The sequence below is a fragment of the Actinoplanes sp. NPDC051475 genome, assembly GCF_040689425.1.
In the GTDB taxonomy this organism is placed as follows: domain Bacteria; phylum Actinomycetota; class Actinomycetes; order Mycobacteriales; family Micromonosporaceae; genus Actinoplanes.
The window spans coordinates 1-57,127 of the sequence record NZ_JBFAZZ010000007.1; the positions used below are offsets into that span (position 1 = coordinate 1).

Below are 57,127 nucleotides of genomic sequence, written 5' to 3' on the forward strand. Positions count from 1 at the left end.
CGGTGCGCTCCACCATCGGCTGCCCCGCGGCGCGGGCCTCATCGGCCAGGAACCGGTATCCGAACTCCGGATCATCGCGGTGGGCGTCGAACAACACGTCCGCCCGATAGGCCCCGACCAGTTCAGCGTCGGTGACCGGACGGGCAAGCCACCGGTAGTAGGGCTGTCGAGCGATGTTCAACACCCGGCACGTCACCGCCACGGGGATCCCGTCCGCGGCGAGCTCGCTTACGAGCGGGTAGAGCCTTTTCCCGGCAGATTCGCCTGCGACAGATACGCCGCGGCCCGGCGCAGCACTTCGTTCTCCTGCTCGAGGAGCTTGATCCGCTTACGGGCCTCGCGCACCTCGGCCGAGTCGCTGCCGCTCACGCCAGGCTTGCCGCCTTCGTCGATGTCGGCCTGGCGCAACCACTTGAACAACGTCATCGGGTGCACGCCGAAGTCTTTGGCGATCTGCTCGACCGACACGCCGGGCTCACGGTCACGAGCGACCCGCACGACGTCGTCGCGGAACTCCCGAGGGTAGGGCTTGGGCACAGCAACATCCTTCCAGCCCGCCACCAGGGCAAGCCATCTCAGATGTCACCTATCGGTGCAGCAGACCCCATGCACTTGAATCGGCATGGCGTCCATCTTGCCTGCCGCCACGCCGAGCTCACAGAACGCGACCACGTGATGCGTCGACGCCATGGCTCGACTGGGAGGACAACGCGGTTCAGGAATTGCGATCTTTCGCCGGTCTTGGGTCGCTGACCTGCCGTTGCCCAGGCTAGCCGAATTCCCCCGGCGGATCTTGATCGACCCAGTCCGAGTCGATCGGCGGCATGGTGCTGTTCGAGGCACTCGGGGGGATGCTGATGTTCGGCTTGGTGGTTGGAGGCGCCGGCGGTGTCTCTGCCGGAGGCACCACGGCGCTGGGGGTATGCGTGGGCGCCGACGTGTTGACGATGGTTCCGCGCACCCAGACTTGCAAGCTACTGCCGGGTACCTTGACCGCAGACCCGTTGCAAGACACGACTGCACCGGTCGACGTCTTGCGGATAGTGATCGCCAGACTGCTGCGGCTCGGTATGGCGCCGGCGGCGATGCGGCCAGCGTAGGCATCGTCTTCGTCCACGGTGAACGTCCCGATCGTTCTTAGCGGCTTGAACGAGACGGTAAGTATGCCGCTGGCAGGTGAGCACGATACGGCGGTGAGGCCGTTGCCTTGCAACAGCGGGTCGGCTGCAATGACCCATCGGCGCGCAGCCGCGTCATAGCGGACAACGCCGTACCGGTCGTCGATGGTCGCGGCGGCCGAAGGCCCGATAGGCGAGCCAGGTTGTTCCCGGACTGCTGCCAGCGCTGACGGAGTTGCAGCCAGACCCGCAACCGCCAAGGCAGTCAGGAGCACGGTGCGGCCGCGTCTCATCACTCAGTGTCCTCTCGCTCGTGGTAGAGCCAGCGCACCCGGCGCTGCATGCGCTGTCATCTCCAGACACCAGTCGTCGTTTCAACTGGCCTCTAGGGCATCAGCTACGTCCGTAACGCCAGCATCGTCCGACCTGGGCTACTTCGGCGCAGTTCAGTGGACCCGGAACGGGGTACAGCTCACAACGCCGACCGGCTCTCACACCCGTCCGGGCGTTTGCCTGTCTCCGGCGTACAAGGCCGATTCGTCCGCCGCCCTCAAGGTCACCGCGTTGAAGTGCAACCTGGGCTGCGGTTAAGGTTCCGCGTTGCTGGCTGTCGTTGCTCAACGTGAGTCGACCGTAGGCTGGTGATCCGCTGTCGGATGGTTTCCATCCCGGCACATAAGGGTCTTACCGTCGGGAGCGCCTCACTAGAGTTGCGGCAATCGATTCATACGGGGGCTTGGATGACGCAAGACGATGATCCAATCCGAGGCCTGCAGCAACTGCAACGCGACGCCGAGGATCTCGCACGGCGGTTCAGCGCGGCCGCGAGCGCCGGGGCTCACGACTTCACCGGCACTGACCGTGCCGGCATGGTCACGATCGCCATCGAGGCGGACGGTAAGCCGGTCGACGTCACATTGCGGCCTGAGTGGCGCGACAAGCTCAGCGCCAGCCAACTACCTGAGGCGATCACCGAGGCCTACACGAACGCGGTCACCGCGCGGCTATCTGCGTGGGCGGAAGGGATGGCCCAGCCGTCCTCGGGCGAAGCGGAAGCGGTGGAGCCAGAGTGGCAGAGTCGGGTCGAGCTGGGTGATCCCTCCTCCCGGCAATCGACAGCCGCGATCCGTGACCTGGTCGACCTGCTGAACGAGGTCGACAGCCGGATGCCGGATTTCGCGGCATCGGTCGAGGCGTCGGCGACACGCTCCATCACCGGAGAGAACGTGAGCCGGACCGTGCGGGTCACGATGACCGGCGGGGCCCTCGCTGCGGTATCGATCGACTCGGAGTGGTTAAGAACGTCGCAGCACGATCGGATCGCGGATGCCGTCGCCGAGGCTCTGGCAGCAGCGCACCGGGCGGCCCGCGATGAACGCGAGCGAATCTTCGACGAGTCCCCGGCCTTCGGCCGCCTCCAGCGCCTGACCGCATCGCCGCAGAGTCTGCTGCGCGAGATCGGCCTGATCCGATGACAAAGGCACACCCGATCGCAGGGGAGACACTATGACGAGTCCGACAGGACCTGAGGTCCAGGCCGCCATCGGCGCGATCCACGGAGAAGCCGGCGTCTGGTCGGACATGGCGACACAGATCGACGCCATGGCAGCAGCAGCACGCAGTTTCACGCTGGGGACCTTCCACTTCAGCGGACTCGGTCATCTCGCCGGCATGGAAGAGGCCTACACCGACCTGCAGGAGCGGATCGCGGGTCTGCTGCAACAGGCCTCCGACAACTTCGACAACGTTGCCGGTGCGCTCAAGAAGGCCGCGGACGACTACCAGCGCGACGAGGACAACGCCGTTCACCGTTTCAAGAACATCTACTAGGAGGCGGTCATGTCATTCGCTGCCGACGCGGGTGGGGTCATCTCCGAAGGCGAGTTCCGCGACCTGCTCGCCAAGATGGACACCAAGCTCAAGGACATCGACGCATCCAGCGCCAAGCTGTTCGACCGCAGCAACCGGGCCATGCTGCTGCTTCCCCCCGGTGTCTCGGACATGCTGCACGACGCCCTGGTCAAGCTGCGCGACCTCATGGCGAAGTTCTTCGACGAAATCGCCAAAGTCGTGCTCAATCCGGGCTGGCCACCGGGGCTGTACTCCACCGGCAACGCGTGGACCTCGCAGGTAGGCGGCCCGATCAGCAGCCTCTCCGGCAAGCTCACCACCGACCAGATGCGCATCGACAACTTCTGGACCGGCCCTGCGGCGGACGCATACTCGGCGATCCTGCCCAGTCAGCAGAAAGCCGTCGAGGCGATCAAGCAAGCCACCGACGTCCTGGACTCCAACCTGACGAAGGCTGCTGCGGGCATCGTCGTGCTCTGGATCGGGGTCATCGCGGCCGTCGCCAGCTACCTCATCGAGCTCGTGGCCGAATCCGGCGCGGCAGCAACGGTCGTGGGCGCACCACCAGCTGCGGCGGCCGCCGGCGTTTCCACCGCTAAGGTCATCGGCCTGGTCATCGCCGCGATCGGCGTCTTCGCCACCTACGCGGCCCTCCTCGCCGACAGCATCTCGACGATGCGCCAAACCATGTACGCCAACAGCGCCTTCCCGGACGGCAAGTGGCCGACGTCGACAGCGGCAGACTTCAACGACGGCAGCCTCAGCGACGGCGACACCACAGACTGGCGGATCAAGACCCATGATTGACAGGGCCCTGGCTCCCGGCTCCGGGCAGCGCCTCCGGCAGGCCTACCTGCGTTACCTGCTCATCGCCGTTGTCGCCCTCGTACTGATCCTGCCCCTGGCACTCGGCATCGCAGCATCAGCCGCCGAGGGACAGACGGTGCTCATCGCGGCCGCTGGCGTTGCAGGGGCAGTGGTGTCGGGGGCGCTGCTAATCGCTGCCCTCGTCAAAGGCCGGGCCGCGGTCGCCGGTGACGTCCTGTCTGTGCCGGGAACACGCACGTCCGGCTCACTGGCACTCGCCGCCGAAGTGGTCGGTTATGCCGGAGCACTGGCCGCGCTGGTGCTCGGACTCGTGCAACGCCTGCTCGACATCGACCTGGCGCTCACCCTGGGCTTGGTGATGGCGGCCCTGTCCGCCGCCCCCGCCGTGATCAGCGATGCGGCCCGCCGATTGAGTCGCCGCCTGGCATGCTGAAGGATCACCCGTCGGCGATCAGGCGGCCCGCGCTCCGGGCCAGTAGCCCTTCACCGGCCTGCCGCGCGCAGACGTACCGAGCGATGGAGCGGCATGAAGAGGCACTGGACGACTACGACCGTGCCATAAAGCTGGACCCTAAATACGCTTGGGCGATATAGGACAGCGGCGCCAAAGGCCCGTCTAGCACGGGCGGAAATCGGCCCGAGCCGTGACTGGACCAACGTTGATACCTACCAGGCCCCTGAAGCGCCGTAACGCGGTCAGTGACCCCGAACGAGTCGGAGCGCTTCCGCGCACATGCATACCACCACGTAGCACCAACGCAGCGCTCCTGCGAACATCATCGGGACGCGTTACCAAGCTCTGAGACCTATCGTTGAGGCAAGTGATGCGATCGGACGCAACAAATCGATCGACTCGGACGAGCGGGCGCAGGGAGTGCAAGACAACGCGGAGGGCTCCCAAGCCACCGATCTTACCCAGATCGTGTCAACTGAGCCACAAACCGTGGACTCCAGGTTAGTCTCGACCTACGGTAAGTCATGTAGAGATCGGGCAGAGATTGAGACCAGCGAAGGTCTTGGATCTTGAACGTCGATACTGTAGCTTTCGCGCGGTGGGCAGGATTCGCATGATCCGTAAAGTGACAGAGCGTCACCCCTCGAAGAAGCACCCAAAGTCACCAGTCGGCCACTGGGCGGCATCGAAGGCCGGCAGAACGATCGCGACTGCAGAAACCCCAGGCCAACTCGTGAAGATATTGTCCAACCTGGGGTCGGCGGCAGTCGGATCAGTGGCTCGTTACGTCGGACCTGATGCCAACAATGGTGCTCGCTGACTAGCGACTCATCTTTCGTTGGGCGGAATGAACTCACTCTCGATGAAGTCCCGCAGGCAGAGTGCTGCGGAGCTCGCGGCCAAAAACTGCCAGTCCGAGCTTTTCGACGGGTCACCAAAGTCGCTAATACCGCGGAAAACTGCCCACCACCTGTCGCGACACGCGTGCGCGAATCCGTAAGACTCCTGATCCGCAACAGAGCTGAGCTGATTCTGATCGCGTAACGCATCCATAGTTGTGCCGTCAGCGATAAGCCGAGCACCGACCGCGGTTGCAACATTTTGACTTTTTACTGTCGGCCTAAAAGCGTCCGCATCGAAGCCCGCTGGACAACTCGTGGGCCCAAGCCGTGAGATATGCTCCGCGAGGTATGAATAGAACTGTGATACGTCAGGATCGTAGTAGTTCAGATTGATAGCGACGTCCCGCAGCATATTCTCATGCCGAGGTCTTGGCGCAGCACCGCTCTCCTCCAGCCGCACTGCTTCGTAATTCCATACCACTCTGGGTATGGCGACGTCGCCAAGCTTGAAGCTGTCGGGATGACCGGCACCGATGCCAACCAATGCCATGAATGCGACTGAGTACTTGGCATCTACCTTATAGACGGCATCGATCATCCGGGCGTCATACGCTCCTTCCGCCAATGCGACGACCACAGAAACATCACGCCCGAGGCGACGTGACGGTAATAGCGTGCGGTGATATCGCCGACCCTGCTCGCCGACATCGAACTCTGAGGGGTCTATGCCGAAGGCGGCCAGGACGGCTCGATGCTCAACCGGAAGAACGGTCAAGACACCTACGTCAGCCTGCTCCTTTTGCGCATGCGCCACCGATTCGGTCAATGGTGATTCTTGTGGTCCAGCGCTATGAGGTACGTGCAACCTGATCACCTCGGAGTTCAGCGGTGCGAGTAGGTCTTCTGGAACGGTTTTGGAGCGAGCCGCGAAGTCCGTCGTAAGCAAATCTCGCTGCGACGGCGTTAGGTTCGAATTTCTCAAGTAATGAATTATCGAGTTGAGCTCGGCCAACTTGCTTGCGAGTCCATCCGAGCCATCAGGTTGCACCATCATTGAATCCTCGGACTCGGAATCTCATACAACGATCGGACGTCCACGCTGAAGGAATGCCCCATCTCGGGCTTCCGATCCAAAATTGGTACGTAAAGGTCAGGCGCGATATCATACATCTTCAATATGTCGAGCATTGCGCGAGCGGTGGTTCCTGAACCGTTGAATTCATCGATCATTATGATGGCTCGACGGGACGCGGCAGCGACATGCTTGAGCTGGCTCTTCCAACCGACTTCTTCGCCGGTCGTCGAACACTTCTGCAAGTCCTGAATGCACTCACGAGGTATACGCACTACCGCGACCCGATTTAACAGCCGCCGCGACAGACAGGCCATCAACTTATCGATGTGAACTTCTGCAGGGCACACAAACACGATTTCGCCATGCAGCTGCTCTCTGCGCAGAAGGACAAATACCTTATACGCAAGCCAGTCGCCAAACTCCGTGAAAGCTTGTCCCATATGTGGAGCCTCGGCATAAGGCCTAACGCCAGCTGGCCCGAAGTCTTCGGGGGGCCAGTCAACGCTAAGAAAGATCTGCCACATATCATATGGCCTGCACTTATAGTCGGCAGTTAAGGGCGGCGTAAACGGGAGCCCGAGCTGGCATTGAACGCACTTCTCCCGCTCTACTTTTTTACTTGATACTTCGAGCAGGTCCTCAAGGGATACCCCGCTAGGCAATTCGACCAGACCACACCTACGATCCATCATGACAGTCAGCACAGTCGCCGCTAGTGGTACGCCGCTCTCTTGCAACCGGCGGACGATCAAAGAGCAAGTACTCCCGCTATTGACGACGTCAAATATAGGTACTGCCAGCTGCCCGGGACGTACGAGGTCAGCCACTCGTTCGATTTCGGTGACGTTGTATGCAGGAGCTTTAGAAGCAAGTTTGGCGCCGGCCAATAATCCAGCCTCATGCAGCCAGTCTGAATGAGCACCATGAGTCAGAAGGACAATCGGCTGCTCATCGAATCCAAGTTCTTTCAACTTGTTCGTTAGCAGTCGAGCAATCTCGTTAATTGCCAAGCTACCGTCGAAGAAGTAGCGCGCGCAGAATTCACCGCTACTGCCCGCTACCGGGAAGTGACCGAGTTCCTTGACGATGCGCCCTTCGACAGTTGTCCGTGAGTCTCGATCGAGCAGTGATTCACTTCGCTTCTCTGAGTAAGTTGAAGCAATCCTCGCGTCAGCAGAGTCGCGTCGCCCCTCACGCCACGCTTCACCATCCAGTGCCAACACACTTATCCGCGAAGAATCTCCTGCTTTCAATGGCAGCCAAAAGATGGACGCGTTAGGTGCCGGCAGGTTCGGGAGAATAATGGCGGCTGTGCGGCCGGATCCTCCACTAATCCATTTCACAGCGAAGGTAGAGACAGCGTACAAAACCGGCTCTCGCAGAAGATCGTATGAATTGTCTGCCAAATCCAGAACGAGAGAAGACCCACTATTGGCCGAATCAACCCGGGAATGCCGCAGCCATTTTTCTAGGCTTTCTGGCTCGTCCACCAGCTCATCCGACGTCAAATAGATCGTCCGATCGTAGGGGACAGTCGTCGCTTCCTGGCCGGTAAGGGTAGCTATCAACCACTCGTTCAGTTGATCCCTACTGCTGTCGACGGGCTCGTGGGACGGCTTGCCGAGCGCCACGACCCGCGGGTATACAAGCCTGACACTCATCGTGATAGAGGCAATCTCACAGCAATGATCGTGCCGGTGTCTCGGACAAGGTCCTTGTCGCTAACTTCTACGCGATAATGCGACTCTCCGTGGAGGTTCTTCGACACTTGGGCGAACCTGGTTCCAGACCAGAAATCGATGCTTCCAGAGAACTCGTCGACGACGAACCGGTATAGCGCCTCGAAACCCTCCGTCTGGCTCTTCCCCACGGCTACATCTGACGTTTCGTCTTCGACGTCCTCTGCCTTTATGTGGCCACCTTTGCGGTGCTTGCCAACAAAGTCCGACCATAATTCGGACCTGGAGCGGGGAGGTCTAGCCTTGACGAACGCGATGTTAAATTCTTTAGCACGACTTGGCTCCGCGATGGTAGCCATCAGCAAGTCGAACAGAGCTCCGCCAGCACGGTATGGAGCATGCCAGGCAGCAATGGTGAGGAATCCCGCAGAGGGATAGGAGCCCGCTTCATCCATCTGGGTTACGCATACGACGTCACCCCCTGATACAAAACCGAGCAAGCTCGTAAACATTTCCTGAATGACGACCCTGGAAACGTCGTGAGCATGCTGTTCTGACAATCTGTCACGCAACACTTGAGTGATCAGAGGATTGCGCCAACGGAGCCACTCCTGCTCGATCAGCAAGACTCGATCCCGCTTACCACTCACGTCGTAGCAGAAAAAGTCGAAAAAATTCCGACTGTCGAGATACGCTTGAATCGCTGAGTTAGCGTTCTCAAACGCCTTAAGCTCCGCTGAGGCTGCGTCCTGGTTGGAGAACCACTTACCGTCAACCAACGCCCGGAATGGAACATCTAAGACACGCTCGACCGCCTTGTCAAAGCCGCGTCGCCTAAGAAACTGTCGTGCAGCTGCATTGCCGGGCAGGCGGAAGCGCGTTTCTAGACCATGCTCCCCCCTTACCGCAATCACGGCGAGTAGGCGCAGGAGCGCGACGCTGTCAAAGCGAACACAACGAGACAGGTCCACCCGGAACGGGGTGTCTAGATTGCTCGCAAGACGGTGTAGCTGACTCCGAGCAGCGTCGGGATTCATCGCCGGACCAAATTTGATGTTGACGATCTGTTTCGCCGGCGACTTGCGGCTTTCACCACCTGTGTCCGGAGAATCTGGCGGCATGCTCAATCCTTCTAGTGGCGCAAGGGCTCGGAGGGTTGACTCTTATCGATCCGGTACTGGGACCGCTGACACTGGAACCTACGCAGGATGACAGATATCTTAGCCTAGTCAAGCTGGGCTTTCCTGATCTTTCATCATCTTGAGGGGACTTTGATATCTTGATCTTTGGAAGAACCTCGCGGTCCCTGGACACTGCCTGGAAGGAGGCCGGCCATCTGTCGGTTTACTGACACTTCGCCGTCCCTTAACCGCCCCGATCCGTTAGGCGAGCGACATTCACGTCTGGCGGCGGGATCCTCTGCGACTCTATTGCGCCGAATCAGGCATGGACGGGTAGGCGCATAGTGCCAGTCAATAGCGGCGATGACGTTTACCTCGGCGCACTGCTGTCTGAGTACGAGAGAATAAAGGAAGAGCAACGGCATCGAATAGGCTTCCGCGACAACTTGATCTATGTAACTCTGGCGTCGATGGCTGCCGCCGTCACGGCCGCACTCAACTCTAAAGACCAGGCCAACCTGCTCTTACTATTGCCGCCCGTGTGTTTCATCCTTGGCTGGACCTATCTAGTCAACGACGAAAAGATATCTGCCGCAGGCCGTTACATCCGAGAGGAGGTGCGGCCGAAGTTGGTCAAGCTTGATGGAACACGGCGGCCCGTCCTGGGTTGGGAGGACTATCATCGAAGCGATCAGCGCCGAGGGTTGCGCAAATACCTCCAACTGATTGTCGACTTGTCGACGTTTTGCATATCCGGATATGCAGCAATCACCGTCTATTTCGTAAACGGTCCGCTCCGTCCGCCGTTCGTGCTTGTCGGAATTATCGAGTGCGTAGCACTTTCTGTGCTCGCCTTTCAGATTGCTGTGTACGCAGACGTCGCCAGCCCTTCGACACGCGCCCGCTGACGTATAGCGGTAACCGTGTCAACATCCGGCGGGACGCCGGTGTCAAGCACCAGCCGTGACGGGACGTCATCATCAACATCATTGTCCGGCTTAACTTGACGCATTACGGATCAGTCAGCTGATCCGCAACAGCTGCGGCTAGACGAATCTGTCGAGTCTCATGACGTTGTCGATGCAACGGTTTCGGGACGTGGGCGACACCTCCGGCTAGATGATCTTTAAGGTAGTTCTCCGGTGTCAGTCCCAGAAGTTGAATAGCAGCTCGCCGATGGTGTTCGGCTGCCAGTGGCGGATCTGCCGGTGCTCGTTGGCGCCCAGGGCGGTGAGGTCGGCGGTTGAGATGGGCGCGTTCAACTGCTGCTTCGTGAAGATCGGCAGGTCGCACGTCGCCCGGATGGCTGCGGCAAGTTCAGGCCGGTCGATGAAGGTCACGGTCGCGTCGTCGGGTGGGCGGGGTTCGGCGAACGCGACGATGGAGACGCTGTTGTGCCCGAGCACTGCCGTGCGCGCACCGTGCTGGGTGATCTCCACGGTGTGGAAGTTCGGGGAAACCGGCCGGAACGACGGCGGCGACAGTGCCGCCGACGGTGCGAGCGGTGTGATGGCAGATCGCGGTGTACGCGGACAGGGCAATGCCGGTGCCGGGTGCGGCGTCGAAACCGGTGGCCCCGGGTGGCAGCTTCATCGTGGCGACCTCGAGATCGGCTCGGCGCGGTCGTTAGAGGATATCGGGCGCCGTCGTGACGGCTCCGGTTTTCGGGGCTTGAACCGGGCGATCGGTTCGGTGGTGGTGCAGACGACCTCGGCAAGCAGTTCGTCGCCGTGGTGGATGCGGGTCCTGGTGTCGGCCTCTTCGACAGTGACGATCCGGCCGGCGCACCGCGAAGCGTTCCGAGACGTCCGTGACCGTCGCTTCGGTCCGCACCCGCAGGCCGGCCTGATAATGCTGCTCCACGCTGACCTCCACCAACTTTCGGCGGAGTGTCGCGCAGGTCCTGATACCCATCTGAGTCGCCCGGGTCATGAGACCAGACACCCCATCAACATCATTGTCGGGCTCCACTTGATGCGTTACGGATCAGGGTCAGATGATCCGTAACAGCTCCGGCTAGAAATTCAGGATCTGCGGGAGACGCTATCGGTGGCCGCTGTTGTGCTCAACATGGTCATGCCGGCGGGGTGGCTCGGGTTTGCGGACTTTGAACCGGGCGATGGCCTTGGTGCTGGTGCGGGCAACCTCGGTGAGCAGCTGATTGCCGTCGTAGACGCGGAAGGTGGTGTCCGCGGCCTCAACAGTGACGGTGTGCCCTGCGTGGGCGATGCCGGGGTGGATGCGTTGGCCCGCGATGGTGATGCTGCCCCGGCTGCTGACCCGGCGATCGACCCGCTGAGCGTCAGTGCTGGTTGGAGGCGGCCCGGCAGGGCGGGCGTCCCTCAGCCGGCTCACCTCAGCGTTGGTGAGCGGGTTGGGCAGGCTACGCAGCAGCGTCCGATCGGCGTCCAGCAGGTGCAGGACGCCGCGGTCAAGGCGGGCGGTGACCCGGCGCCCGGCGAGGTGGTAGCCGACCGGATGCTGACGGCCGGCCAGGGCGAGGAGCCCGTTGGCGGTGACCAGCCGGTCGACCTCGATCTGGCCACCGGAGCGGGCGGGGCCGGTGCTGATGGGCGGCGGTCCGGCAGGGCGCGCGTCGGCGGCGAGCAATTGCCGCAGATGCTCGGTGGTGAGGCGCGACGGGACGCTCTTGACGCGGTTGCCGTCGAGCAGGAGGTGGATGACGGTGGTGTCGGCCCAGAGCCCGATCCGGCGTCCGGCGTTGAGCGGGCCGAGCCAGAACTGTTGCCCGCAGACGGTGAGGTTGCCCGACGGCGGCACGATCCGATCGAGCTGCACCGCGGTCGGCGTGTGGCTGGTGGAGCCCACCCCGGCCCGGCTCGAACGGGCTGCCTCCCTCTCCGGTGATGCTAAGGCCGCCCTCCCGGGGTGAGGAGGAACGGCTAGGGCGGGGCCTGGATCATTCTCCGCTGCCGCGGCGCTGTCGCGCAGCGCATTTGGCAGGCGCAATGACATGCCGGGACCTGGCGCTGCGGGAGTGAACCGGTCGGCTGGGAGGCCCATGTCCAGGGACTGATGCGGACGATCGGTGTTGTATTCGTGCCGGAAGGCGTCGATGGCCGCCTGGGCGTCGGCGATCGACGTGAACGGTGGGTGGTCGTCGAGCAATTCCCGTCGCAGCGTCTGGTGGAATCGTTCCACCTTGCCGGTAGTCGTGGGGCTGCGAGGCTTGGTGAGCCGGTGGGTGATGCCGTTCTCCCGGCAGATCCGGTCGAACATCACCTCACCACCGCCCATATTGAAGCGAGCGGTGAACTGCTTGCCGTTGTCAGTGAGCAGTTCCTCCGGCACCCCGAAGGTTCGCAACGCGTCGACCAGGGCCAGGCACACCGCCCGGCCGGTGGCCTTCGGCACGACCGCAGCGATGACGCAGAACCGGGAATGGTCGTCCACCCCGGTGACAACCTTGGCTTCGCGGCCGTCAGCGAGCAGGACCCCGCCGACGATGTCCATCTGCCACAACTCCATGGGCCGACGGCGTTCCCACCGCTGGTAGTCCTCGCGCCTGCGGCGACGAGGAACCGGCTCGATCAGCGCATGACGGACGAGGACCCGGTAAATCGTGCTCAACGACGGGATCGGACCGGGACATCCCCGACGGTCCAGCTCGTAATGCAGCCGTCGTTGTCCCCACCGCCGATGCGTGCGGCGCAGCTCACAGATCGCCGCCTCCACCTGCGGGCTGGTCTGCGCCGGATGCGCATGCGGCCGGTGGGACCGGTCCGCCAACCCGTCCAGACCCTCATCGCGATACCAGCCGATCCAACGGTGCACCGCCTGCCGGGACACCCCGAACCGCTCCGCCACCTCGGTCACCGGCACCCCGGCCCCAACTTCGAGCACGGCCCGATACCGCTGCTCCGTCATGGTCAACTCCACCAGCACTCGGCGGAGTGTCACGCATCAACTGAAGCCACGGCGTAACGCATCAAGCGGAGTCAGACACCCCATCAACATCATCCCCGTGAGAACTTTCTATACGTCTTCAAGGCGCGGCTCGGGGATCGACGCCTTGCCGCTGCGCTCCCGGCGTCGACCCCGGCCGCGCTGATCGGAAGCCCGCCAGACACGACGAAGCCCCGGCCGGCTCTCACAAGAGCCGCAGCCGGGGCTTCAACATCGTCGGCGCACTCAACAAGCCGATCAACCTTCCTCGGCGTGATCGGCGCCGCCTGCGGAAAGCAGCCATTGCCTTGTCGGCACAGCACGTCTAGCACAGGTTCAAGCCGGTCTCGCCTGTACAGCCCGATCGAGTCTCTCGATGAAGTCGCAGCACGCCGATGTCGCGGCGGCAAGGTTTTCATCGGAAAGCACGATTCTGTTGGCTTGCAACGAAATGCCCGCTTCCCGCAGCTTCGCCCTCACGCTCGCTTCCGTCCTTAGCTGGCGCCTTGTCAAATTTCCTAAGCCGTGGGCCACGGCATTTCTAGCCTCCGCGAGTCTCTCCACGGCCTTCCAATCCTCGGTGACGCCTAGCCAATCCTTGTAGGCCTTCTGCTGATCTTTCCAAGTGCTTGTCGCGCGGATGATGGCTTCGTCGGCTACCTTGGCGGCCGTCTGACTTCGAGCCTGAGCCATCGCTCCTTCGATCTCACGAGACAGCATCTCCGATGCAAAGGATTCAGTGATTGATAGAAGTCTGACGAGTGTGGCTTGGCACCGGTCTTGAACGGGATCGTCGTCCAATGAAACCCGTAACCGCGAAGGCGCCCCTGGTTTGAGAGCCGAGATTGCGGCGCGGTGAGCGCCCAGCGTACGAAAGAGAAGATTGCGTGCGGCTTCCGCCTCGGCTGAGGGCACTTCGGGAATTGTTGAAGTCATTCGGTGCCCGACGCATCAAGTAGGAGCCGGTCCAGTTCGTCGTCCGCGGTAGCTACCGCTCGATTGCGGTCTAATCCAATAAGTCCCCAGAACGCCAGCCGACGCCACTCGGGGCCAAGCCGTTCAATAGCGGCTGCCACGAGATCGGAGTCGCCCCTCCCTGTGCGTCCAATGGCAGCCGCAGACGTGGCGGCCAGCGCATCATGGCCGCCGGTGATGCACCGGGCCAGCCAATCCTCGTATGCCTGGGTCGCACGTGACCGGCGTTGCAGACCGCCAGCAACTTGAGCCAGCCACATCCCTTGCCATGGGCTAAGGATGTCGCTAGTGACGACATCGTTTAGCGCGCTACGAAGATTAGCGCGTGCCGGTCCACCATTCTTTCCGTATGCATCAGCATAAGCGGCGATCTGGGGAGTCAAAGCCGGCTCGCGACGCAGCAGTTCGGACAAGTGACTAAGGGGGCCGCCGTCTTCAGCTGCGCCCAGAGCCGGCAGAGCGCGTCCGAGTAGCGACTGCGTAATCGCGGCCTCCTGAGTAGCCTGCCCTTGCTCTGACTCATCTTGATTCTCCCACAGCTCCCATGCTCGCTGCGCGGCTTGCAAGCGTCGTGAATCGACTTCCTCTGCTTCTTCTCCATCCCCAGTATCGAACGCATCGTCTTCATCAATGCTGCTAACTACTGGTGATGCACCCAACGTTGACGGCAATTCCTCGTCGCCGTCCAAGTCCTCATAGCCTGAGTCGAGGAAGCCGAGGGTAGCGAATGGATCGTCCAAGTCGCCCTCGCTGAAGAGGCGCTGTTCCGCATCGGCGAATGATGTGAGAGAAGCACGATAGTTCTCAGTACCGAATGTGAAGGTCTTACGCTCATTGAGGACCAGACCTAATGCCCGAACCTGCACTGCGCAGGCCTCCAATGAAGCGCGAGCAGCACTGAGGGACGGAGAGGCAATACGGAAATCGTCGGAGTAGGTAAACACCGTATGTCCCCGCCGCAGCAAATGCCGCCGAACTGGATCGATGTAGGTATCTCCCAGAACGTCGCTGGCCGGGTGTACTTGTGGCAGGCCAACGCGACGGCCAAGGACGGATGCAAGGAGCACACCGAGCGCGTCGGCGGCAAGCTCGTCGCCTGTCTGAGCGAGAAGCTCCGAGACCAGCAGCTCATGGTCCACGTACTCGTAGTAGGCCGTCACATCGGTCTTGGTGATGTACTCAGTTCCGGGCACATCAAGGGGTGCCTGTTTGAACTCCGCAATCGGTCGGCGACCACGAACCCGCTCGGGCAGGGCCTCAGTAAGTACGGCGACGAGTGCCCTGTACAGAACCCTGTCTTCGAGCGTCATCATGTGCAGCGGTCGGGCACCCCGGGAATCCTTGTCCGCAAACACGACGCTGGCGATTCGGCCAGTAGGGCCTTTGCGTAACCGGGGACGCAGCCACGTCTCCACGGCGGCCGCGTGAGGGGCCAGAGCGGCGTAGTCCCACCGGCGTGGGAGAAGCCGGCTGCGAAACGACAGCTCCAGTGGGACGGCGCTGTGTATGTTCACACGGCGGAAGAGGGTGGGGTCTATGGGCATCCTTGCCTCCACTTAGCCGTCTACGGCAGTCCGAAATGCGTAACGGCGGCCTGAGATGATCAACGGTGCCGCAGGCCACCGGGCAGTTCGCCAGCCTGAGGGTTATCGTCGTCCACGCGCAGATACACAGCTCACGGGGTCGAAGCGACCACTATGGAGTTTTGAAGGTACACGTAACGTCATAGGGTCTCCTAGCACCAAGCCTCAGGACGAGTAGACCGGCGGGGAGCGGGCCCACTCGGTACCGGCCGACGGTCGCAACAGATCTCGGACCTTTTTGCCTCCGGCGGGCAGGGCCTCCGGCCCTACGACCCGGAGCCGGCCTCCGGCGGCCGGGGCTCCGCCCCTGGACCCGGGCGACTCCGGGATGCCCGGCCGAGCGGCGCGACCCATCGCGCACCGGAGGCAACCAGACCGCGTCCGCCTGGTCCAGGTCGTACGTCCGGTGGGGCGCTCCACCTGGACCAGGCGGACGCGGCCCGGCCGAGCGAAGCTTGCGCGACGGGATGCCAGCACAGCCAGGAGCCAACCGAGCCTTGGGAGAAATCTGGGAGACGATCTTGGGAAACGCCGTCGCCGGCACTCCCCCAGACCAACAACGACCAACGCCCTGACCAGCGCATAGAACCAGGCGCCCTCGTCGGCGGTCCATCTTGACCTAGTTGACACGGAAGAGGTCACTGGTTCGATCCCAGTATCGCCCACCACACAAAACAGCAGGTCAGAACGGGTTTCGCTCATGACGAGCGGAGCCTGTTTCTCGTTGAGAGAGGCCACTGGGAGAAGATCTTGGCGGGATTTGACGGTCGTCCGTCCCGCACTCCGCGAGGAGACGGTCGAGCACCGCTACCGGTGACCGTGGGCTCAATCGCCGTCGGGCCTCGAGCAACGCTGTCCACAGCGCCGTGAGGCCATCGAGCAGCCGACGGATCATCTCCGGCGTGACATGTGAGCAGAGCGCTTGTACCGAGCCGTCCTCGTGGCCCATCAGCGCAGCCGGGTCCCCAGCTCGATCATCCTCGCCTTGAAACAAGTGGCGAAGCCCGTGCGGCGTGAGCCCGAGGGCGATCGGCAGCCAGCAGCACGGGCTCCGCCTTCGCTGCCGCACGTCGCCCGCGGACCGGGATGCCTGACCAAGGGTCCGCGAGCACCGGGGCCGGGGCTGGATCGGCCGAGGAGCCTTGGCCGGGTAGCGGCCGGTTGCGGCGGGCTGGAACAGCCAGGTACCGAAGCCGTTGCGCCGCCGGTGCGGGGCGAGTGCGCCGGCGGGTCGGCCGCGCCCGCAGCCGAGCTTCTCAACAGCAGCCAGCGCCCGCGCCCGAGTCGCTTCGGCAACGACCGCCTTGCCGTTCAGCACCGCCGAGGCGGTACCGATGCCGACCTCCGCGAGCCGGGCGACGTCCGCCAGGCGCGGACCGGCCGGTTGCGGCAACTTCGACCTGGTCGCATGGTGACCGCTGAACGCGTAAGCGTGGTCCGTGACACAAGCTGCTTATCGCTGCGGATCCTGACTCAATGTCGGGAAAGGCCGAAACGAGATTCAGGCCGTGGATGATCCGGACAGAACCGACTCAATCCACAAAGAAGCCTTGCTTGGTTCGCAGAGCGGTGCTGTCGGCGGTTCGCACCTCGTTCAGCTCTCGTGGACTGGCAACCATGATCTTGTCCATGTTGGCCTGGACGTTAGCGCTGAACTTAACTAGGCCAGCGGTCAGCTCTTGCTGTTGGGCGTCGATCGACTTGGTCAGCGTGGTCATTGCGTTCTGCATACCAGTGATGTTCGGCGGAACGGTCATGCCACCGATGTCCACCTTCTGATTCTGCAGCGGACCAGTATTGGACAGGGTGGTGGCCAGACTTTGCAGGCCTTCTACACCAACTGTGGCAGCGAACGCGGCCCCTCCCGCACCCGCCGTGGCTCCGGCGAAGATCACCGCGGCGATCGCGCCGGCGATGGTGAGCAGGGCTACCGACTTGGAGGCGTTCGCGCCCGGACACCAGGCATCGAGACCATCGAGAGCCTTGTAGGTCTTCTGCCCGATCTCCCAGATGTCGGTGTTGATCCGCCGGTTGATTTCCAGTTGCGCTTCCAGCCCGAGCGCCAGCGACAGCGCAACCTGACGTTGCAGCGCTGCGGCGTCGACGTTGTTCTGCAGGTAGTGCTCAAAAGCAAGCGCGGCGTTGCCCTGCCATTGCTTCATGTGCCCCTTGATCAGGTCGACCACGTCGCCGACCTGCGCGGTCCCGGCGATGGGGTTGACGGCGTCCGGTGCAACCACCGTGTTGTTACGCGACGTCAGCTGAAGATCTACCTGCACTGTCGCGGCGACCGAGTAGAGCGCGTCGAGCATCGGCCGGCTGTCGTCGGGGTTCGGCAGCGCGAAGGCGGCGAACATCGCGGGGGTCTCGGCGTATGCCTGCGTCACGTACGCCCGCAGGTTGCCCTCGTCGTCCGGGCGGCCGCTGGCCGGGGTGGTGTAGCCGGGCACCTGGGTCAGCTGTCCGGTGTCTGAGCGGGTGGCGTCGTTGTTGGCGGCCTGCTGCGCCTGACCGTAAGACTCGGCCTGGTCCATCGTCACCTCGATGGCCTTTTTCCGGATCTTCTCGCCGAGCGCCTGCAGCTCGGCAGGGCTGTGATACGTGAATGCCATGGTTCCTCCCCCGATGTCGCCGAGCTAGGCGTCGATGTCCTTGAGCACGACCGGCGGCGGTGCGCTGTACGAGAACTTCTCCTCGGCCTCCTGCAGGTCGGGCGTCTGACCGTTGGCCCACGCCGATTCCAGGCTCGTGCGCGCGCCTTTGTCGGTGGCGGTGTACGCCTCGACGATGTGTTCCATGACGACACCGGCGTCGAGGAGGTTGTTCGCTGTCCTCCCGAGGATGTTCTGCAGGTCGTCTCGCAGCGCGGACCAGACCGCGTGGCTTGCGGCTGTCCCGCCGCCGGGCGCTTGGAAGGCGGCGGCCTCACCGCCGGCTGTGCTGTTGACCGCCTGGTTCATCGACGCGTACGTGGAGCTCAGCGTCGGCAGGTCGACCCGGCCGACGACACGCAACTGCGACAACTCAGCCGCGAACTGCCACCCTTCCATCGGATCACCTCTCGTTGAATGAGTCGGTCAGGAGCCGTTGCAGGACACGCCGGGGCCGGGCGGCTCCTCAGTACGTGGCGTCTGCGGTGCATAAATCGTGCTGTGGGCGAGGTCGGCGCCCGGCACCGGGTAGACCGGAAACACCGGTTTCAGCAGTGTCTCGCCGGACGTCAGATCCACATCGGCGAAGAGAATCTTGTCGGCCTTGTCGCGCATGATGAGCACGAACTCCGAGACGCAGACCGGCGCCGTCACCGGCTGGGCCCGAAGCGTGCCGGTGACGTCGTACCTTCCGAATTTGCCGGGCTTGCCCTGGGCCAGGTTCACCACTTCGGTGTGAGCCCAGGCGGAAAAATTCTCCGGCGGGTAGACCCCAAAGTTGATCACCTGGACCTTGAGGCCGCCGATCTTCTGGTCAGGATCCACATGGAGACCGCCCGCCGCGGCGAGTTCGCCACCGGGAAACAACACGCCTCCGAACGCGGTTTCCTCGCTTCCAGGAACCCCCTGCCCGGACGGGTCCACGACGGCTACCCGGAAGCGCAACTCCCGAACCACCTGATCGCACCGGCTGCGATAGATGAATCCGTACTTGAACTGAGCGGCGTCGGCCCAGGTCGCCGTGATTTCCGGCGAACAGTCTGGTCGTGGCGTCGCCGACGTGCTCGGCACCGCCGACGGCGTCGGCTCGGCCACTGTCGGATCCGCGTCGCCGCGTCGCACGACGATGGTCACTCCGGCCGCTATCAGCAGGACGACGATGCCGATCAGCAGCCAGTGACCCGGTTGCAGGCGGCGTCCATCGGCCTGATCGTCGGTCATGACACTCCCTGTCCGGCGGTCCGCATCGAGCGGGGCAAACCGATGTCGTAGACCGCGTCCGTCAGCAAAGTCACCTTCGCCTGGTGGTCGGCGAGCAGGGCAGCAACCGCGCTGTCCAGCTCGGCCAGGAACTGCTGTTCGGTCAGCGACCCTACCGGCTCGCCCGCGAGCTGGACCTGCCACGACACCAGAGCCCGGCTGCGTATGGTCATCCAGCCGGCCGCCGACACTCCTGCGACGTTGAGCTCTTCCAGTCGCCGCTGGAACTCGCGGTCCTCGTCGGTGATTTCCGGCGCTTCGTCCTGGTCGATCCAGGACGCAACGATCTCCATGTAGCGACGCCGGTAGCGCGACCAGAGCAGGGTGGCCAACGCCTCCAACTGGTGGACCAGGGTGGCGGCTCGATAGCTCCGGTAGGTGTCCCAGGCAAACGCGACCCGCACGTCACCTCGACCCCGAGCAGTCGCCGTCAACCAGCCGTCAGGAGACTGCGCCTCGACGTTGAGCAGGCTCAGTCGCTCCGCCAACTCCCCCATGCAACCTCCTAGTCAGCCCATCGATGCTATCCGTGCCGGCCAATCGGCCGACGTTTGCGCTGCTCACGGCCCCGCCGATCGGACGATCGATCGAAGCGTGGCGCTGGTACCTCTCGCGTACCCTGCTCGGATGAGCCAGCAGATCATGGGACGGTCCGCCGTCCTCAGAACCATTGCCACTGCTGTAGTCGGGCTCACAATCGGTGTCGTCGCATACCAGACGGTCCCAGAGCATCTGAGGATCTGGATCACCCCCGCCCTCCTGGTCATCGGCGCGCTGGAGACCGCTGCGACGAAGCTCGTGAGGCGTCGCCGGAGCATCGCCGCGCCGGTCCCCTCATCCCGGCCAGAGGCCACCGACAAAACGGCTTGATCGAAGCGCTGACTGGCGAGTCTCCGGCGGCCGTCGGCCCGGAGCGCGATCCGGCTTCCGACGTTGGGCGGGCCGAGCCAGAATTGTTGCCCGCAGATGGTGAGGTCGCCGCGTTACGGTGGCGGCATGGCGGAGACCCAGCGGGAGCCCGTGCCTCGCGTCGACTCGGGCGAATTCGACACCGCCCTGGCGTTCCTGTCGTTCGCCCGGCACTGCGTGCTGAAGAAGGCCGACGCGCTGTCCGACGAGCAACTGCGCCGGGTCCTGGTCGACAGCGGCACCTCCATTCTGGGTCTCATCCAGCACCTGGCCGAGGCGGAGCGGTACGGTTCGGCTACCACCTCGTCGGAGCCGCCTGGGACGCGGACCAGGAGTACGGCATGACCGTTCCCGGCGACCGCGAGGCCGCCGATGTGCTGCGCGACTACCGGGCGGCGATTGAGGACAGCGACCGCGCCATCCGTGCCTTGGGTGACCCGGAAGCGTGCTTCGCCGTTCCGGTCGACGGCAACCGGCACACGCTGCGGTGGGCCATGGCCCACATGACCAGCGAGACCGCCCGGCACGCCGGACATGCGGACATCCTCCGGGAACAGCTCGACGGGACCACTGGTCGCTGAGCTGCAGGCCGGTCCGCCGGTTGCCCTCCAGGTCGACGTGCGACCACGGTCAGGTCAAGGTTGCAGAAGAGCTTTGATGGCGCGGCGCTCGTCCATGGCGGCGTACCCCTCGCCGACCTGATGCAGCGGGAGGGTCAGGTCGAAGACCCGGCCCGGGTCGATGTGACCATTCCAGACGCGGTGGAGCAGGTCTGACAGGTACGCCCGCACCGGCGCGGGCCCGCCACGCAGGCCGACGTTCTTCCAGAACATGTGCTCCTGCGGCAGGTCGGTGACATGGGGAACACCCACCCAGCCGACCGTGCCACCGGGGCGCGCGGACCGGAGGGCCTGGACGACGGAGTCGTGGGTGCCGACGCACTCGAGGACAGAGTCCGCGCCCAGGCCGCCGGTCAGGTCCTTGACGCGCTCGACACCCTCGTCGCCGCGCTCGGGGACGATGTCCGTGGCACCGAAGTCGCGGGCGATGCGTTGCCGGTCCTTGTGCCGGCTCATCGCGATGACCCGCTCCGCACCCAGCTGCGACGCGGCCAGGACGCCCGAGAGGCCGACGGCGCCGTCCCCCACGACCACGACGGTGCTCCCGGGCCGGACGTCGGCGCAGACGGCGGCGTGCCAGCCCGTGGCCATCACGTCGGAGAGCGCCAGGAGGCTCGGCACCATTGCCTTGTCGGGTTCCGCCGGTGTGGCGATGAGTGTCCCGTCGGCGTTCTGGACCCGGATCAGCTCGGCCTGGCAGCCGTCATAGCCGGTCCCGTTCAGGCAGTTGGCGTGAGCGCCCGCTGTGCAGAGGGCGCACGTGTTGTCGCTGGTGAGGAACCCGCCGACGACGAAGTCGCCGGGTTTCACCGTGGTGACATCGGCACCGGTCGCCTCGACGACGCCGACGTACTCGTGCCCGATCGGCGTCGGCTTCGGCACCTGGGCGATGCCGCGGTACCGCCACAGGTCCGACCCGCACACGCAGGTCGCCACCGTGCGGACGACCGCGTCCGTGGACTCGACCACGGTGGGATCCGGCCGGTCCTCGAGCCGAACGTCGCCGGGAGCGTGGATGACGGCGCCTCGCATCGGGTTCTCCTGTCTTCGGGGTCGCGTTCTGCGTGCTGGTCAGGCCGGGTGTACGTGGAGGGTGGCTTCTCGCGGACCGGTCTCGACGAGGTGGTCGACGATGCTCGGGTAGCGTCCGTACTTCTGCCGGTACGCCGCATCGACGGTCGGCAGGTCGGCTGTGTCGACCTCGGTGAAGGCGACATCGGATGCGCGGCCGTCAGAGATGATCTGTCCGGCCCCGGTCGCGACCCCGCGGCGGAACCAGGACGCGGTGCGCCCGTTCGTCGACCGGATGAAGACGCGGTCGCCGTCGCCGACGATCCAGATGGTTGTGGGTCGCCCCGGCGAGCCGTCACGGCGCCCGATGATCACTTGCACCTCCTGCGGTGCGGCGAGCTGTGCTGCCTGCTCAGTGGTCCAATCGGCCATGGTCACGTACTCCTGATTCCTCTGGTTTGACCGTCGCTGCGGCGCTTATCCGGCCGTCGCGGGTTGATGGCGCCGGTGCGGGCCGGCGATCAGCGCCAGGACGAGCACGAGGGCGAGGGCCAGCAGCGCCGAGCCGACGGTCAGGGCCACGGCGACGCGGTGGGCGAACAGGTGCGGCGCGTCCAGGCCGTGCGCGGTGGCAGCGGCGAACACGGCGACCAGGATGCCCAGGCCGAGCGAGCCGCCCAGCTGGTGAGCGACGTTGACCAGTCCGGAGGCGGCGCCCGCGTCGCGCGGCTCGACTCCGGCGATACCGGCGGCGGTCAGTGGGCCCAGTGAGGCGCCCTGGCCGGCGCCGATCAGGACCATCGGCAGGGCAATCCCCGCCAGGTACGAGGTGTCGGCGGTGAGGCGGCTCAGCCAGAACATCCCCGCCATCGTCAGCGCGATGCCTCCGGCCAGAAGCAGGCCGTTACCGAAGCGGAGAGTCAGCCGGGGCGTGGCGATCGCGACGACGAAGTTGACCACGGTCATGGGGAAGAACGCGATCCCGGCCGCGAGCGGACTGAAGCCCTTGACCACCTGCAGGTACTGGGTGATGAAGAACCAGAAGCCCATCATGGCGCCGAGGAACAGAATCCGGCCGGCGTACGCTGCCACGCGCTCGGCGCTGGCGAACAGCCGAAGCGGCATGATCGGCTGCCGCACCCGCCACTCGGTCACCGCGAACCCGGCCACCAGCACGATCCCGGCGACCAGCGCCGTCAGGGTGATCGGATCGGCCCAGCCGACGTCGGCGGAGCGGACGATGCCGTACACCAGCGCGGTCATGCCCAGCGTCGAGGTGAGCGCTCCAACGAGATCGAACCGGCCGCGTACCCGGGCGGTCTCCGGCAGGAACCGGGGAGCGGCCAGGATCATCGCCAGTCCGATCGGCAGGTTGATGAAGAACCCCACCCGCCAGGAAATGAGGTCCGTGAGGATCCCGCCCAGCAACAAGCCGACACTGGCGCCGATACCGGCCACGGCGCCGTAGTAGGCGACTGCGCGGGTACGCTCCCGGCCCTCCGCGAAACCGACGGTCAGCAGCGCCAGAGTGGACGGGGCCAGAATGGCCGCGCCGATGCCTTGCACAGCCCGGGCCGTGATCAGCCAGACCGGGTTCTGTGCCATCCCGACCGCCAAAGACGCGACGGTGAACACGGCGAGCCCCACGACGAACATGCGGCGCCGGCCGAGGATGTCGCCGGCGCGAGCGCCCAGCAGCAACAGTCCACCGAACGCCAGCGTGTACGCGTTCTGCACCCAGGACAACCCCGTTGTCGAGAACCCCAGGCCGATATGCATCTGCGGCAGCGCTGTTATCACGATCGAAATGTCGAGCACGATCATCAGATAACTGATAAGGATGATCACCAGAACGGCAAGTCGATGCGCAGCGTCCTGCGGCAGCTGGTTCTCGAGGGCAGGACCAGGTGCCTGATCGGCGGTTATCTCGCGCGGGTTCCGCTGCATGTTCTTCTCCTCGCCCACTGCCACGGCGATCTGTGTCTCGGATCCGGCATACCCGTCCAGCCGGCGGTAACCCCATAGAACAGGCCCACGACGTCGGCGTGGCAGTGTTTGCTGTTCCCGGTACTGCCAGTACCTCCACGCGCACCCACCCACAGCCCGGCCAGACACGACGAAGCCCCGACTCCCTCACAAGGAGAGCCGGGGCCTCACTGAGCAGTACGAAGAGCGTGCCGGCTCAGCAGTGCTTGAGGTGCGGGCGGATGGCCTCCGGGACAATGCCGTCGCAGTAGTCGGCAGTGCCGCCGTTGACCGCGTGCCAGGCTCCGCCCTTGTATTCGAAGACCACCTCGGCGTTGTCCACCTTCTCCGGGTGGGTCAGCCCGAGCGCGAAGCCCTTGTAGCAGGTGATGCCGGTCAGGGTCTCGGTCGGCGCCAGGGCCTTGGCGACGTCGCTCTCGCGGAAGGCCCGCAGCAGCGTCGCCTCCGACACCGGACAGCCCGTCCCGCCCGCCGGCTTGGCCGTCGTGGGCCGCTTGCTCGCGACCGGCGCGACGGAAGCTGCGGTGGTGCCGCCGGCCGCGGGCGTGGCGGCGGTGGCCGGCGCGGCAGTGGGGGCGTCGTTGCTCGAGCAACCGGTGACGACGAGAGCGGTCAGAGCGGCGGCGGCGAGGACGAGCGGCGTACGGGTGTTCACGGTCTTCTCCTTGGGCGGTGATGCGCTGATGGGACTCAGCATCACGGCTCCGCGGCCCCGGGGGATCACGGATACGTGCCAAGGAGCCGCCGAGTCCAGGCCCGGCACACCGGCCGGACCTGGAGCAAGGAGAGGGGTCAGACGGTGACCGTCAGGTTGGCGATGTATCCGGCGCTGGGGCTGCCGGAGATGGTGACCATCTGCTGGCTGTACCCGTCCCGGAAAACCCCGTCCGTGGACAGCGAAACGCGCGCGAGGTTGTTCACGCTGGCCTGATAACCGGCGGTCGCATACACCCTGCGGCACACGTCCTCGGGGAAGGCCAGCTGCGACGTCTTCAGCTTTCCGCTCGCCGAAGTGGCCCTGGCAATACTGGGATACACCTCGAAGTGGCAGTGCGGCCAGCGGCCCGTGTAGCAGCCCGGGAAGATGGTCGTGAACGTCAGTTGTCCGCTGGAGTTGGCCGCCTGCACGCCCCGGCAATAGTTCTCCTGCGTCACACCCGGGGAGTACATCGAGTACCGGCCCTCACGGTCGCAGGCCCAAAGATAAACAGCCGCTCCACTGTACGGCGTGCAGGTGCCGGCGGAGAGCACCGTGAGGTTCAGCGTCAGGTTGACGCCGCCTGCTGTGGCGGAGCCGGTGCCGAAGCTGGTTCGCAGGTCGCTGCGCACGATGCCGCTCTGGGTGAGGACGTTCGGGCCGTTCGAGCCGTCGCCGGGGAACGGGCCCGCGGTCTCCGTCGGGATCGTGCGACAGGCGGCTGCCTGCGCGGCGGCGGGCGACTCCCCCAAGGTCGCCAGGCCGGCAACTCCGGCGCCGACGCCGGCGATCAGGCCGAGCACCCGGCGGCGTTGCAGCAGGGTCGCCAGGTCGAACTCGAGCCCGCGGTTGAAGATGTCGTTGTCGTGGTCGTGTTCCACGGATGGCCCCTTCCGATCGGATGTGTCGCGTTCCATCCCAGCGAAAAGGGCGCATCCATAGCTATACGTCAATGCCGTCAAGGTTGTTAACCTTCGAGCCCCGGTTGTCAGTCGGTGCAGGTGGTGCCGGGCGCGGGCAGCTTGCGGTCGGTGAGGTTGCGGTTGACGTGGTCGCGTACGCAGCCCGAGAGCAGGAACATGCTGTAGTCGTCGCCCTCGCGGGAGAGCACGACGCTGCCGGGGAGCTGAGTGGCGAGGCTGAAGCCGGCCGCGTACGGCGCCAGCGCCTGGTGGGTGGACTGCACGACGAGGGTGCTGGGCGCGTGGGTGACCGGCGGGGTGACCGGCGTTGGACGGGTGGGCCGGCCGAGGCAGCCGGTCAGCGCGTTCCAGGACCGTACGGCGCCGCCCAGGTGCGGGGAGATCTGCCGGAGCATGCGCTGGAGGCCGGCCAGTTGGTCGTACGTTGCGGTGGCGGAGGTGTCGGCGCAGGCGGTGACCTGGAGCTGTACGGGGTCGAGGGTGTCGTCGGGGTCGGCGGTGAAATCGGTGGGGTCGCCGGCGGTGGCGTGGGTGATGGCGGTGGCGAGCATCGGCCAGTACAGGAACGAGATGTTGAGGTAGTCCTGAGTGGCCGCCTGGATGTCCTCGCCGGTCACCGGCGGGTGGCTGCCGCCGGGTACGGGCATCGGGTGGGCGTTGGCACGGGCGACGAGGGCGTCGTAGTCGGCGGCGACGTCACGGCCGTGCAGGGCGCAGGTGCCGGTGGCCCGGCACCAGGCGGTGAAGCGGTCGAACGCGCTCTCGGCGGTGGCGGCTTCGGCGGCAATGCGCGACACCAGCGGGACGGTGTCGTCGAGGGCGGTGTCGAGGGTCATGGTGCGGAGCCGGCCGGGGAACAGCGCGGCGTACGTGCGCCCGAGCAGGGTGCTGTAGTGGATGCCGTACCAGTTGAGCCGGCGCTCGCCCAGGGCGACGCGGACCGCTTCGAAATCGCGGGCGGTGCTCGTCAGGTCGAGGTGGTCGACCAGGGAGCCGTTGCGGCGCCGGCAGTCGTCGGCGAACGCCCTGTTGTCGGCCACGAGCCTGTCGTAGGCGGCCCGGTCGGCCGGGAAGCGGGTGACGCCCGCTGCCTTGATCGGGGCCTGGCAGCGGATCGGGGTGCTGTGTCCGACGCCGCGCGGGTCGAGCGCGACCAGGTCGAAGCGCTGGGTCATCGCCCCGGCGTTGCCGGGCAGGCCGGCTCGCAGGGCCAGGCGCAGCTGCTCGATGGACGAGCCGCCGGCGCCGTCGTTGAGCATCAGCGTGCCGATGCGGTGAGCCCGGTCGTCGGCGGGCCGTCGCACCAGCGACAGCGTCACGGTCGCGCCGCGTGGCTTGGACCAGTCGACCGGTACCCGTACGGTGCCGCACTGCGCGGCGGCGAATTCGGGCTGGGCGCAGGCGCTCCAGCGGATGGAGGCGGCCGGGGCTGCGACGGCGGGTGATGGCGAGACGGCCGCGATCGGCAGACCGAGGGTCAGCGCGGCGGCGGTCAGCAGCCGGCGGAGGGTGTAAGGCATGGGAACTCCAAGAAGGGAAGGAAACGGGGTCAGCTGTCGGAGACCCAGGAGCCGTGGATGCCGGCGGTGACCCGGCGGGGAAGGTGGACGGTGGCGACGCGCTCGAGGCCGGCGGCGTCCAGGACCAGCAGCTGCGAGGCGTCCTGCTTGAGATCGGAGATCACGGTCAGCAGGTAGCCGTCGTCCTCGTTGGTGGCGCCGGCCGCGGGGACGAACACCGCCTCGCTGGGCAGCCGGGCGTCGCCGACGTGGTGGATGCGGCGGGCGCCGGTGGTGCGGTCGTACTTGACGACGCCGTAGCCGCCGAAGCCCTCCTGGTCCGGGAAGGACACCGCGTACCCGTAGCGGTTCTCGGCGCCCAGGTACTTCTCGTTGAGGGTCGGGAACTCCACGGCGAGGTCGTCGATGATCTGCTCGTCGACGGTTCCGGCCACGAGGTCGATCACCCAGGATCGGGTGTACGAGCGGGTGTTCGGCTCGGTGCCACGTCCGGGCGCGCCGACCCACCAGTTCCAGGAGAGCTGGAACCCTTCGCGGTCCACGGTGGGGCCTTCGAGGACGATGCGGCCCTGGCCGTCCTCGTACGCGTTGCCGACGTGCAGCATGTTGCCGGGCTCGATGCTGAACCAGCGGATGTGCCGCGCACCGTCGCTCCCGCGGGGCATGACACCGATGCGGGACGGCTGGTCGTCGCTCCAGCCGTACGGAATGCCGGAATGCTCTTCGGGGTCGAAGGTGACGTTGCCCTCGACGAAGACCACGTGCCGCCGGGTGATGGCGAAGTCGTGCTTCAGCGACGCGGTCGCACCCGGGATCTCGGCGGTGTGGACGAGCTCCCCCTTGGCGTCCGCGACGTGGTACACCAGGAAGGGCGGGAACGGCGAGGAGCCGAAGAAGTGCAGCTCCCCCGTCGCCGGGTCCTCCTTGGGATGCGCGGTCATGGCGGTGCGCAGCCGGCCGCCGAAGTCGTACGCGCCGACCGTCTCGAGGTCCGGGGTCAGTTCGAAGGGCAGGTTCGCCTCGCACAGCGCGAGCAGCCGGCCGCCGTGCTCGATGACGTGGGTGCCGGCGGCGCTCGCGGTCAGGTCCGGGCCCTGCTCGGTCAGGTACGGGGCGCCGTCCAGGGCGGGGGTGTGCACCCAGCGGTTGCGGTACCACTCGGCACGCCCGTCACGCAGGCGGACCCCGTGGACCATCCCGCTGCCCTTGAACCAGTGGGCCGGGGTGACGCCGGGCTTGGGGTTGTGGCCGTTGCGGATCAGCCGGCCGGTCAGCTCGGGGGGCAGGGTGCCCTCGACGGTGAGGTCGACGGCGGTGATCTCGTCGGCGACCGGGGCGTAGTGCCCGGTCAGGTACGGCTTGCTGGTCATTTTCGGGTCCTCGACTCTCATCAGGTGGTTGTCAGGCGACGGGGGCGTAGTCGGTCGTCCGGTCCGGAAGGCGCGGCGTCGTACGGGTGAGGGGCAAGGCCAGGAGTGCGGTGGCGGCCAGGACCGCCGCCGAGACCGCGAAGGCGGCCCGGTAACCGGCGGTGAGGGCCTCCGGAGGGGGCTGATGGCCGGATGCGTGGGCGGTGACGGAGCCGGCGAGGGTCGCCAGCGCGGCGAGGCCGATCGCGCCGCCGACCTGGCGGGTGGTGTTCACCAGCCCGTCGGCCAGACCCGCGTCCGGGGGCGGGACGCCGTCCACGGCGAGGCCCGTGAGCTGGACGAAGGCGGTGCTCAGGCCGAGGCCGACCAGGATGCTCGGGCCGAGAACGTCGGCGAGGTAGCTGCCGTCGGCGCTGATCCGTGCCAGCCACACCATGCCGGCGGCCTCGGTGAGCAGGGCCAGGGTCACGGTCGCGGTGCCGCCGATGCGCCGGGTGATGCCGGGTGCCACGGCGGCGCCGAGCATGATGGCCACGGCGAGCGGTAGTTGACCCGTACCGGTGGAAAGCGGGGTCATCCCGAGAACCTGTTGCTGGTAGAGCGGCAGGAAGAAGAACAGGGCGATCCACACGGAGCCCAGCAGTGCCATCAGCAGGTTGGCCGCGGCGACCCGGCCGGTGGCGAACAGCCGCGGTGGAATCAGCGCGTCCGGCCGGCCACGCTCGATCACGGCGAACGCCGCGAGCAACGCGGCGGCGCCGATGAGCGCTCCCAGCACCCGGGCGTCGGTCCACCCGGCGCCGCGAGCGGTCGTCAGCCCCCAGACCAGGCAGGTCAGGGCGAGGGTGACGGCGGCGGTGCCCACAAGGTCGAATCCCCCGGCGCTGCGGCCGGCAGCCGATGGCACGAGCGCCGCCACGGCGACCAGGACCAGCACCGCCGCGAGCGCGACGGAGTGGAAGACCCAGGGCCAGCCGAAGGCCTGGGTGAGCACGCCGCCCAGCAGAACACCGCCCGCTCCCCCCGCGCCGGAGACCGCGCCCCACACCGCCAGTGCCCTGCCGCGCCCGGGACCGGACGGGTAGACGCCCACCGCCAGGGCGAGCGCGGCCGGAGCGATGGTGGCGGCGCCAAGACCCTGTACGGCGCGAGCGGCGATCAGCGCACCCGGGGAGACGGCCAGTCCCGCCGCCAGCGAGGCCGCAGCGAACAGGGCGAGGCCGGCGATCAGCACCCGGCGGCCGCCGAGCAGGTCGGCAGCCCGGCCTCCGGCCAGGAGCAGCGCCCCGAACGCCAGGCCGTAGGCGTTGACCACCCACGTCGTGCCGCCGTCCGACAGGCCCACTCCGGCGCGCACCTGCGGCAGCGCCACATTCACGATCGAGGTGGCGAGCATGACGGTGAACTGCGCCGCGGCGAGCGACGTCAGCACGACCCAGGCTGGATAAGACTTCATGGCGCACAGCCTCGGTTCGGGCGCTGTCCACTTTCCAGACCTGACGAGGACGGGAACTGTCCAGACCTGTCCACACCTGTCCGCCGGTCGCGTTGCCCGTCCGCACACCCGTCCGGCGAGCAAAAGGGCAGGTCGATGCCGTCCTCTACGGTGTACCTCGCCGGCGTCGGGGATGGGAGCGTGCATGGTGTCGCGGGAGACGGACCTCAGCATCCTGTCCGAGGACTTCGCCGCCGACCCCTACCGGTACTTCGCGCGGCTGAGGGAGCACACGCCGGTGCACTACGAGGCGTCGATCGACAGCTACTTCCTGTCCCGCTACCAGGACGTGAAGCGCGTCCTGTCCGACCACGAGGCGTTCAGCACCGAGACGCTGCAGGTACGCGCCGAGCCGGTGATGCGCGGACCGGTCCTGGCCCAGATGACCGGTGCCGAGCACACCGCCAAGCGGAAGATCGTCGTGCGGGGATTCACCGGGCAGGCCCTGGCGGACCAGACTCGAGCCATCCGTGCCAACGCCGCCGAGCTCATCGCGCCGTTCCTCCGCCGGGGCCGGGTGGACCTGGTCAACGACTTCGGCAAGCCCTTCGCCGTCCACGTGACGCTCGACGTCCTCGGCCTCGACCGCAAGGACTGGAAGCGGATCGCCGCCTGGCACAGCGGGGTCGCCGAGTTCATCACGAGCATGGCCCTCACCCCCGAACGCCGCCGGCACTGCCTGGACTGCGCCGAGCAATTGGAGGCCTACCTCGCTCCGATCATCGACCAGCGCCGCTGCCGTCCCGGGGAAGACCTCATATCGGCGCTGTGCGCCGCCGAGTTCGACGGCATCGCCTTGAGCAATCGCGACGTCACCGCGCTGCTCATCAACGTGCTGGTCGCCGCCGCCGAGCCCGCCGACAAGACCCTTGCCCTGCTCTTCCGGCACCTGATCGACCATCCGGGGCAGCTGGCCCGGGTCCGCCGGGACCCGGCGCTGCTGCCGGCCGCGATCGCCGAGACGCTGCGCTACACCCCGCCGGTCCAGCTCATTCCTCGCCAGGCGGAGAAGGACGCCGTGTTCACGGGTACGGCCGTTCCGGCGGGCGCCACCGTGTTCTGCATGATCGGCGCGGCCAACCGCGATCCCGACGCCTTCGCCGCCCCGGACGTCTTCGACATCGACCGCCCCGATCTGGGCAGCGCCCGCTCGTTCACCGCCGCCGCACAGCACCTGGCTTTCGGCACCGGCCTGCATCAGTGCATCGGGGCGGCCTTCGCCCGCGCCGAGATCGAGACCGTCGCCGCGATGCTGCTGCCCCTGCTCGACGACCTCCGCTACAGCCCAGGGTTCCGCTACCGGGAGACCGGCCTGTACACCCGCGGCCCCGCATCCCTGTCCCTGGACTTCACCCCCACCAAGGAGATTGCAAGGCGATGACGCCGACCGACATCACCCGCGCCCTCAATGACCTGCTGTTCACGCCCGGCCTCGAGCTCGCCGAGGCGATCGACCGGCACTTCACCCCCGGCTACCGCCAGCGCACCGACGGCGTCTGGAGCGACCGCGCCGATTTCGTCCAGCACATGACGACCCTGCGCGGCCTGGTTCGCAGCGGGAACGTCGAGGTCCACGACGAGCTCCGCGACGGACTGCGTTACGCCGACCGCCACACCGTGACCATCACCCAGCACAACGGCCGTACCTCCCGCACCGAGGTCTACCTCTTCGGCGAGTACGCCCCCGACGGCCGCTTCCACCGCATCGAGGAGACCACCCTCCTGGTCGCCGGCCATGACGACGACAAGAACTTGGGACTCATCAACTGAGGAGCCGTCGTGGTGTCCGTGGCAGAGAAATTGAGCAGCGCGCGGGTGCGGGCCTTCATCGGCCGGGAAGAGCAACTCGGTCGCTTCGCGGAGGCGTTGACCGGGGATCCGCACGCACCGTTCGCGTTCTACGTGTTCGGGCCCGGCGGCATCGGGAAGTCGGCGCTCCTGCGGCGCCTGGCGGATCAGGCCCGCTCGGCGGGGCGGCGGCTGATCGAGCTCGACGGTCGTTTCGTCAGCCGGGATCCGGCCGACTTCGAGGACGCGGCCGGTCCGCTCCTGACCGCTCCCGGCACGGTCCTGTTCGTGGACTCCTTCGAGCACTGCCAGTGGTTGGAGAGCTGGCTGTGGCAACGCTTCCTGCCACGCGCCGCGGCCGGCGCCCTCGTCGTCCTGGCGGGTCGCCTGCCGCCCGAGGCGCAGTGGGCGGCCGATCCCGCCTGGACCGGACTGCTCGACGTCAGCGAGCTCGAGCCGTTCTCCGACGACCAGGCCCGGACCCTGCTGACCGCGGCGCGGATCAGGCCGGAACTGCGAAAACGGGTGCTCCGCTTCGCTGGAGGCAACCCGCTGGCACTGTCGCTCGCCGCCGCGGCCGGATCGGCGGGCTGCAGCAGGGAGGACATCTGGGCGCCCTCGGCCGACGTGCTGCGTACCCTGCTGGCGGGGTTGATCGGAGAGGTGCCCACGGCCGCCCACCGCCGCGCCCTGGAGGTCGCGGCCCAGGCGCATTCGACCTCGGAGGAACTGCTCGCCGCGGTGCTGCCCGACGAGGACACCCACGCGCTCTTCTCCTGGCTGCGCGACCTGCCGTTCGTGGAGTCGACCCACCGGGGGCTCCACCCGCACGACGCCGCGCGGGAGACGCTCGCCGCCGACCTGCGCTGGCGGGCGCCCAACGCCTTCGCGGCGATGCGGGAGCGGCTGGCGGACGAGTATCTGCGCATCCTGCGCGAGGCACCCGAGGAACGGGTCTGGACCGTCACCGACGATCTCTTCTACCTCTTCCGCGAGGTGGACACCGTGGCGCGACTGCGTACGTGGTCCCGCGAGGACGAGGTGCACGACCGTCCCTTGCACCCTGACGACGTCGACGTCGTGCTGCGCATGGCCGAGGAGACCGAGGGCCCCGCCTCCGCGGACCTGGTCCGTTATTGGGTGCAGCGCCAGCCCGAGGCCTTCAGCGTCTATCGCCTCGTCAGCACCGGCAGGACCGTGGCGTTCACGGCCCGGCTCGCCCTGCCGGCCCCGCCCGATCCCCGGGACCTGGCCACCGATCCCGTCGTCGCGGCGGCCTGGGAACACGCCGACGCCACCGCGCCGGTGCGCCCCGGCGAGCACATCGGTGTCAGCCGCTTCTCGGTCTACCCCGAGCGGTACCAGGTCCCCTCGCGCGTCATCGATCTGAGCAGCTCCCGGGCTCAGGCGGAGTCCGCCCGGGCGCGTGGTCGCGCGTACGGCTTCGCAGTATGGCGCGACGCCGAGGCCTGGTCCGCGCGGGTCAACGGCACGCTCGCCGACACCGGTGCGCGGCCCCGCGTCGGGGAGCACACGTACGGGCTGTTCAGCGTCGACTGGCGGCAGGTGCCCGTCGAGACCTGGCTGCGCCACTTCATCACCGCCACCGCCGCGCCCGTGCAGTCCGGACCGGCCGGAGTCTCGCGTACCGTCTTCGACCGGGCCGTTCGGGAGGCCCTGGCGCACTGGCGCGACCCGGCCGGATTCGCCGTCTGCGCCCTGATCCGGGTCCGACTCGCCGCCGACCTCGCGGATCCGGTCGAGGAATTGCGGGACCTGCTGCGCCAGGCCGTGGACGACATCGCCCGCGACCCCCGCGGGATACGCGCCCGCGACGCCCTCGCGGCGAGCTACTTCTCCGGTGCGCCCACCCAGGAGGCCGCCGCCCGCCGCCTCGGCCTTCCGTACGGCACGTACCGCCGCCATCTGAGGCAGGGCCTGGACCTGCTTTGCGACGCTTTGTGGCGCTGGGAGCTCGAAGGGACGCCGCTAGGCTGAGGCCGGAGGTCGGCCAGTGCAGATCCGGCTGCTCGGTGGGTTCGACGTGGACCGGGACGGGACACCCGTCCAAGCCCGCGAGTGGCGGCTGCGCAGGGCCCGTACGCTGGTGAAGCTGCTCGCCCTGGCTCCGGATCAGCGGATGCACCGTGACGTGCTGCTGGACCTGTTGTGGCCGGACCGGCCGGCCGCGTCGGCCGCCAACAATCTGCATCAGGTCCTGCACGTCGCCCGGCGGGTGCTCGCCGGTGCCGGACCGCACGCCGGGCTGCTGGAGCTGCACGACGATGTGGTGGTGCTGCACGCGGGTGGCCTCGTCGACGTCGACGTGCAGCGTTTCGAGCGGTTGGCCGGGGCCGCCCGGGCCGGCGGCGACCTGGTGGAGCTGCGCGCCGCGGTCGGCGCGTACGCCGGCGACCTGCTCCCCGAGGACCGGTTCGAGGACTGGGCGGTCCGGCGGCGCGAGGAGCTGCGCGAACTCCTCTGTGAACTCCTGGTCGAATTGGCGGCTCGGGCCGGATCGGGGCCGGACGAGGCGGAAGCCCTGGCGGCGTTGCAGCGGGCGCTCGCCATCGATCCGCGGCACGAAGGCGCGGTCCGCGGCCTCATGGGTCGTCTCGCCGCCGCGGCCCGGCGTCCGGAGGCCCTTGCCCGCTACGAGCGGCTCCGCGACGACCTGCGCGCGGAGTACGGCAGCGACCCGGACCCGCAGACTCGGCAGCTCTACCGGGACCTGCTCACCGGGGACCGGGGCGAGCAGCGGCAGTCGCGGCCGCCTCCGTCGCGGCACAATCTCGCGCCGGCGCTGACCAGCTTCGTCGGCCGGGAGCGGGAGATCGCCGACGTGCATCGCCTGCTCCACCGGGGCGGGCTGCTCACGCTGACCGGGGTCGGCGGCGCCGGTAAGACCCGCCTCGCCGAGGAGGCCGCCCGCCGGTTGCTCGGCTCGTACCCCGACGGGGTGTGGTTCGCCGACCTCGTCCGGGTGGCCGACCCACGCCGGGTGGCGGACGCGGTGGCGGCAGCGCTCGGCCTCGACCCGGCGGCCGGCCCCGATCCACTGCGGACGCTGACCGGCCGGTTGGCGCCCAGGACGCTGCTGCTGATCCTCGACAACTGCGAGCATCTGCTGACCGCCTGCGCCGACCTCGTGGGGGCGGTCCGGCGTACCTGTCCGGGCGTGACCTTGCTCGCGACCAGCCGGGAGCCGCTGCACGCGCCGGGCGAGGTCACCTTCCGGGTGCCGTCGCTGACGGTGCCCGGCCCTGCGGACTGGGGCGACCCGGGCCGCCTCGCGACCCTGCCCTCGGTGCGGCTGTTCCTCGACCGCTCCCGCGACGTCCGCCCCGGGTTCGCCGTCGACGCCGGCAACGCGGCCGCCGTCGTGGAGATCTGCCGCCGCCTCGACGGCATCCCGCTCGCGCTGGAGCTGGCCGCGGCCCGGATGTCGCATCTCGAGGCGGTCGAGATCGCCGAGCGGTTGCACGAGGCGCTGTCCCTGCTCGGCCGCCGGGGCCGGCTCACCCGGCACGCGACGCTGCGGGCCACGCTCGAGTGGAGCCATGCCCTGCTCGCCGAGGACGAGCAGATCCTGCTGCGCCGGCTGGCGGTCTTCGCCGGCAGCTTCTCGCTGCCGTCGGCCGAACAGGTCTGCGCCGACAAGCTGCTGCCGCGCGCCGAGATCCTGGACTGCCTCGGCCGGATCGCCGACAAGTCGCTGGTGCAGATCGAGCGCGCCGGCGACCGTTCCCGGTACCGGCTGCTGGAGACGATCCGGCAACTCGCCCGGGAACGGCTGGCCGAGGCCGAGGAGGCGGCGGCCTTCGACGCCGCGCACTGCGATCACTTCCTGGAACTCGCGATCGACAACGATCCGGACCGCGCGCCGGGGATCGTGGTCGAACGCCCGCAGCTGCTGGACATCGACCATGACAACCTGCGCGCCGCGCTCGGCTGGGCAGAGCGACACGACCCCGGGCAGGCGCTGCTGCTGGGCGTGAGCCTGTGGCGCTACTGGCTGGCCCGGGGCCACTTCGTCGAGGGGGCCGGGTGGCTGGAGCGCATCCTCGCGGTGGCGCCTGAGTCGTCGCCGGAGCGGGCCCGCGCGGTGTTCGCGCTCGCGATCCTGGATGCGCGCCGGGGTCTCAGCGATCGGCTGCCCAGCCTGGGTGCCGCCGCGGTCGCGGCCGCCGAGCGATCGGGTACGCCGGCCGACGTCACGTGGGCGCGGCTGATGCGCGGCATCCTGCTGGTCGGCGTCGCCGAGATCGACGAGGTGGAACGGGTCGTGGAGGCGGCCCTCGCCGGCGATGGGGCGCCGCCCGCCGCGCCGGTCGCGGCCACGGCGCACTGGCTGGCCGCGCTCGCCGCACTCTTCCGGGAGGACGTACGCACAGCCCGCCGGCGGTTCGCGACGTGCCTGCGGCGGCTGAACGACGTCGATCCGGCGGCGGCGCCGTTCCTGCCGGCCGTGACGTTCTGCATGCCGCTGGCACCCGTCGGCGAATCCCTGGTGCCGGTCTTCGAGGAGTCATGGCTGCTGGGCCGGCGCGTCGGCGCCGTGCAGGGCCATGCGTACGCGCTCTCCGCGCTCGGCTACGTCTGTCGGCTCGCGGGCGATCTGGCCGGTGCACTGGAGACCGTCCACAGCTCCGTCGAGGCGTTCGCCCGGATCGACGACGCCGCCGGCCTGGCCCACGCGCTCAACCACCTCGGCTGCGTGGAGCGGGACGCCCGCCTGTTCGACCCGGCCGAGCGGCATCTGCGGCAGGCACTGCGGCTGCGCGAGCGGCTCGGCGACCGGCGCGGGGAGAACCTGAGCCTGGCCAACCTGGGCCTGTTGTCCGCCGCGGCCGGCGACGTCGCCGAGGGACGCCGGCTCGCCCGCACCGCCCTCGACCGGGGCGAAGCCGTCGACGACGGACCCGGCGTCGGCGGCGCACTGCTCAACCTGACTGTCGTCGAGATGTTCGCCGGTGCCCGGGACCAGGCTCGGGTCCTGGTCGAGCAGGCGGTGGAGGCGTTCGAGCCCCAGGGTTACCTGCGGCTCGTGGCGTGGTCCCGGCTGCTCGCCGCCGAACTCGCCCGCGACGACGGCGACCGGGAGGCCGTCGCGCGTCACGGACGTGCCGCGGCCGACCTGTTCCACCGCCTGCGCTCCGAGGTCGGCATCTCCCGGGTCGGGGCGTTGCCGCTAAGCGACGCTAAGCCGTTGCGAAGGCCGGGTTCCTAGCGTCGGAGCCGAACAGCGCAGACGCGACAAGGAGTCATCATGACCACGGAACAAACACGCTCCGGTGCCCTCGGCGAGGCCACGCTGGGCGAGCTGGCGCAGGCCCTGCGGGGCGAGCTGATCCGCCCGGGCGACCCGAGTTACGACGAGGCCCGGTCGATCTGGAACGGCGCGCACGACCGGAGACCGGCCCTCATCGTCCGCTGCCACGGGGTGGCGGACGTGCTCAAGGTGGTGGAGTTCGCCCGCAGCGAGGGACTGCCGCTCGCGGTCCGCGGCGGCGCGCACAGCATCCCGGGCTTCTCGACGGTGGACAACGGCATCGTGCTCGACCTGGCGCCGATGAACGGTGTCCGCGTCGACCCCGGCCGGCGTACGGTCACGGCGCAGGGCGGATGCCTGTGGAGCGACGTCGACGCCGAGACGCAGGCGTTCGGCCTGGCGGTGACGGGCGGCCTGGTGTCCACGACGGGCATCGCGGGCTTCACGCTCGGCGGCGGCATCGGCTGGCTGGTCCGCCGGTGCGGCCTCACCTGCGACAACCTCGTCGGCGCGGACATCGTGACCGCGGACGGCCGCTACCTGCACGCGACCGAGGACGAGAACCCCGAGCTGCTGTGGGCGCTGCGCGGTGGCGGCGGCAACTTCGGGGTGGTCACCTCGTTCGAGTTGCGCGTCCACGACGTCGGCCCGACCGTCCACGCCGGGCTCGTCTTCTACCGCGGCGAGGACGTGGAACGCGTACTGCACGGCTTCCGCTCGGCCACTTCCGGCGCGCCGGACGAGCTGTCCATGGCGATGAACATGACCACCGCGCCGCCGGCACCGTTCCTGCCGGAGGAGGTGCACGGCAAGCCGATCGTGGCCGTCCTCGGCGTGTGGTCGGGCCGGCTCGAGGACGGCGACGCCGCCACCCGGCCGTTCCGCGAGCTGGCGCCGGTGGTGGTCGACCTGTTCGGCCCGATGCCGTACACCGCGATGCAGACCATCATCGACCCGCTGTATCCGCGCGGCATGTGGAACTACTTCCGGTCCGCGTTCTTCGACGACCTCGACGATGCGACGGCCGGCGCGCTCGCCGGCGCGTACGCCCGTGTGCCCAACCCGGTGTCCGAGCTGCACATCCACCACCTCGGTGGCGCGATGGGCCGGGTGCCCGCCGACGCGACGGCGTTCGGGACCCGCGACCGCGACTACATCCTGAACGTGGTGGCCAGGTCGATGGACGCCGACGGCTACCCCGCCGCGATCGACTGGGCGCGGGCGGCGACCGAGGCCCTGGGCCCGGATGCCGCGGCGTACGTGAACTTCACCGGCGAGGCGAGCGAGGACCGCGTCCGGGCCTCGTACCCGAAGGACACGTACGAGCGGCTGGTGGCGGTGAAGGACCGCTACGACCCGACGAACCTGTTCCGGCTCAACCAGAACATCCGGCCCTCGTCGACCCACTGAGCGAAACGGCGGGAGGGAAACCCCCTCCCGCCGTTCGAAAGCCGACCAGGATGGTCAGTCCGCTACCCGCCGGCGGCGGACCGCGACCATCAGCACGATGCCGAGCACGACCGCCGCGCCGCCGATCCCGGCGACCAGCGCCACCGGCGTACCGGTGATCGGCAGACTGCCACCGCCGCCCGAGCCACCCTCGTCGTCACCGTTGCCGGCTCCGGTTCCCGTGAACACGATGCGGGCCGTGTTGTTGGCCTTGTTGCTGTCGGTCGAGCCGACGCAGCAGGACTCGGCGGTGATCGTACCGTCGGTGCCGGGGGTCGATTTGATCTTCAGCTTGACCGTCGGCTTGATCCTGCCGTAGCCGGAGGCCACCGCCGGGTACTCGCTCTCGAAGTTGCAGCGCAACTTCTTCGACTCCGGCCGCTGCTCGTGCTCGGTGCCGTCGGTCCAGCACCACTCGGCGGGCAGCAGCACAGTGCCGCTCGGCGCGGTGATCAGGACGGACGGGCCGCCGCCGTCCGACGGGCCCTCGTTGACGATCTCGTAAGGGAGATCGACGGTCCTGCCGACCTTGCCGCTGATCGGCTTGGCCTCGACCCGCACGTCCAGCGTGTTCTTCCTGCTCCAGTAGCGGAACGACGCGTAGTTGTCGGACTCGTCGATCTCCCGCAGCGCGGAACTCCGCCGGGCCGACGTCGTACCCGCCAGCCTCTTGACCGCTGCGGCGAACGACGAACCGTCACCGGCGACCCGCCTCGCGCCCCTGGCAGCGCGCGCCTCGTCGGCGAACCCGGCCTCGAGGGTGCCGTCGTGTATCTCCGGGCCGGACAGGTTGCGGCCGAAGGTCAGGTTGAACAGCGAGACGCCGCTCTCCGGGTCGAACAGCGGCAGGCCCTCGCCCGGCTCCAGCTCCGGCAGCGGGCAGGTGACCTGGCTCGGGCCGTAGACGTACGCGCCGCCGATGTCGTTCGGGTAGTAGTCCACATACGTGCAGTCGCTGTACCGCTCGACCACGGTGGTGCCCGTCGACAGGTTCAGCGTCAGGGTGGCGCCGGTGGCCACGGTGTCGCCCTCGTTGGCGACCGCGCCGTGGAACGGCACCTTGTCACCCGGGCCGACCGGGTTCCTCGCGGTCGTCACGTCGTCCGCCTCGACGACCAGGTCGGGGCCGGAGGCGATCACGGTCACCGGGAACGTCGTGGTGTCGTCACCCGGGTTCGCATCATCCTCGGCGCCGTCGATGGTCACGGCGATCTCGCCGGCCGGGCCGACCGCGGCGCCGGTGCGGCTGGCCAGGGACAGCGGGGAGATGTCACCGATCTGGCCCGGCTCGATCCGGCCCACCGCGCACGTGACCTTGGTGCCCACGAGCTTGCACTGCTCGCTCCACTCGGGAACCGTCGCGACGACGGAGTCGCTGAGGTCGCTCAGGTCGAGGGTGAGGGTGACGGCCGAGGCGGGCGCCTCGCCGTTGTTGTACAGATATACGCCGACCGTCGCGCCGCTGTTGTCGACCTCGGCGACGGGATCGCGGTCGAAGGACACGGAGAGGTCGGGCAGGGAGTCCGCGGCATAGGCCGGCATCGGTACGCCGATCAGTGCGGCCGCCAGCACGGCGACCCCGGCTCCGACCCGGACCCGGACCCGGACAGCAGGGATGCGGTTCATGTGTACTCCGTCGAGAGGGTGAGCGCGGACTATAACGAAGATCGCCGATCCGCGCTGCCCCCGCCGGAGTTACGTGTCCGAGCTACGGACGCAACGGTCCACAAGCTGCCGGAGCGGTCGCCTCCATCGGCAGGCTGGGATCTAGATCGCTCTTGATCCGGCCGTCGTACGCCCCGCTGCCGTTGCGGTCGACACCGTGCACCACCAGCACGGCATTGTGGTCGGCGATCGCCGCGGCGGTGTGCGCGTCGACCGTGACGGTGCGCCGGTAGACCACCGATCCGTACGGCGCCATCGGGAATCGCTTGATCGCGAGCCCGCTGGCCGGGCTGGTGTCGCCGCGGGTGGTCAGCGAGGTCACGATGTGACCGTAGAAGGGATGCCCTTCGGTGACGCTGACGAAGCCGTCCCTGTTGGTGTCGGCCCGCCCGGTGGGGCAGCTGCCCTTGGTGCCGGCGTGGAAGTGCATCGCGTGCGGCGCGTTCCGCAGCAGGCCTGACACCACCACGGTCACCTCGGCCTTGGTGCCCTGCACGCGCACCGTCGCCACGCCGTGTGCACCGGACCGGTTGAGCTGCCTCAGAACGGCGGTGGCGACGATCGGCCGATGAGCGGCCGATGTGGTCGTACTGTCATGAGCCGATCCGCTGTCATGTGCCATGGCCGGCACCGCGCCCAGTGTCAGCAGTGCGGCGGTGGTCAAGGTCGCTAGAGCTGGTGTTCGCACGACAATCCCCCGATGATCCTGAACCGCTCGCCGATGAGCAGTCCTCCGAGGGCATTCGAAGAGCCGACCGGGTGCGGATGGGTCAACATTTCGGATTTTTGTGAAATGGTCGTTGCGGTTGCGGGGCGCCGGTCGAGGCGGGTAGAGATGCACCGATGAAGAGCATCGCGTGCGCGGCTGCGGCCGGCGGCCTGGCACTTGCCCTGGCCGCGTGCACCCCCGACGAGCACCCACCCCCGCCGAGAGCGACTGTGACGCCCTCGACGGGGGCCACGGCCGCGGTGCCGGCGCTGACCGCCACGACCCTGCACCCGCTCGCCGGCACCGACGTGGCACCGTTCGACCAGACCCGCCAATTGCAGGCACCGCCGGGCTGGACGGTCACCGTCTGGGCCCGGGTGCCCGGAGCCCGGCTTCTGGCCTGGACGCCGGACGGGCGGCTGCTCGTGTCGCGGCCCAAGTCGGGCGACGTCGTCGAACTGGCCCCCGCCCCGGGCGACGCCGCGCCGGCCCAGCGCACCCTGGTCAGCGGCCTGAACCAGCCGCACGGGCTGGCCTTCGCGGGCAGCACGCTCTACGTGGCCGAGAGCGACCAGGTCGACAGCTTCACGTACGCGAACGGCGCGGTGTCGGGCAAGCGGATCGTGGCCGACGGCCTGCCCGACGCGAAAAGCCCCGAGCTGGGCGGCAAATACGCACACGCGCTCAAAAGCGTGGCGGTCGGCAAGGACGGCGCGCTCTACGTCTCGGTCGGCTCGACCGGCAACGTGACGGCCGAGGACCGCACCGCGAACCCCGAGCGGGCCACCATCCTGCGGGTGCCACCCGGCGGCGGAAACCTCACGGTCTTCGCGCGCGGCGTCCGCAACGGCACCGGGCTGGCGGTCGACCCCGGCGGCGCCGTGTGGACCGCGGTCAACAACCGGGACAACATCGGTTACCCGTACGCCGGAGACGACCAGGGCGAGGTGCGTCAGACGTACGTCAACGACCACCCGCTGGAGCCGCTGGCCCGGCTGGAACAGGGACGGGACCTCGGGTGGCCGTACTGCAACCCGGATCCCGATCTGCAGCCGGGCAAGCCGGACTCGCCGATAAGCTACAGCGGGCGCCCGTTCGTACGGGACATCCAGACGAACCCGGACGACACGAAGCTCGACTGCGCGTCACTGCCCCCGGTCGAACAGGGCATGGGCGCGCACTCCGCCCCGCTCGGACTGGCCTTCGTCCCGGCACCGGGCCTGGCCGGCGGGTACGGACCGGGCGCCCTGGTCGGGGTGCACGGCTCGTGGAACCGCAAACCGCCACGACCGCCGGAGGTGTCGTTCTTCGCGTGGCGCGGGGGCACCCTCGGCGCACAGCAGACACTGCTGACCGGCTTCCAGGGCGAAAACGGCTCGCGCTGGGGCCGGCCGGTCATGGCGGTGCAGGGCCCCGACCACGCCCTGTACGTCAGCGACGACCTCGCGGGAGCCGTCTATCGCGTGACCGCGCCCTGAGCCGCGAAAGGGAGCCTAGTGCCCAAGAAGTTGCTGGTCGTCCTGCCGGACTCCGCCGAGGCCGTGCTCCAGGAGATCGTGAACTCCGACGAGCAGAGGCTGCACGACCGTCTGCGCCGTACCCCCGGCCTGCTTCCTCTTGAGGAACTGGAGCTGGAGGGCCCGATGCTGGTGGTCGGGCAGGAGACCAGCCTCGCCTCCGGACGCATCGACCTGGTGGGGTGACCCGCAGAATCCCGACTTCCGCAGCGCGCTCGCCCAGCTTCTGGACTACGGCTCGGATCTGGCAGGGCATCAAGGACTTCGCGCTGGGCGTCGACACCGCCAGCCTGGCGAGCCGGCCCTCCGTCTTCGCAGCGGTCGAGGGGTATGCCAACGCCGCCCTGAGAGTGTCCGGGGCGGTGCAGGCGCAGGCCAAGAACAAGCTCGCTGCGATCTTCGGGCCGGAAACGGTGGTCGCCGCCGAGGCGGAACTCACGGAGCTGGTCACCCAGCTTGGTCGCTGCGGTCAACGACCCCGCCGGCGCCGGTGGCTGAACCCGGATTGCAAACCGTACGTCCGTACTGTTTGATGGGGGCATGCCACTTCTTCCGGAGCCGGGGGCGATCCGGACGCTTGCCGCCGCGACGCTTGTCAACACGCTCGGTAGTGGACTGTGGATGGCCTCGAGCGCGCTGTTCCTCACCCGCTCGGTCGGGCTCTCGGTGGGCCGGACCGGCCTCGCACTCACTCTCGTCGGCCTGGTGAGCCTGCTGGTGAGCAGCCCGGTGGGCTACCTCGCCGACCGGCTCGGCCCGCGCGGGGTGGCGATCGGCGGGCTCACCGCCCTCGGGCTGCTCGAGGTGGCGATGGTCGAGGTGCGATCCATGGGCACGTTCCTGCTGGTCGCCGCGCCGATGGCGGTTGTCGAGGCGGCGCAGCGGGCGGCCCGGGGCGCCATCATCGGCGGCGCGGTGCCGCAGGAGCGACGGGTCTACACCCGTGCCTATCTGCGGGCGGTCACCAACGTGGGCATCACGGTCGGCGCCTCGGTCGCCGGTGTGGGGCTCACTGTGGACACGCGTACGGCGTACCTGTCCCTGATCCTCGCCGATGCCGCGACCTTCCTGGTCGCCGCCGCCGTGCTCACCCGGCTGGCGCCCGTTCCTCCCGTTCCGCGGCCGGAGTCCGGGCCGCGGCTGACCGCGCTGCGTGACCGGCCGTTCCTGGCCTTCGTCGTGCTGGACGGCCTGCTCGCCGTCAACTTCGGGCTGCTCGAGGTCGCGCTGCCGCTCTGGATCGCCGAGCGCACCGACGCGCCCCGCTGGATGATCTCGGTGGTCTTCGCGGTGAACACGGTGTCCGTGGTGCTTCTGCAGGTGCGGGCCGCCCGGGGCACCGACACGCTCGCCGGGGCGGCCCGGGCCTCCCGGCGGTCCGGCTTCCTGCTGCTCGCGGCCTGCCTGATCTTCCCGCTCACCGCCGGCACCCGGCACGTGACGACCGTCGTCCTGCTGGTCGTCGCCGCGCTGGTACATGTCTTCGCCGAGATGGCCTACTCGGCGGGCGGCTGGGGCATCTCGTTCGGACTGGCGCCGGACCACGCGCACGGGCAGTACCAGGGGACCTACTCGATGGGGCATCAGTTCGGCCAGATGATCGCTCCGGCGGCGGTCACCACCCTCACCCTGGGATGGGGTATGCCGGGCTGGGTGCTCCTGGGCGCCGGGTTCGCGGTGGTGGGCTGCCTGATCCCGCCGGTGGTACGCCGGGCCGTCGCGCAGCGCGCCGCGGCGAGCGAAGCCGTGACCGCAAGCCGTTAGAGCCCGAACTCATGCGCGCCTCACGCAGGGCCTGGCATGATCGCGACGTGCTGCGTCTCAGGCTGGCGGTGGGTGTCTTCGCCGTCGTGACGCTCGTGTACATGGTCGACTTCTACCGATATAAGCTGCCGTGGCACCTGGAGCCCTGGTACCCCTGCGACACTGACGTCAACGGAATGGCGTGCCGGATCTCGCGGAAGCTCCCGCTCACGGAGTTCCCCTGGTACTGCCTCCTGGTCGGGGTGACTGCGCTGGTCTTCCCGCTGATCGCGTTCTGGGTGCTGGCGCCCGTGCGGCGCCTCGTGCCGGTCGTCGATCAGCTCGGCCCGCAGAACCTGGGCTACCGGGTCCGCCCGGGCCGCCGCGGCCGCGACGAGATGAAGCGGCTCGGCCGTTCCCTCGACGACATGATGGACCGGATCGCCTCCGGCTACGAGGGGCAGCGCCGGTTCGCGGCGAACGCGTCCCACGAGCTGCGTACTCCCCTGGCGCTGCAGCGCACCCTGATCGAGGTCGGCATGGCGGAGCCGCTGACGCCCGAGCAGGCGGCGCTGCTCGCGGGCCAGTTGCTGGCCGCGAATGCCCGCAACGAGCGCCTGATCGAGGGCCTGCTCGTGCTCAGCCAGGCGGATCAGGGGCTCGCGGCGCGTACCCCGCAGCGGCTCGACCGGATCGCAGGGGAGGTGGTCGAGGCCCATGGCGCCACGGCCGCGGACGCTGACATCAAGATCATTGCAAACCTGGCTCCGCGTACGGTGGCGGGCGAATGGGTGCTGCTGGAACGGCTCGTCCGCAACCTCGTCCACAATGCGCTGAAGTACAACTATCCCGGCGGTTCCGTACGGGTCACCGTCGGCGCGTCGGCGGCCGCGGCCCTGATCGTGGAGAACACCGGGCCCGTGGTCGCGGCCGAGGACGTCGCCCGGCTGTTCGAGCCGTTCACGCGGCTCGCCTCCGACCGGATCGACCACAGCGGCGGCAGCGGGCTGGGGCTCGCGATCGCCCGCGCGATCGTGCAGGCGCACGACGGCACCATCACCGCGACGCCGGTGGAAGGCGGCGGGCTCCGCCTGTCCATCATGCTTCCGCGCGACTGAGGCGCCACCGGCGTGCTGCCGGTGGTTAGCATTGCCGCGTCACGCCAGAAGCTGCGGAAGCGAGGCGACATGCGGTTCTTCCGGTCCGGACCGGACAGGCGGCAGGTCCAGCACGACCCCGGCCGCCGGCAGGAGCTCCTCCTCGACCTCCGGCAGCGCTTCGGCGCCCACGCCCAGGGCCGCTTCGCCGAGCAGGCCGGCGCGATCGTCCCCCTGCTGGTGGACGACGACGGCCTGGCGGTCGCGGCCGCCGTCCTGCACGAGGTCGCCGACGCGGCCCACGCGCAACTCCTCGCCGACGTGGCGGAGCTGAACCGGCGCACCGGCCACGGACCGGTCGCCGACCGCCGGAACTACCGGCCGCTCTGGCAGGCCGCCGGGTCGCACCTGCGCTGGCCGCTGTTCGGCCTGCCCGGCGGGCTGCACCCGTACGTGCAGGTCACCGCGGCCGTCACCGCCCTCGGCACCCAGGCGCGCCGGACCGTCCGGGTGACCGACCCGCGCCCCGTGCTGGCTCACCTCTTCGAGGTTCTGGACCTCACGCTGACCGGGTGGGAGTTCGCCCGCGTCCGCGTGGACACCGACGCCGCGGCCCTGGCCGAGCGCCTCATCTCCGCCGCCCGGGACCTGCGCGCCGCCATGGGCGAGCCGCCCCCGCTGCCGCCGCCGGTCCGCGAATGGATGCGGCGCAACACCACCGTCGACGTGCACGACTCCGCCGCGAACCGGATCGTCGGCGCGTTCAACCCGGGCCGCACGATGCGGGAATCGCTGCTGGCCTGATCGGCCCCTTCAGTCAGTCCACTCCGGCGCCGCCGTGGCGCGCGGAGACGATGGTCGATGCCCGGGACCCGTTGACGAACCGGTCACAAGTCTGAAACCTTGTAGACCCCTCCTTGCAAAAAGTTTACTGCTATCGCGAAATTTCTGGGTAGCAAACCGCAAGGTATCGCGCATCCCCGAATCGAACAGGGGCAGCCATGGCATCCTCCAGACGTCGCTGGTTCGTCGCTCTCCTCGCTACCACCCTCGTCCTCACCGGTCTCGCTCCCGCTGCGGCCCACGCCGCCGGGACCAACCTGGCGCTCGGCAAGGCCGCCACGGCCAGCGGCGCGCTCGGCGAATACCCGGCTCGCAACGTCACCGACGGCAACGCCCAGTCGTACTGGGAGAGCCCGTCGAACGCGTTCCCGCAGTGGATCCAGATCGACCTCGGCAGCAGCGTCGCCGTCGACCAGGTCGTCCTCAAGCTGCCTCCCGCGACGGCGTGGGCGACCCGCACGCAGACCCTGAACGTGCAGGGCAGCACCGACGGCACCTCCTTCGGCGTCCTCTCGGCGTCGGCGGGGCGGGTATTCGACCCGGCCTCGGCCAACACGGTGACGATCGGCTTCACGGCGACGACCACCCGCTATGTGCGCGTGGTCATCACCGGCAACACGGGATGGCCCGCGGGTCAGCTGTCCGAGTTCGAGATCTATGGCGACCCCGGCGACCCGGGCGATCCGCCGACCGGCACGAACCTGGCAGCCGGCAAGCCGGTCGAGGCGTCGTCGTCCACGTTCACCTTCGTCGCCGCCAACGCCAACGACGGCAACACCGGCACGTACTGGGAGTCGGCGGGATTCCCGGCGACGCTGACCGTACGGCTCGGAGCCGACGCCGACGTGACCGGCGTGGTGCTCAAACTCAACCCGGATCCGGCCTGGGGCCCCCGTACGCAGAACCTGCAGATCCTCGGCAGAGGGCAGGCCGCGACCGGCTTCACCTCGCTGAAAGCGCGCGCCGACTACGCATTCCACCCGTCCACGAATCAGAACACGGTGACGATCCCGCTCACCGGCCGGGCCGCCGACGTGCAGATCCAGGTGTTCGGCAACACCGGCGCACCGGGCGGGCAGGTCGCCGAGCTCCAGGTGATCGGCCGGTTCGCGCCGAACCCCGACCTGGTCGTCACCGGCCTCACCTGGGCGCCGGACGCCCCGGACGAGTCGACACCGGTGACCGTCACCGCGACCGTGCAGAACCGCGGTACGGCCGCCGCCCCCGCGACCTCGGTCAACGTCAGCGTCGGCGGCGCGGTCGCCGGCACGGCACCGGTCGGCGCGCTCGCGGCCGGCGCCTCCACCACCGTGCCGGTCGACGTGGGGCGGCGCGGGCAGGGCAGCTACGCCGTCTCGGCGGTGGTCGACCCGTCTGGCACCGTCCCGGAGCAGAACAACGACAACAACAGCTTCGCCGCGCCCACCCAGCTGGTCGTCGCCCAGGCACCCGGCCCCGACCTGCGGGTCCTGGGTGTCACGACGAACCCGGCCAACCCGGCCGTCGGCGCCACCGTGACGTTCTCGGTGACGATCGACAACCGGGGCACCAGCGCGGCCGCCGCGTCGGTCACCCGGGTCAGCGTGGGTTCGACCACGCTCACGACGAACACGCCGCAGATCGCCGCGGGTGCCACCGCGACCGTCGCGATGTCCGGCAGCTGGACCGCCACCAGCGGCGGGGCGACGGTCACCGCCACCGCGGACGCGACCGGCGTGGTGGCCGAGACGAACGAGACCAACAACAGCCTGACCCGGTCCATCGTGGTCGGCCGCGGCGCCGCCCTGCCGTACGTCGAGTACGAGGCCGAGGCCGCCCGCTATCAGGGCACCCTGCTGACGGCGGACGCGCTGCGGACGTTCGGGCACACCAACTTCGGCACCGAGTCCTCCGGCCGCCAGTCGGTGCGGCTCGCCTCCACCGGCCAGTTCGTGGAGTTCACCTCGACGAATGCGGCCAACTCCATCGTCGTCCGCAACTCCGTACCGGACGCGCCGGCCGGCGGCGGGCAGGACGCCACCATCAGCCTCTACATCAACGACGCCTTCGTGCAGAAGCTGACGCTGTCGTCGCGCAACAGCTGGGTCTACGGCACCACCGACGACACCGAGGGGCTGTCCAACACGCCGTCGCCGGACGCCCGCCGGCTGTTCGACGAGTCGCACGCGTTGCTGAGCCGCTCCTGGCCGGTGGGCACCCGCTTCCGGCTGCAGCGCGACGCGAGCGACAGCGCCGCGTTCCAGATCATCGACCTCGTCGACCTGGAGCAGGTGGCGGAGCCGGCGAGACAGCCGGCGGGCTGCACGTCGATCACGGCGTACGGCGCGGCGCCCGACGACGGCAACGACGACACCGCCGCCATCCAGCGGGCCGTGACGGACGACGAGAACGGCGTCATCGGCTGCGTCTGGATCCCGGCCGGCCGGTGGCGGCAGGAGCAGAAGATCCTCTCGCCGGACTCCGCCCGCGGCCAGTACAACCAGAAGGGCATCCGCAACGTCACGATCCACGGCGCCGGCATGTGGCACACCCAGCTCTACTCCGACACCCAGCCGCAGAACGTGGTCGGCAACATCAACCATCCGCACGAGGGCAACGTCGGCTTCGACATCGACGACAACACCCAGATCTCCGACCTCGCCATCTTCGGCAACACCCAGAACCGGGCCAACCGTGGCCACGGCCTCAACGGGCGGTTCGGCCGGAACACGAAGATCAGCAACGTGTGGATCGAGCACGTCAACGTCGGCGCCTGGGTGGGCCGGGACTACTCGGACACGCCCGCGTACTGGAACCCGGCCGACGGACTCGAGTTCTCCGGCATGCGCATCCGCGACACTTACGCGGACGGCATCAACTTCAGCAACGGCACGCGCAACTCGCGGGTGTTCGACTCGTCGTTGCGTACCACCGGCGACGACGCGCTGGCGGTCTGGGCCAATCCGCGCGTCAAGGACCCGGCGGCCGACGTCGCGTCCCAGAACCACTTCGTCAACAACACGATCCAGCTGCCGTGGCGGGCCAACGGCGCCGCGATCTATGGCGGCTCCGGCAACTCGATCGAGAACAACCTGATCTCCGACACCATGAACTACCCCGGCATCATGCTGGCGACCGACCACGACCCGCTGCCGTTCGGCGGCACGACGCTGATCGCCAACAACGGGCTCTACCGGGCCGGCGGCGTCTTCTGGAACGAGGACCAGGAGTTCGGAGCGATCACCCTGTTCCCCGCGTCCAAGGACATCGTCGGCGTCACCGTCCGCGACACCGACGTCGTCGACTCCACGTACGACGGCATCCAGTTCAAGAACGGCGGCGGGGCCATGCCGAACGTCGCGATCACCAACGTCAGGATCGACAAATCGAACAACGGCGCGGGGATCCTGGCCATGGGCGGCGCCCGGGGCAACGCGACGCTGTCCGGCGTGACGATCACGAACTCGGCGGACGGCGACATCGTGATCCAGCCCGGATCGCAGTTCACGATCGCGGGCCACTGACCGTCACCGGCCCCGGCCGCCTCGAGCGGCCGGGGCCGGTCCGGCTCAGTGCTGGATCTGCGCGACCCTGATCCTCGTCGGCAGGGCGGGCGGGCCGTCGACCGGCGCGGGATCCTCCGGCGTCGGGGTCACTCCCCCGGCCGCCACGAGGTCCAGCGTGTGGAGCCCGGCCGTCGTCGTGGTGCCGAAGATCGTGTAGTTCGGTCGCAGCGCCGAGTCGCCGTAGACCAGGAAGAACTGGCTGCCGTTGGTGTCCGGGCCGGCGTTGGCCATGGCCAACACGCCCCGCGCGTAGACCCGGCGGGCGCCGGTCGGATCGGTGGGCGCGGGCGGCAGGTCGGTCGGCAGTTCGTCCTTGTAGCGGTAGCCCGGTCCGCCCTCGCCCGTACCGGTCGGGTCGCCGCACTGCAATACCTTGAGCGTCGGGTACGCGGTGAGCCGGTGGCACGACGTGCGGTTGTAGAACCGGTACCGGACGAGGTGCAGGAAGCTCTGCACGGTGCAGGGCGCCTCGGCGCGGTCGAGCACCAGCGGGATCGGGCCCAGGTTGGTGCGCAGCAGCACGTCCACGGTGCCGCGGCTGGGCGTGTGCCGCGGGTCGGGCGGCAGCGGCACCGGACGGGCGGCCGGCTCCTCCGGGGTCGGGGTGTAGGCGCACGGTCCCGGGGTCGGCTCGGTGGGATCCACGCCGCCCGCCGCGGCCGGCGACGCCGCGGCGAGGCCGGAGCCGATCATGACCATGGTGACCACCACCCGGCCCAGTGAGGTGATGCCGCGACGCGGGGATGTGTGGACCACTTTGTCCTCCAGAGGCTCGACGGAATCGTCACCCCCGGGTCTAATCGACCTTCATGGATTGGTCAAGGTCCGCGTGGCCGCCACCGATCCGGCGGCCGCCGCCCATACTGGGGACATGACCCTCGGCCCGGTACCTGCAGCGATGCGGCGGTGCCCCCGGTGCGGCCACCTCACCCGCGCCGACCGCATGATCAAGGGGTACGGGCGCGACTGCGCGGCGCAACTGGGGCTGATCGGCCGCACGGTGGACACCGGGCACTCCGGACCGGACCTTCTCGATCTGCTCGGCGAGGAACCCGAGGACGAATGCGACGGCGGGGACCGGCCCGCGGATGGGCCGTAGTGCGCGTCACTTCACCCCGTACGGCAATTGCCGGAACTGCGGCCGCGAGATAGCGCGAAGCCCCGGGAAATACATCGTTCGCGCCGACCGTCAGTATGCCGACAGAAAAGGCTTTTCGAGATGCGTCCGTAACCCCGGCACACCGATACTGGCCCGCAGAGTCGGTAGGCGGAAACCGGGGCGGACGCATGATCGTGCAGGGGCAAACGGAAACGTCGTTCGGCGAAGAACTGCGGCGGCTGCGGGACGCGCGCGGAATGTCGCTGGCCGATCTGGCCCGCGAGGTGCACTTCGACCGCGGGCATCTCAGCAAGGTGGAGCGCGGCCTGCGCGGGCCGTCACCGGCGCTGGCCCGCGCCTGCGACTCGGTGCTCGACGCGGAGGGCCGGCTCGTCGAGCTGGCCGGAAGCCCGCAGCCCGCGGCCGTGCGTGCCGACGTTGCCGCGCCGTCCTGGAGCTTCGAGGACTCGCCGTACGCCCAGCAGTTCCATCGGATCGCCGCCTCCGCGGCACCCTTCACCAGCGACCACGAGCAGACGGTCGCCCAGGCGCGTGAGCTCTTCGAGACGCTGCGCGGGCACGGGCGCGCCGGAGCGCCGAGCTCGCTGCTGCCCATGCTGGCCGCCCAGTTCGGCCTGCTGCGCGCCGCGGCGAGCACCGCCCGCCGGCCGGTGCGGGACCGGCTGATCCTCCTCGCCGCGCACTACGCCGAGTACGCCGGCTGGATGATCCAGGAGTGCGGGGACGACGCGGGCGCTCTCGCGCTCACCCGGGTCGCGGCAACGCTGGCCGCGTCCGTGATCGACGGTGCCGAAGCCGGTGACGCTGCCGCGCTGCGGGCGTACACGAGTCTCCGCATGGCCGATGTCGCGCTGTACCGGGGAAACGGCAAGGCCGTGGTGACATTGGCCGAGCGCACGGAGTTCGTGGCCGACGCCACGCCGGCGGTCCGGACCCTCGCCGCTCAGCGTGCCGCGCAGGGATGGGCGCTGCTGGGCCGGTCGCGGGAGTGCCTGTCCGCGCTGGACCGGGCCGACGGCTACGCCACGCACACCGCGGCGGACGGCGACGGCATCCCGCTCGGCCCGCGCGGCGGTGGACAGTTTCGGGAGATCGTCCGCGGCTGGTGCTTCTTGGACCTGAGCCGGCCCGAGGATGCGGCCACCTACCTGGCCGCCGGGCTGGAGGCGGCTCCGATCGGCGCCCATCGGGCACGCGCCCTCTACGGCGTGCGACTGTCCATGTCGTATGCCACGACCGGTGACCTGGACGGCGTCTGCGAGACCGCCGGCACGGCGCTGGACGAGGCGCGGCGGGTGGACTCGGCGGCCGTCCGGCACGAGCTCCGGGCGTTGGGCGCCCTGCTGCGACGGCGCCGCAGCAATTGGTCCGTTGTGGACCTGCAGGCCAGGATCGACCGCGAATTGTTCAGGGAACACCATTCTTTGCGAGCCTGACTCACAATTTTCGGGGGAGCCGGGATCGGCCGGACAGGTATCGACAGCAGCGAAAGGTAACTGTAACGTCGCCGTTTGTCACCACAAGCGGCGAGCCGGTGTTGAGGACAAGCGCGCCCGATCGGTGGCAACGGGCAACACCTACCGATCTTGAAACACGGTCGCCGAGACTTCCCTCTCGGGTGCAATTCCGATCTTGTCTCATTCCTCGGCATCAGGAGCGGCTGGGCTAGTGGGTGGCGTTTTCCTCAATTACCGGACCGCGGATGCGGCCCTCGGCGCCGTCATGGTGGACGAGCGGCTGAGCGCCCGCTTCGGCCCGGACGCGGTCTTCCGCGACAACCGTTCGATCGCGCTGGCCACGAGGTTCGACACGGTCCTGTGGAAGCGCCTGAGGTCCGCCGACGTCGTCCTGGCCCTGATCGGGCCGCACTGGTTCGAGCCAGGCACCTCGGGCGAGCCCGCCATCAACGACCCTCAGGACTTCGTCCGCCGCGAGCTCGCCGAGGCATTGCGCCTGGCGATCGACGTCTGCCCGGTGCTGCTCGGCGAGGACACCCCGCTGCCGCGCGCCGACCAGCTGCCGCGCGGCCTGAAGACGCTGCCGAAGCATCAGTACGCCCGCATCCGGACCCGCGACCCCGGACCGGACATCGACGAGCTGGTACGCCGGCTCGCCGACCGCCCCGACCTGGGCGCGATCACTCCCCCGGCCCGGCGCCGCGCCACCGCCTCGCCCGAGGGACACGGCGTCACCGTGCTCGGACCGGTGCACGCCGGCCACGACGTCGTGTTCGGCGGCAAGACCGAGCACCATTACCACGACGGGACCCGCGGATGACGGCCGCGACGGAGCCGGCCCCCAGCGACCAGGAACTGGCCGACGCGCTGGTCGAAGTCGTCGGTGCCGAACACGCGGCGGGCGAGTTCGCCGGCGACGACTACGCGGAGCAGACCGGGCCGCGCGTGATGACCGGCGGCGCCCGCGTCGGCGAGGTCAAGGCCGGCGACGACGTGGTGTTCCGCGACAAGATCTCGCACAACTACTTCGGCGGCGGCACCGCGCGCGGCCGGGAGCCGGCACCGCTGAGCCTGGCCCGCGACACCCTCGACGACGTGCGCGAGGCGTTCGTGTCGCCGCCCGGCTTCGACGACCTCGACCTCGGTGACCGTCTGCTGATCGTCCGGATCTGCGGCGGCCGCGGCGGCGGTACGGCGGCCACCCGGCTGCTGCTGGACGCCGGGGCGGGCGCCGTCAAGGAACTGGCGCCCGACACCTCGCTGCGGCGGCTGACCGCCGAGCGCCTCGAGGACGGCACCGGATACCTGCTGCGCAACGCCGCTTCGGGGGTCCTCGACGAGCTCACCGAGTTCGAGATCGCCCGCCTCTGCGCCGCCCTCGGGGAACGGGCGAGCTGGCTGGTCCTGACCGTGGACCCGCGCGTACGGCTCGCCGAGGGACTGTTGGCCCGCTACATCGGCGAGCTGGGTGATCCGCCGCCCGCGCTCGACGTGCTGACCGCGCATCTGCGACGGCGGCTGCGGCAGCACGATCCGGACGGCGTCCGGGCGGCGGAGATCCTGGCCGAACCGTCGGTCGTCAAGCTGTTCGACGACTCGGCGGACCGCGAGGACCGCGTGGTGCGGGCCGCCTCCTTCGCCCGGATCCTCGCCGACGCGGCCCAGGCCGACGACTTCGATCTGGAGAAGATTCAGGCCCAGCTGAAGCGGCTCACCGACCGCAGCTTCGAGACCTGGTTCGACGCCCTTGACGCGGGCACGCGGTGTTTCGTGATCGCGCTCGCGACGCTGCCCGGGTACTCGTACGAGATCGTCTCGGACCTGGCCGGCGCCCTGGAGGCCGCGCTCATCCCGCAGGTGCCGCCGGCGCCGGGCGCGCCGGCCCCGGACCCTTTCCGGGTACGCCGTACGCAGCGTCTCGAAGCAGCCCTCGCCCGCGTCACCCAGCGGCCGATAACCACCCGGTACGGCACCACGCCGATGGAGGTCGTCCGGTTCATCGACCCGAGCCTGTCCCGGCAGGTGCTCGACCGGGTCTGGACCGAGTACGCCGACATCCGCGAGACCCTGCTGGCGTGGCTGCGGACCATGGCGGAGCACCCGGTCGGCCAGGTGCGCCACGGCGCCGCCCGGGCAGCCGGCGTCTTCGCCGTGCAGGCGTTCGACTACGTCCGGCGGTACGTCATCGGGCCGTGGGCGGCGAGCGACATCCCGGCGGCGCGGCAGACGGCGGCCATGTCGCTCGAGGTGCCGGGACGCGACCCGGCGGTGAGCCAGGCCACGCGGCGCATGCTGTACGAGTGGCATCTGGACGCCTCCCCGCCGTACCTGCGCAACACCGCGGCCCGGACGTACGGCGGCCTTCTGGGTCTCGTCGATCCCCGCCCGGCGCTCGACGCCTTCGCCCACCTGGCGACCGCCTCGACCTACGGCCTGCCGAGCGTCATCGCGAACAGCATCACCCGGCTGATCGTGCGCGGCGACGAGTCGGCGGCTCTCCAGGTCATGGAGCGCGTACGGACGTGGACGACCGGCGCCCCGGTGGAGCCGCCGGAGGGCTCGCGCCGGGCCGAGCGCGGCATGACCGTCGAGCAGGCCAAGGAGGACACCCGCGCGCGGACCTTCGTGGCGTACCTGTCGTTCCTGACCTGCGCCGTGGACGCCGTGCTGGTGAACCCGGTCGACGAGCGCGAGGACGCGGCCGCCTGGCACGGGCTGCTCTGGCTGGCGCACCGCAACGACGCCGTCGCCTCGGTCGTCGCGGACCTGTGGGGCAGCGCGCTGGTGCACCCGATCGCCCACCGGGCGGCCTCCAACGTCCTGACCGCCTGGGCGGAACGGGTCGACGGCGACCCCGTCGGCCGGCAGGCGCTCGCCGAGCTGCTGGTGGCGGCGGTCCGGGAGCCGCAGCGTACGCGTGCACGGGTCAGCCTCCGCAGGCTCGTCCGGACCTGGCAGGGCGGCCGGGAGTCCGCCGCCCCGCAGACCGCCGCCTCGGTCGCGACGGCACTGACCGCACTGGGAGAACCCGAATGACGAACGACGCCGTGCCCGTGATCCTGTCCGAGACCAAGGTGGCCCGTTTCAAGCCCTTCGGCCAGCGTGCCCTGCCCCGCGCCGGCGTCGTCCTCGTGGTCAAAACCAGCCGCGGGGACGTCAAGGTGATCCCCGATCAGCGCACCCTCGGCGAGTACGCGTTCGCGCCGAACGCCACCCAGTACGAGATCGACGTGGCGAAGCACGACTCCCGGTTCGAGTTCCCGCTCAAGAGCGCCGCCGAGGACTACGCCTTCCAGGCCGCGGTGGAGGTCACCTGGTACGTCCACGACCCGGCCCGGGCTCTGCAGGCGCGGCCCACCGACGCCACCGACGTCGTCCGCCGGCGGCTGCGTTCGCGGCTGTCCGAGCTCGGCCGCCGCCACGACGTCGAGGACGTGCAGGGGTTCGAGGAGGCGATCCGCTCGTACTTCGCCAACCCGCGGTCCCGGGTCCTCGACGAGTGGCTGCGCCTCGAGGAGATCACCGTCGAGGTGAGTCTCGACCAGGCCGGCACGGAGGTCCTGCGGCAGCGGCGCGAGACCCGGCGCAAACGCCGGCTCATCGAGGAGACCCACGAGACCGACCTGCTCGAGCAGGAGCACGCCGGACGGATCGCCGCCCGCGGCAAGCAGCAGGAGATCGAGCTCGAGCGCCGGCGCCGCGAGTTCGACCTGCAGATCAAGCAGCAGGAGGAGGAGCAGGCGGCCGAGCTGCGCCGGCGCGAGGCCCAGTGGGAGGCGGAGTTCCAGGCGAAGATGCACCGCCAGGAGAAGGAGTGGGAGGCGGACCTGAAGGCGCGGGAGGACCGCGTCCAGCTCGAGAACGAGCAGGCCCGCATGCGGCTCTTCCTCGAGGCGATGGAGAAGGGCGACGCCGCGGTCCTGGCGATGCACCTCGGCCGGCACCCGGACGACGCCAAGGAGATCATCCAATTGATCGTGCAGAACCAGGCGCTCAACGAGGAGCGCCAGGCGAAGCTTCTCGCCGACATGATCGACAAGGACATGATCATCGGCGCCGACCTCGAGGGCCTGAACCAGGACCTGATCCGCTCGGTGATGGGCCTGACCACCCGGCGTGCCGGCGGGGTCTTCTCGCTGAACACCACCATCGACATGTCGGTCGACGCCCTGGCGGACCGCGCCGCCGCAACGGTTGTGGAAGATGATTGAGGACGGTCTCGATCTGGTACGCCCGCTGCTCAGCGACCTCCCGCCGCAGTGGCAGACGGTCCTCGCCCTCCCCCTGCTCGTGCTGGCGTTCCTCGTGGTCGCGACCGTGGTGGCGAAGTGCGTGCCGGCCCTGGACCACGTCCTGCGTCCGGCCGTCGTGGCGGCCACCTCCGTGCTGGGGCTGATGCTGCTCCTGCCGGAGTACCTGGCCACCATCGCGATCCGGCGCGCCGGCCGGCGTCCACCGGCGGTGATCCACCTCTACGACGACGGGGTGGAGGGCCTCGTCGGGCTCGGCATGCGCGCCGGCCGTACGGGGTTGTCCGGATTGACCCGGGACCGACGGCTGCGCCGGTTCCTGATCGTCGTGGCCGTCGGCTCGACCCTGGTGGTGAGCAGCGGCAACAGCTGCGCGCAGGCGCCCGCGCCGACGTGCCGCAACCCGGTGGCGGCTTGGTGGGAGCAGACCACCCGGCTCGTCTCCGACGACGAGGCCCCCGCGGTCAAGCCGAAGCCGACCAAGAAGCCCAAGCCCACGAAGGCCACGGCAAAATAGCCCGCGTCAGCCTCCGCCAGCCTCCGTCAGCTGAAGCGGGGCAGGTGGTGGGCGATCTGGCTGCGCCACGACTCCCAGTCGTGGGGCACGTCGGGACCCCACAGATCCAGCTCGTGCCGGATGCCCTTGGCGGTGAGCAGCCCGCCCATCCGCCGGGTCGACGCCAGCGCGCCGGTGGTGTCCTCCCACCGGCCCTGGCCGCAGACCAGCAGCACCGACAGCCGCTGCCGCAGCCAGTCCAGGTGGTCGCCGTGCAGGTTGGCGACGTAGTCACCCGGACT

At 68.6% G+C, this 57,127-nt stretch carries 52 protein-coding genes and 2 pseudogenes (1 of these 54 cut by a window edge); 27 read left to right on the plus strand and 27 right to left on the minus strand.

What is annotated here, in order from left to right; translation table 11 throughout:
• The 3 genes and pseudogenes from AB0368_RS15825 to AB0368_RS15835 form a co-directional block, all read right to left on the minus strand.
• Positions 1-181: pseudogene (locus tag AB0368_RS15825) on the minus strand (IS3 family transposase); the annotation flags it as partial.
• Positions 182-228: 47 nt separating this feature from the next.
• Complete coding sequence (locus AB0368_RS15830; protein ID WP_366154598.1) at positions 229-561, minus strand: transposase; 333 nt, start codon at positions 559-561, stop codon at positions 229-231.
• A 208-nt stretch (positions 562-769) separates the two neighbouring features.
• Complete coding sequence (locus AB0368_RS15835; RefSeq protein WP_366154599.1) at positions 770-1,411, minus strand: hypothetical protein; 642 nt, start codon at positions 1,409-1,411, stop codon at positions 770-772.
• Positions 1,412-1,858: 447 nt separating this feature from the next.
• Between AB0368_RS15835 and AB0368_RS15840 the strand changes: the two genes are divergently transcribed.
• From AB0368_RS15840 to AB0368_RS15860, 5 genes are read left to right on the plus strand one after another with little or no spacing between them, the layout of a single operon-like run.
• The gene (locus tag AB0368_RS15840; RefSeq protein WP_366154600.1) at positions 1,859-2,593 is read left to right on the plus strand and encodes a YbaB/EbfC family nucleoid-associated protein; all 735 of its coding nucleotides are present in this window, start codon (positions 1,859-1,861) and stop codon (positions 2,591-2,593) included.
• 31 nt (positions 2,594-2,624) lie between these two features.
• Positions 2,625-2,948: a hypothetical protein gene (locus tag AB0368_RS15845; protein ID WP_366154601.1), complete on the plus strand. Its 324-nt coding sequence runs from the start codon at positions 2,625-2,627 to the stop codon at positions 2,946-2,948.
• A gap of 9 nt (positions 2,949-2,957) precedes the next feature.
• On the plus strand, positions 2,958-3,776 hold the full coding sequence (locus AB0368_RS15850) for a hypothetical protein (RefSeq protein ID WP_366154602.1): 819 nt from the start codon (positions 2,958-2,960) through the stop codon (positions 3,774-3,776).
• Complete coding sequence (locus AB0368_RS15855; protein WP_366154603.1) at positions 3,769-4,230, plus strand: hypothetical protein; 462 nt, start codon at positions 3,769-3,771, stop codon at positions 4,228-4,230. The genes AB0368_RS15850 and AB0368_RS15855 overlap by 8 nt, the downstream gene beginning before the upstream one ends.
• Positions 4,224-4,391, plus strand: coding sequence for a tetratricopeptide repeat protein (locus AB0368_RS15860; RefSeq protein ID WP_366154604.1), 168 nt, complete (start codon positions 4,224-4,226; stop codon positions 4,389-4,391). Before AB0368_RS15855 ends, AB0368_RS15860 begins: the two co-directional genes overlap by 7 nt.
• A 688-nt stretch (positions 4,392-5,079) precedes the next feature.
• Here AB0368_RS15860 and AB0368_RS15865 read toward each other — a convergent pair.
• The 3 genes from AB0368_RS15865 to AB0368_RS15875 are packed head-to-tail and all read right to left on the minus strand — an operon-like array spanning position 5,080 to position 8,968.
• The gene (locus AB0368_RS15865) at positions 5,080-6,144 is read right to left on the minus strand and encodes a hypothetical protein (protein ID WP_366154605.1); all 1,065 of its coding nucleotides are present in this window, start codon (positions 6,142-6,144) and stop codon (positions 5,080-5,082) included.
• A complete protein-coding gene (locus AB0368_RS15870) occupies positions 6,144-7,799 on the minus strand; it encodes a hypothetical protein (protein WP_366154606.1) in 1,656 nt (551 codons plus the stop codon). The genes AB0368_RS15865 and AB0368_RS15870 overlap by 1 nt, the downstream gene beginning before the upstream one ends.
• A 26-nt stretch (positions 7,800-7,825) precedes the next feature.
• Entirely contained in the window at positions 7,826-8,968 is a 1,143-nt protein-coding gene (locus tag AB0368_RS15875) for a hypothetical protein (RefSeq protein ID WP_366154607.1), read from the minus strand.
• Positions 8,969-9,312: 344 nt separating this feature from the next.
• On the opposite strand from AB0368_RS15875, the gene AB0368_RS15880 reads away from it, so the two are divergent.
• Complete coding sequence (locus AB0368_RS15880; RefSeq protein ID WP_366154608.1) at positions 9,313-9,876, plus strand: hypothetical protein; 564 nt, start codon at positions 9,313-9,315, stop codon at positions 9,874-9,876.
• 237 nt (positions 9,877-10,113) lie between these two features.
• Here the strand turns inward: AB0368_RS15880 and AB0368_RS15885 are convergent, their stop codons facing one another.
• On the minus strand, positions 10,114-10,407 hold the full coding sequence (locus AB0368_RS15885; RefSeq protein ID WP_366154609.1) for a hypothetical protein: 294 nt from the start codon (positions 10,405-10,407) through the stop codon (positions 10,114-10,116).
• Between AB0368_RS15885 and AB0368_RS15890 the strand changes: the two genes are divergently transcribed.
• On the plus strand, positions 10,397-10,975 hold the full coding sequence (locus AB0368_RS15890; RefSeq protein ID WP_366154610.1) for a hypothetical protein: 579 nt from the start codon (positions 10,397-10,399) through the stop codon (positions 10,973-10,975). The two genes, AB0368_RS15885 and AB0368_RS15890, sit on opposite strands and share 11 nt — an antisense overlap.
• 36 nt (positions 10,976-11,011) lie before the next feature.
• Here the strand turns inward: AB0368_RS15890 and AB0368_RS15895 are convergent, their stop codons facing one another.
• From AB0368_RS15895 to AB0368_RS15930, 8 genes are all read right to left on the minus strand, one after another.
• Positions 11,012-12,874 carry an IS481 family transposase gene (locus tag AB0368_RS15895; protein WP_366154909.1) on the minus strand — a complete coding sequence of 621 codons (1,863 nt, stop codon included), beginning with the start codon at positions 12,872-12,874 and terminating at the stop codon, positions 11,012-11,014.
• 336 nt (positions 12,875-13,210) lie between these two features.
• Entirely contained in the window at positions 13,211-13,789 is a 579-nt protein-coding gene (locus AB0368_RS15900; protein WP_366154611.1) for a hypothetical protein, read from the minus strand.
• Between the two features lie 17 nt (positions 13,790-13,806).
• Positions 13,807-15,393, minus strand: a complete 1,587-nt coding sequence (locus tag AB0368_RS15905; RefSeq protein WP_366154612.1) for an RNA-directed DNA polymerase — start codon at positions 15,391-15,393, stop codon at positions 13,807-13,809.
• Positions 15,394-16,114: 721 nt separating this feature from the next.
• Positions 16,115-16,825, minus strand: a complete 711-nt coding sequence (locus tag AB0368_RS15910) for a LacI family DNA-binding transcriptional regulator (protein ID WP_366154613.1) — start codon at positions 16,823-16,825, stop codon at positions 16,115-16,117.
• 139 nt (positions 16,826-16,964) lie between these two features.
• Positions 16,965-18,044 carry a hypothetical protein gene (locus AB0368_RS15915; protein WP_366154614.1) on the minus strand — a complete coding sequence of 360 codons (1,080 nt, stop codon included), beginning with the start codon at positions 18,042-18,044 and terminating at the stop codon, positions 16,965-16,967.
• A 24-nt stretch (positions 18,045-18,068) separates the two neighbouring features.
• Positions 18,069-18,482: a hypothetical protein gene (locus AB0368_RS15920; protein WP_366154615.1), complete on the minus strand. Its 414-nt coding sequence runs from the start codon at positions 18,480-18,482 to the stop codon at positions 18,069-18,071.
• Between the two features lie 27 nt (positions 18,483-18,509).
• The gene (locus AB0368_RS15925) at positions 18,510-19,304 is read right to left on the minus strand and encodes a hypothetical protein (RefSeq protein ID WP_366154616.1); all 795 of its coding nucleotides are present in this window, start codon (positions 19,302-19,304) and stop codon (positions 18,510-18,512) included.
• Positions 19,301-19,840 carry a hypothetical protein gene (locus AB0368_RS15930; RefSeq protein ID WP_366154617.1) on the minus strand — a complete coding sequence of 180 codons (540 nt, stop codon included), beginning with the start codon at positions 19,838-19,840 and terminating at the stop codon, positions 19,301-19,303. Before AB0368_RS15930 ends, AB0368_RS15925 begins: the two co-directional genes overlap by 4 nt.
• Before the next feature lie 130 nt (positions 19,841-19,970).
• On the opposite strand from AB0368_RS15930, the gene AB0368_RS15935 reads away from it, so the two are divergent.
• Both AB0368_RS15935 and AB0368_RS15940 read left to right on the plus strand, forming a co-directional pair.
• Positions 19,971-20,213, plus strand: coding sequence for a hypothetical protein (locus AB0368_RS15935; RefSeq protein WP_366154618.1), 243 nt, complete (start codon positions 19,971-19,973; stop codon positions 20,211-20,213).
• A gap of 126 nt (positions 20,214-20,339) precedes the next feature.
• Positions 20,340-20,833, plus strand: a pseudogene (locus AB0368_RS15940) (DinB family protein).
• A 54-nt stretch (positions 20,834-20,887) separates the two neighbouring features.
• Here the strand turns inward: AB0368_RS15940 and AB0368_RS15945 are convergent.
• The 8 genes from AB0368_RS15945 to AB0368_RS15980 all read right to left on the minus strand — a co-directional run bounded on the left by AB0368_RS15945 (position 20,888) and on the right by AB0368_RS15980 (position 29,835).
• Positions 20,888-21,904 (minus strand): zinc-dependent alcohol dehydrogenase family protein, encoded by a 1,017-nt coding sequence (locus AB0368_RS15945; protein ID WP_366154619.1) that lies wholly within the window; start codon positions 21,902-21,904, stop codon positions 20,888-20,890.
• Positions 21,905-21,943: 39 nt separating this feature from the next.
• Positions 21,944-22,315: a DUF2255 family protein gene (locus AB0368_RS15950; RefSeq protein WP_366154910.1), complete on the minus strand. Its 372-nt coding sequence runs from the start codon at positions 22,313-22,315 to the stop codon at positions 21,944-21,946.
• 45 nt (positions 22,316-22,360) lie between these two features.
• Positions 22,361-23,830 carry an MFS transporter gene (locus AB0368_RS15955; protein ID WP_366154620.1) on the minus strand — a complete coding sequence of 490 codons (1,470 nt, stop codon included), beginning with the start codon at positions 23,828-23,830 and terminating at the stop codon, positions 22,361-22,363.
• A gap of 235 nt (positions 23,831-24,065) precedes the next feature.
• Positions 24,066-24,566, minus strand: coding sequence for a hypothetical protein (locus AB0368_RS15960; RefSeq protein ID WP_366154621.1), 501 nt, complete (start codon positions 24,564-24,566; stop codon positions 24,066-24,068).
• Between the two features lie 95 nt (positions 24,567-24,661).
• Entirely contained in the window at positions 24,662-25,447 is a 786-nt protein-coding gene (locus tag AB0368_RS15965) for an intradiol ring-cleavage dioxygenase (protein WP_366154622.1), read from the minus strand.
• Positions 25,448-25,554: 107 nt separating this feature from the next.
• Complete coding sequence (locus AB0368_RS15970; RefSeq protein ID WP_366154623.1) at positions 25,555-27,009, minus strand: alpha/beta fold hydrolase; 1,455 nt, start codon at positions 27,007-27,009, stop codon at positions 25,555-25,557.
• 29 nt (positions 27,010-27,038) lie between these two features.
• Positions 27,039-28,379: a carotenoid oxygenase family protein gene (locus AB0368_RS15975; RefSeq protein WP_366154624.1), complete on the minus strand. Its 1,341-nt coding sequence runs from the start codon at positions 28,377-28,379 to the stop codon at positions 27,039-27,041.
• Between the two features lie 31 nt (positions 28,380-28,410).
• Positions 28,411-29,835 carry an MFS transporter gene (locus tag AB0368_RS15980; RefSeq protein WP_366154625.1) on the minus strand — a complete coding sequence of 475 codons (1,425 nt, stop codon included), beginning with the start codon at positions 29,833-29,835 and terminating at the stop codon, positions 28,411-28,413.
• 184 nt (positions 29,836-30,019) lie between these two features.
• On the opposite strand from AB0368_RS15980, the gene AB0368_RS15985 reads away from it, so the two are divergent.
• Genes AB0368_RS15985 through AB0368_RS16005 form a run of 5 tightly spaced genes read left to right on the plus strand, consistent with a single transcriptional unit; the run spans position 30,020 to position 38,344 of the window.
• A complete protein-coding gene (locus AB0368_RS15985; RefSeq protein ID WP_366154626.1) occupies positions 30,020-31,255 on the plus strand; it encodes a cytochrome P450, cyclodipeptide synthase-associated in 1,236 nt (411 codons plus the stop codon).
• On the plus strand, positions 31,252-31,644 hold the full coding sequence (locus tag AB0368_RS15990) for a hypothetical protein (protein ID WP_366154627.1): 393 nt from the start codon (positions 31,252-31,254) through the stop codon (positions 31,642-31,644). The genes AB0368_RS15985 and AB0368_RS15990 overlap by 4 nt, the downstream gene beginning before the upstream one ends.
• A 9-nt stretch (positions 31,645-31,653) precedes the next feature.
• Positions 31,654-33,660 (plus strand): ATP-binding protein, encoded by a 2,007-nt coding sequence (locus tag AB0368_RS15995; protein ID WP_366154628.1) that lies wholly within the window; start codon positions 31,654-31,656, stop codon positions 33,658-33,660.
• A gap of 16 nt (positions 33,661-33,676) precedes the next feature.
• Positions 33,677-36,892: a BTAD domain-containing putative transcriptional regulator gene (locus tag AB0368_RS16000; RefSeq protein ID WP_366154629.1), complete on the plus strand. Its 3,216-nt coding sequence runs from the start codon at positions 33,677-33,679 to the stop codon at positions 36,890-36,892.
• Positions 36,893-36,931: 39 nt separating this feature from the next.
• Positions 36,932-38,344, plus strand: coding sequence for an FAD-binding oxidoreductase (locus AB0368_RS16005; protein WP_366154630.1), 1,413 nt, complete (start codon positions 36,932-36,934; stop codon positions 38,342-38,344).
• 54 nt (positions 38,345-38,398) lie between these two features.
• Here the strand turns inward: AB0368_RS16005 and AB0368_RS16010 are convergent, their stop codons facing one another.
• Together AB0368_RS16010 and AB0368_RS16015 are read right to left on the minus strand one after the other, a co-directional pair.
• Positions 38,399-40,009, minus strand: a complete 1,611-nt coding sequence (locus tag AB0368_RS16010; RefSeq protein ID WP_366154631.1) for a peptidase — start codon at positions 40,007-40,009, stop codon at positions 38,399-38,401.
• 82 nt (positions 40,010-40,091) lie between these two features.
• Complete coding sequence (locus AB0368_RS16015; protein ID WP_366154632.1) at positions 40,092-40,559, minus strand: hypothetical protein; 468 nt, start codon at positions 40,557-40,559, stop codon at positions 40,092-40,094.
• Positions 40,560-40,891: 332 nt separating this feature from the next.
• Here AB0368_RS16015 and AB0368_RS16020 point away from each other — a divergent pair, with 332 nt between their 5' ends.
• From AB0368_RS16020 to AB0368_RS16050, 7 genes are all read left to right on the plus strand, one after another.
• Positions 40,892-42,235 (plus strand): gluconolaconase, encoded by a 1,344-nt coding sequence (locus AB0368_RS16020; protein WP_366154633.1) that lies wholly within the window; start codon positions 40,892-40,894, stop codon positions 42,233-42,235.
• An 18-nt stretch (positions 42,236-42,253) separates the two neighbouring features.
• Positions 42,254-42,460, plus strand: a complete 207-nt coding sequence (locus tag AB0368_RS16025; protein WP_366154635.1) for a hypothetical protein — start codon at positions 42,254-42,256, stop codon at positions 42,458-42,460.
• A complete protein-coding gene (locus tag AB0368_RS16030; protein ID WP_366154636.1) occupies positions 42,457-42,807 on the plus strand; it encodes a hypothetical protein in 351 nt (116 codons plus the stop codon). Before AB0368_RS16025 ends, AB0368_RS16030 begins: the two co-directional genes overlap by 4 nt.
• 7 nt (positions 42,808-42,814) lie before the next feature.
• Complete coding sequence (locus tag AB0368_RS16035) at positions 42,815-44,038, plus strand: MFS transporter (protein WP_366154637.1); 1,224 nt, start codon at positions 42,815-42,817, stop codon at positions 44,036-44,038.
• Positions 44,039-44,085: 47 nt separating this feature from the next.
• Positions 44,086-45,135, plus strand: coding sequence for a HAMP domain-containing sensor histidine kinase (locus tag AB0368_RS16040; protein WP_366154638.1), 1,050 nt, complete (start codon positions 44,086-44,088; stop codon positions 45,133-45,135).
• Between the two features lie 69 nt (positions 45,136-45,204).
• Positions 45,205-45,918 carry a hypothetical protein gene (locus AB0368_RS16045; protein ID WP_366154639.1) on the plus strand — a complete coding sequence of 238 codons (714 nt, stop codon included), beginning with the start codon at positions 45,205-45,207 and terminating at the stop codon, positions 45,916-45,918.
• Positions 45,919-46,115: 197 nt separating this feature from the next.
• Entirely contained in the window at positions 46,116-49,460 is a 3,345-nt protein-coding gene (locus AB0368_RS16050) for a CARDB domain-containing protein (RefSeq protein WP_366154640.1), read from the plus strand.
• A 45-nt stretch (positions 49,461-49,505) separates the two neighbouring features.
• Here the strand turns inward: AB0368_RS16050 and AB0368_RS16055 are convergent, their stop codons facing one another.
• Positions 49,506-50,201, minus strand: coding sequence for a peptidylprolyl isomerase (locus AB0368_RS16055; RefSeq protein ID WP_366154911.1), 696 nt, complete (start codon positions 50,199-50,201; stop codon positions 49,506-49,508).
• Between the two features lie 172 nt (positions 50,202-50,373).
• Between AB0368_RS16055 and AB0368_RS16060 the strand changes: the two genes are divergently transcribed.
• The 6 genes from AB0368_RS16060 (at position 50,374) to AB0368_RS16085 (ending at position 56,846) form a co-directional block, all read left to right on the plus strand.
• Positions 50,374-50,601 (plus strand): hypothetical protein, encoded by a 228-nt coding sequence (locus tag AB0368_RS16060; RefSeq protein WP_366154641.1) that lies wholly within the window; start codon positions 50,374-50,376, stop codon positions 50,599-50,601.
• A 188-nt stretch (positions 50,602-50,789) separates the two neighbouring features.
• On the plus strand, positions 50,790-52,058 hold the full coding sequence (locus tag AB0368_RS16065; protein ID WP_366154642.1) for a helix-turn-helix domain-containing protein: 1,269 nt from the start codon (positions 50,790-50,792) through the stop codon (positions 52,056-52,058).
• Positions 52,059-52,290: 232 nt separating this feature from the next.
• Positions 52,291-52,899, plus strand: coding sequence for a hypothetical protein (locus tag AB0368_RS16070; protein ID WP_366154643.1), 609 nt, complete (start codon positions 52,291-52,293; stop codon positions 52,897-52,899).
• A complete protein-coding gene (locus tag AB0368_RS16075) occupies positions 52,896-55,115 on the plus strand; it encodes a hypothetical protein (RefSeq protein WP_366154644.1) in 2,220 nt (739 codons plus the stop codon). Before AB0368_RS16070 ends, AB0368_RS16075 begins: the two co-directional genes overlap by 4 nt.
• Positions 55,112-56,290: a hypothetical protein gene (locus tag AB0368_RS16080; protein ID WP_366154645.1), complete on the plus strand. Its 1,179-nt coding sequence runs from the start codon at positions 55,112-55,114 to the stop codon at positions 56,288-56,290. Before AB0368_RS16075 ends, AB0368_RS16080 begins: the two co-directional genes overlap by 4 nt.
• Entirely contained in the window at positions 56,283-56,846 is a 564-nt protein-coding gene (locus AB0368_RS16085; protein WP_366154646.1) for a hypothetical protein, read from the plus strand. The genes AB0368_RS16080 and AB0368_RS16085 overlap by 8 nt, the downstream gene beginning before the upstream one ends.
• Before the next feature lie 26 nt (positions 56,847-56,872).
• Here AB0368_RS16085 and AB0368_RS16090 read toward each other — a convergent pair whose 3' ends face one another.
• Positions 56,873-57,127: the final stretch of an alpha/beta hydrolase-fold protein gene (locus AB0368_RS16090; RefSeq protein WP_366154647.1), read on the minus strand. Its footprint extends 489 nt past the window's final position; the window shows 255 of its 744 coding nt (coding positions 490-744); its start codon lies beyond the right edge, outside the window — the gene reads right to left on this strand; the stop codon is at positions 56,873-56,875.

What these genes read in the sequence shown, in the direction of transcription:
- AB0368_RS16075 (WP_366154644.1), top strand. Translation starts at nt 52,896, where the DNA reads ATGACGGCCGCGACGGAGCCGGCCCCCAGCGACCAGGAACTGGCCGAC.
- AB0368_RS15980 (WP_366154625.1), bottom strand. Translation starts at nt 29,835, where the DNA reads ATGAAGTCTTATCCAGCCTGGGTCGTGCTGACGTCGCTCGCCGCGGCG.
- AB0368_RS15975 (WP_366154624.1), bottom strand. Translation starts at nt 28,379, where the DNA reads ATGACCAGCAAGCCGTACCTGACCGGGCACTACGCCCCGGTCGCCGAC.
- AB0368_RS15865 (WP_366154605.1), bottom strand. Translation starts at nt 6,144, where the DNA reads ATGGTGCAACCTGATGGCTCGGATGGACTCGCAAGCAAGTTGGCCGAG.
- AB0368_RS16055 (WP_366154911.1), bottom strand. Translation starts at nt 50,201, where the DNA reads ATGGTCATGATCGGCTCCGGCCTCGCCGCGGCGTCGCCGGCCGCGGCG.
- AB0368_RS15860 (WP_366154604.1), top strand. Translation starts at nt 4,224, where the DNA reads ATGCTGAAGGATCACCCGTCGGCGATCAGGCGGCCCGCGCTCCGGGCC.
- AB0368_RS16050 (WP_366154640.1), top strand. Translation starts at nt 46,116, where the DNA reads ATGGCATCCTCCAGACGTCGCTGGTTCGTCGCTCTCCTCGCTACCACC.
- AB0368_RS15915 (WP_366154614.1), bottom strand. Translation starts at nt 18,044, where the DNA reads ATGGCATTCACGTATCACAGCCCTGCCGAGCTGCAGGCGCTCGGCGAG.
- AB0368_RS16045 (WP_366154639.1), top strand. Translation starts at nt 45,205, where the DNA reads ATGCGGTTCTTCCGGTCCGGACCGGACAGGCGGCAGGTCCAGCACGAC.
- AB0368_RS16005 (WP_366154630.1), top strand. Translation starts at nt 36,932, where the DNA reads ATGACCACGGAACAAACACGCTCCGGTGCCCTCGGCGAGGCCACGCTG.
- AB0368_RS15970 (WP_366154623.1), bottom strand. Translation starts at nt 27,009, where the DNA reads ATGCCTTACACCCTCCGCCGGCTGCTGACCGCCGCCGCGCTGACCCTC.
- AB0368_RS16080 (WP_366154645.1), top strand. Translation starts at nt 55,112, where the DNA reads ATGACGAACGACGCCGTGCCCGTGATCCTGTCCGAGACCAAGGTGGCC.
- AB0368_RS15985 (WP_366154626.1), top strand. Translation starts at nt 30,020, where the DNA reads ATGGTGTCGCGGGAGACGGACCTCAGCATCCTGTCCGAGGACTTCGCC.
- AB0368_RS16065 (WP_366154642.1), top strand. Translation starts at nt 50,790, where the DNA reads ATGATCGTGCAGGGGCAAACGGAAACGTCGTTCGGCGAAGAACTGCGG.
- AB0368_RS15990 (WP_366154627.1), top strand. Translation starts at nt 31,252, where the DNA reads ATGACGCCGACCGACATCACCCGCGCCCTCAATGACCTGCTGTTCACG.
- AB0368_RS15935 (WP_366154618.1), top strand. Translation starts at nt 19,971, where the DNA reads ATGAGCCAGCAGATCATGGGACGGTCCGCCGTCCTCAGAACCATTGCC.
- AB0368_RS16060 (WP_366154641.1), top strand. Translation starts at nt 50,374, where the DNA reads ATGACCCTCGGCCCGGTACCTGCAGCGATGCGGCGGTGCCCCCGGTGC.
- AB0368_RS15850 (WP_366154602.1), top strand. Translation starts at nt 2,958, where the DNA reads ATGTCATTCGCTGCCGACGCGGGTGGGGTCATCTCCGAAGGCGAGTTC.
- AB0368_RS16085 (WP_366154646.1), top strand. Translation starts at nt 56,283, where the DNA reads ATGATTGAGGACGGTCTCGATCTGGTACGCCCGCTGCTCAGCGACCTC.
- AB0368_RS15920 (WP_366154615.1), bottom strand. Translation starts at nt 18,482, where the DNA reads ATGGAAGGGTGGCAGTTCGCGGCTGAGTTGTCGCAGTTGCGTGTCGTC.
- AB0368_RS15875 (WP_366154607.1), bottom strand. Translation starts at nt 8,968, where the DNA reads ATGCCGCCAGATTCTCCGGACACAGGTGGTGAAAGCCGCAAGTCGCCG.
- AB0368_RS15960 (WP_366154621.1), bottom strand. Translation starts at nt 24,566, where the DNA reads ATGCTGAGTCCCATCAGCGCATCACCGCCCAAGGAGAAGACCGTGAAC.
- AB0368_RS15835 (WP_366154599.1), bottom strand. Translation starts at nt 1,411, where the DNA reads ATGAGACGCGGCCGCACCGTGCTCCTGACTGCCTTGGCGGTTGCGGGT.
- AB0368_RS15845 (WP_366154601.1), top strand. Translation starts at nt 2,625, where the DNA reads ATGACGAGTCCGACAGGACCTGAGGTCCAGGCCGCCATCGGCGCGATC.
- AB0368_RS15945 (WP_366154619.1), bottom strand. Translation starts at nt 21,904, where the DNA reads ATGCGAGGCGCCGTCATCCACGCTCCCGGCGACGTTCGGCTCGAGGAC.
- AB0368_RS15925 (WP_366154616.1), bottom strand. Translation starts at nt 19,304, where the DNA reads ATGACCGACGATCAGGCCGATGGACGCCGCCTGCAACCGGGTCACTGG.
- AB0368_RS15840 (WP_366154600.1), top strand. Translation starts at nt 1,859, where the DNA reads ATGACGCAAGACGATGATCCAATCCGAGGCCTGCAGCAACTGCAACGC.
- AB0368_RS15855 (WP_366154603.1), top strand. Translation starts at nt 3,769, where the DNA reads ATGATTGACAGGGCCCTGGCTCCCGGCTCCGGGCAGCGCCTCCGGCAG.
- AB0368_RS15955 (WP_366154620.1), bottom strand. Translation starts at nt 23,830, where the DNA reads ATGCAGCGGAACCCGCGCGAGATAACCGCCGATCAGGCACCTGGTCCT.
- AB0368_RS16010 (WP_366154631.1), bottom strand. Translation starts at nt 40,009, where the DNA reads ATGAACCGCATCCCTGCTGTCCGGGTCCGGGTCCGGGTCGGAGCCGGG.
- AB0368_RS16020 (WP_366154633.1), top strand. Translation starts at nt 40,892, where the DNA reads ATGAAGAGCATCGCGTGCGCGGCTGCGGCCGGCGGCCTGGCACTTGCC.
- AB0368_RS15905 (WP_366154612.1), bottom strand. Translation starts at nt 15,393, where the DNA reads ATGCCCATAGACCCCACCCTCTTCCGCCGTGTGAACATACACAGCGCC.
- AB0368_RS16035 (WP_366154637.1), top strand. Translation starts at nt 42,815, where the DNA reads ATGCCACTTCTTCCGGAGCCGGGGGCGATCCGGACGCTTGCCGCCGCG.
- AB0368_RS15930 (WP_366154617.1), bottom strand. Translation starts at nt 19,840, where the DNA reads ATGGGGGAGTTGGCGGAGCGACTGAGCCTGCTCAACGTCGAGGCGCAG.
- AB0368_RS15950 (WP_366154910.1), bottom strand. Translation starts at nt 22,315, where the DNA reads ATGGCCGATTGGACCACTGAGCAGGCAGCACAGCTCGCCGCACCGCAG.